Annotated in this window: 53 protein-coding genes and 1 other RNA gene (2 of these 54 cut by a window edge); 18 read left to right on the top strand and 36 right to left on the bottom strand. The window is 69.4% G+C overall.

Annotated features, from left to right (window positions below):
• Positions 1-2,387 carry the 5' portion of a M16 family metallopeptidase gene (locus tag BKK79_RS08145; protein WP_071037512.1) on the bottom strand. The gene continues 421 nt to the left of window position 1, outside the view, so only the first 2,387 of its 2,808 coding nucleotides appear in the window; the start codon lies at positions 2,385-2,387; its stop codon lies beyond the left edge, outside the window.
• Positions 2,388-2,619: 232 nt separating this feature from the next.
• On the opposite strand from BKK79_RS08145, the gene rnpB reads away from it, so the two are divergent.
• Positions 2,620-2,962, top strand: an RNA gene (gene rnpB / locus BKK79_RS08140) — RNase P RNA component class A.
• 49 nt (positions 2,963-3,011) lie between these two features.
• On the opposite strand, the gene BKK79_RS08135 is transcribed toward rnpB, so the two are convergent.
• The gene (locus tag BKK79_RS08135) at positions 3,012-3,434 is read right to left on the bottom strand and encodes an OsmC family protein (RefSeq protein WP_071011022.1); all 423 of its coding nucleotides are present in this window, start codon (positions 3,432-3,434) and stop codon (positions 3,012-3,014) included.
• Positions 3,435-4,162: 728 nt separating this feature from the next.
• Between BKK79_RS08135 and rplM the strand changes: the two genes are divergently transcribed.
• The 4 genes from rplM to erpA all read left to right on the top strand — a co-directional run bounded on the left by rplM (position 4,163) and on the right by erpA (position 6,296).
• Complete coding sequence (gene rplM, locus BKK79_RS08130) at positions 4,163-4,591, top strand: 50S ribosomal protein L13 (RefSeq protein ID WP_071011023.1); 429 nt, start codon at positions 4,163-4,165, stop codon at positions 4,589-4,591.
• An 11-nt stretch (positions 4,592-4,602) separates the two neighbouring features.
• Entirely contained in the window at positions 4,603-4,995 is a 393-nt protein-coding gene (rpsI, locus tag BKK79_RS08125) for a 30S ribosomal protein S9 (protein WP_071011024.1), read from the top strand.
• 223 nt (positions 4,996-5,218) lie between these two features.
• A complete protein-coding gene (locus tag BKK79_RS08120; RefSeq protein WP_071037511.1) occupies positions 5,219-5,821 on the top strand; it encodes a bactofilin family protein in 603 nt (200 codons plus the stop codon).
• 106 nt (positions 5,822-5,927) lie between these two features.
• A complete protein-coding gene (erpA, locus tag BKK79_RS08115) occupies positions 5,928-6,296 on the top strand; it encodes an iron-sulfur cluster insertion protein ErpA (protein WP_071011027.1) in 369 nt (122 codons plus the stop codon).
• Positions 6,297-6,410: 114 nt separating this feature from the next.
• On the opposite strand, the gene BKK79_RS08110 is transcribed toward erpA, so the two are convergent.
• Positions 6,411-7,217, bottom strand: coding sequence for a phytanoyl-CoA dioxygenase family protein (locus BKK79_RS08110; protein ID WP_071037510.1), 807 nt, complete (start codon positions 7,215-7,217; stop codon positions 6,411-6,413).
• Positions 7,218-7,360: 143 nt separating this feature from the next.
• Between BKK79_RS08110 and BKK79_RS08105 the strand changes: the two genes are divergently transcribed.
• Complete coding sequence (locus BKK79_RS08105) at positions 7,361-8,278, top strand: LysR family transcriptional regulator (RefSeq protein WP_071011030.1); 918 nt, start codon at positions 7,361-7,363, stop codon at positions 8,276-8,278.
• A 19-nt stretch (positions 8,279-8,297) separates the two neighbouring features.
• On the opposite strand, the gene BKK79_RS08100 is transcribed toward BKK79_RS08105, so the two are convergent.
• Positions 8,298-9,422: an anhydro-N-acetylmuramic acid kinase gene (locus BKK79_RS08100; RefSeq protein ID WP_071037509.1), complete on the bottom strand. Its 1,125-nt coding sequence runs from the start codon at positions 9,420-9,422 to the stop codon at positions 8,298-8,300.
• 40 nt (positions 9,423-9,462) lie between these two features.
• Positions 9,463-10,845, bottom strand: coding sequence for a M23 family metallopeptidase (locus BKK79_RS08095; RefSeq protein ID WP_071011034.1), 1,383 nt, complete (start codon positions 10,843-10,845; stop codon positions 9,463-9,465).
• A gap of 211 nt (positions 10,846-11,056) precedes the next feature.
• Between BKK79_RS08095 and tyrS the strand changes: the two genes are divergently transcribed.
• The 4 genes from tyrS to BKK79_RS08075 all read left to right on the top strand — a co-directional run bounded on the left by tyrS (position 11,057) and on the right by BKK79_RS08075 (position 14,202).
• Positions 11,057-12,298, top strand: a complete 1,242-nt coding sequence (gene tyrS, locus BKK79_RS08090) for a tyrosine--tRNA ligase (protein ID WP_071011035.1) — start codon at positions 11,057-11,059, stop codon at positions 12,296-12,298.
• A 17-nt stretch (positions 12,299-12,315) separates the two neighbouring features.
• Positions 12,316-12,780, top strand: a complete 465-nt coding sequence (gene dtd / locus BKK79_RS08085; RefSeq protein ID WP_071011037.1) for a D-aminoacyl-tRNA deacylase — start codon at positions 12,316-12,318, stop codon at positions 12,778-12,780.
• A 34-nt stretch (positions 12,781-12,814) separates the two neighbouring features.
• Positions 12,815-13,462 carry a YbhB/YbcL family Raf kinase inhibitor-like protein gene (locus tag BKK79_RS08080; RefSeq protein WP_071011039.1) on the top strand — a complete coding sequence of 216 codons (648 nt, stop codon included), beginning with the start codon at positions 12,815-12,817 and terminating at the stop codon, positions 13,460-13,462.
• A 65-nt stretch (positions 13,463-13,527) separates the two neighbouring features.
• Complete coding sequence (locus tag BKK79_RS08075) at positions 13,528-14,202, top strand: histidine phosphatase family protein (RefSeq protein ID WP_071011041.1); 675 nt, start codon at positions 13,528-13,530, stop codon at positions 14,200-14,202.
• A 40-nt stretch (positions 14,203-14,242) separates the two neighbouring features.
• Here BKK79_RS08075 and BKK79_RS08070 read toward each other — a convergent pair whose 3' ends face one another.
• The 15 genes from BKK79_RS08070 to BKK79_RS08000 all read right to left on the bottom strand — a co-directional run bounded on the left by BKK79_RS08070 (position 14,243) and on the right by BKK79_RS08000 (position 27,874).
• Positions 14,243-14,980, bottom strand: coding sequence for a queuosine precursor transporter (locus BKK79_RS08070; protein WP_071011042.1), 738 nt, complete (start codon positions 14,978-14,980; stop codon positions 14,243-14,245).
• 135 nt (positions 14,981-15,115) lie between these two features.
• Positions 15,116-15,703, bottom strand: coding sequence for a BPSL1445 family SYLF domain-containing lipoprotein (locus BKK79_RS08065; protein WP_071011044.1), 588 nt, complete (start codon positions 15,701-15,703; stop codon positions 15,116-15,118).
• Between the two features lie 290 nt (positions 15,704-15,993).
• Positions 15,994-17,058 (bottom strand): Holliday junction branch migration DNA helicase RuvB, encoded by a 1,065-nt coding sequence (gene ruvB, locus BKK79_RS08060; protein WP_071011046.1) that lies wholly within the window; start codon positions 17,056-17,058, stop codon positions 15,994-15,996.
• 81 nt (positions 17,059-17,139) lie between these two features.
• On the bottom strand, positions 17,140-17,721 hold the full coding sequence (ruvA, locus tag BKK79_RS08055; RefSeq protein WP_071011048.1) for a Holliday junction branch migration protein RuvA: 582 nt from the start codon (positions 17,719-17,721) through the stop codon (positions 17,140-17,142).
• A 166-nt stretch (positions 17,722-17,887) separates the two neighbouring features.
• The gene (gene ruvC, locus BKK79_RS08050) at positions 17,888-18,433 is read right to left on the bottom strand and encodes a crossover junction endodeoxyribonuclease RuvC (protein ID WP_071011050.1); all 546 of its coding nucleotides are present in this window, start codon (positions 18,431-18,433) and stop codon (positions 17,888-17,890) included.
• 165 nt (positions 18,434-18,598) lie between these two features.
• A complete protein-coding gene (gene purH / locus BKK79_RS08045; protein WP_071037508.1) occupies positions 18,599-20,173 on the bottom strand; it encodes a bifunctional phosphoribosylaminoimidazolecarboxamide formyltransferase/IMP cyclohydrolase in 1,575 nt (524 codons plus the stop codon).
• 16 nt (positions 20,174-20,189) lie between these two features.
• Positions 20,190-20,423, bottom strand: a complete 234-nt coding sequence (locus BKK79_RS08040) for a Fis family transcriptional regulator (protein ID WP_071011054.1) — start codon at positions 20,421-20,423, stop codon at positions 20,190-20,192.
• Positions 20,420-21,502 (bottom strand): tRNA dihydrouridine synthase DusB, encoded by a 1,083-nt coding sequence (gene dusB / locus BKK79_RS08035; RefSeq protein WP_071011056.1) that lies wholly within the window; start codon positions 21,500-21,502, stop codon positions 20,420-20,422. Before dusB ends, BKK79_RS08040 begins: the two co-directional genes overlap by 4 nt.
• A 233-nt stretch (positions 21,503-21,735) precedes the next feature.
• Positions 21,736-23,019 (bottom strand): UbiH/UbiF/VisC/COQ6 family ubiquinone biosynthesis hydroxylase, encoded by a 1,284-nt coding sequence (locus BKK79_RS08030; RefSeq protein ID WP_084084609.1) that lies wholly within the window; start codon positions 23,017-23,019, stop codon positions 21,736-21,738.
• The gene (locus BKK79_RS08025; protein ID WP_071011060.1) at positions 22,997-23,461 is read right to left on the bottom strand and encodes a hypothetical protein; all 465 of its coding nucleotides are present in this window, start codon (positions 23,459-23,461) and stop codon (positions 22,997-22,999) included. The genes BKK79_RS08030 and BKK79_RS08025 overlap by 23 nt, the downstream gene beginning before the upstream one ends.
• Complete coding sequence (locus tag BKK79_RS08020) at positions 23,458-24,840, bottom strand: aminopeptidase P N-terminal domain-containing protein (RefSeq protein WP_071011062.1); 1,383 nt, start codon at positions 24,838-24,840, stop codon at positions 23,458-23,460. The genes BKK79_RS08025 and BKK79_RS08020 overlap by 4 nt, the downstream gene beginning before the upstream one ends.
• Before the next feature lie 98 nt (positions 24,841-24,938).
• Positions 24,939-25,700: an N-acetylmuramate alpha-1-phosphate uridylyltransferase MurU gene (gene murU / locus BKK79_RS08015; protein ID WP_071037507.1), complete on the bottom strand. Its 762-nt coding sequence runs from the start codon at positions 25,698-25,700 to the stop codon at positions 24,939-24,941.
• On the bottom strand, positions 25,697-26,020 hold the full coding sequence (locus BKK79_RS08010; protein WP_071011066.1) for an AzlD domain-containing protein: 324 nt from the start codon (positions 26,018-26,020) through the stop codon (positions 25,697-25,699). The genes murU and BKK79_RS08010 overlap by 4 nt, the downstream gene beginning before the upstream one ends.
• Positions 26,017-26,745, bottom strand: a complete 729-nt coding sequence (locus tag BKK79_RS08005) for an AzlC family ABC transporter permease (RefSeq protein WP_232346304.1) — start codon at positions 26,743-26,745, stop codon at positions 26,017-26,019. The genes BKK79_RS08010 and BKK79_RS08005 overlap by 4 nt, the downstream gene beginning before the upstream one ends.
• 94 nt (positions 26,746-26,839) lie before the next feature.
• A complete protein-coding gene (locus BKK79_RS08000; RefSeq protein WP_071037505.1) occupies positions 26,840-27,874 on the bottom strand; it encodes an aminoglycoside phosphotransferase family protein in 1,035 nt (344 codons plus the stop codon).
• Between the two features lie 153 nt (positions 27,875-28,027).
• Between BKK79_RS08000 and BKK79_RS07995 the strand changes: the two genes are divergently transcribed.
• The 4 genes from BKK79_RS07995 to rsmA are packed head-to-tail and all read left to right on the top strand — an operon-like array spanning position 28,028 to position 33,834.
• The gene (locus BKK79_RS07995) at positions 28,028-30,445 is read left to right on the top strand and encodes an LPS-assembly protein LptD (protein ID WP_071037504.1); all 2,418 of its coding nucleotides are present in this window, start codon (positions 28,028-28,030) and stop codon (positions 30,443-30,445) included.
• Between the two features lie 9 nt (positions 30,446-30,454).
• Positions 30,455-31,927, top strand: coding sequence for a peptidylprolyl isomerase (locus BKK79_RS07990; RefSeq protein WP_071016064.1), 1,473 nt, complete (start codon positions 30,455-30,457; stop codon positions 31,925-31,927).
• A gap of 44 nt (positions 31,928-31,971) precedes the next feature.
• Entirely contained in the window at positions 31,972-33,006 is a 1,035-nt protein-coding gene (pdxA, locus tag BKK79_RS07985; RefSeq protein WP_071037503.1) for a 4-hydroxythreonine-4-phosphate dehydrogenase PdxA, read from the top strand.
• Positions 33,007-33,015: 9 nt separating this feature from the next.
• Positions 33,016-33,834: a 16S rRNA (adenine(1518)-N(6)/adenine(1519)-N(6))-dimethyltransferase RsmA gene (gene rsmA, locus BKK79_RS07980; RefSeq protein WP_071011074.1), complete on the top strand. Its 819-nt coding sequence runs from the start codon at positions 33,016-33,018 to the stop codon at positions 33,832-33,834.
• A 30-nt stretch (positions 33,835-33,864) separates the two neighbouring features.
• On the opposite strand, the gene BKK79_RS07975 is transcribed toward rsmA, so the two are convergent.
• From BKK79_RS07975 to BKK79_RS07905, 15 genes are all read right to left on the bottom strand, one after another.
• Positions 33,865-34,770, bottom strand: a complete 906-nt coding sequence (locus BKK79_RS07975; protein ID WP_071016066.1) for a DMT family transporter — start codon at positions 34,768-34,770, stop codon at positions 33,865-33,867.
• Positions 34,771-34,778: 8 nt separating this feature from the next.
• The gene (gene gloA, locus BKK79_RS07970) at positions 34,779-35,186 is read right to left on the bottom strand and encodes a lactoylglutathione lyase (RefSeq protein WP_071011076.1); all 408 of its coding nucleotides are present in this window, start codon (positions 35,184-35,186) and stop codon (positions 34,779-34,781) included.
• A gap of 123 nt (positions 35,187-35,309) precedes the next feature.
• Positions 35,310-36,143, bottom strand: a complete 834-nt coding sequence (locus tag BKK79_RS07965; RefSeq protein WP_071011078.1) for a M48 family metallopeptidase — start codon at positions 36,141-36,143, stop codon at positions 35,310-35,312.
• Complete coding sequence (locus BKK79_RS07960; protein ID WP_071037502.1) at positions 36,140-36,889, bottom strand: lysophospholipid acyltransferase family protein; 750 nt, start codon at positions 36,887-36,889, stop codon at positions 36,140-36,142. The genes BKK79_RS07965 and BKK79_RS07960 overlap by 4 nt, the downstream gene beginning before the upstream one ends.
• 16 nt (positions 36,890-36,905) lie before the next feature.
• Entirely contained in the window at positions 36,906-37,481 is a 576-nt protein-coding gene (gene gmhB, locus BKK79_RS07955) for a D-glycero-beta-D-manno-heptose 1,7-bisphosphate 7-phosphatase (protein ID WP_071011081.1), read from the bottom strand.
• A gap of 40 nt (positions 37,482-37,521) precedes the next feature.
• On the bottom strand, positions 37,522-39,645 hold the full coding sequence (glyS, locus tag BKK79_RS07950; RefSeq protein WP_071037501.1) for a glycine--tRNA ligase subunit beta: 2,124 nt from the start codon (positions 39,643-39,645) through the stop codon (positions 37,522-37,524).
• 35 nt (positions 39,646-39,680) lie between these two features.
• The gene (locus BKK79_RS07945; RefSeq protein WP_071037500.1) at positions 39,681-40,289 is read right to left on the bottom strand and encodes a hypothetical protein; all 609 of its coding nucleotides are present in this window, start codon (positions 40,287-40,289) and stop codon (positions 39,681-39,683) included.
• On the bottom strand, positions 40,286-41,212 hold the full coding sequence (gene glyQ, locus BKK79_RS07940) for a glycine--tRNA ligase subunit alpha (RefSeq protein WP_071011086.1): 927 nt from the start codon (positions 41,210-41,212) through the stop codon (positions 40,286-40,288). Before glyQ ends, BKK79_RS07945 begins: the two co-directional genes overlap by 4 nt.
• Before the next feature lie 460 nt (positions 41,213-41,672).
• Positions 41,673-43,280 (bottom strand): apolipoprotein N-acyltransferase, encoded by a 1,608-nt coding sequence (gene lnt, locus BKK79_RS07935; protein ID WP_071037499.1) that lies wholly within the window; start codon positions 43,278-43,280, stop codon positions 41,673-41,675.
• Positions 43,277-44,149: an HlyC/CorC family transporter gene (locus BKK79_RS07930; protein WP_071011090.1), complete on the bottom strand. Its 873-nt coding sequence runs from the start codon at positions 44,147-44,149 to the stop codon at positions 43,277-43,279. The genes lnt and BKK79_RS07930 overlap by 4 nt, the downstream gene beginning before the upstream one ends.
• Positions 44,150-44,301: 152 nt before the next feature.
• On the bottom strand, positions 44,302-45,048 hold the full coding sequence (ybeY, locus tag BKK79_RS07925; protein ID WP_071011091.1) for an rRNA maturation RNase YbeY: 747 nt from the start codon (positions 45,046-45,048) through the stop codon (positions 44,302-44,304).
• 1 nt (position 45,049) lies between these two features.
• Positions 45,050-46,051, bottom strand: coding sequence for a PhoH family protein (locus BKK79_RS07920; RefSeq protein WP_071011093.1), 1,002 nt, complete (start codon positions 46,049-46,051; stop codon positions 45,050-45,052).
• 69 nt (positions 46,052-46,120) lie between these two features.
• Positions 46,121-47,473: a tRNA (N6-isopentenyl adenosine(37)-C2)-methylthiotransferase MiaB gene (gene miaB / locus BKK79_RS07915; RefSeq protein WP_071011094.1), complete on the bottom strand. Its 1,353-nt coding sequence runs from the start codon at positions 47,471-47,473 to the stop codon at positions 46,121-46,123.
• A gap of 130 nt (positions 47,474-47,603) precedes the next feature.
• The gene (locus BKK79_RS07910; RefSeq protein ID WP_071011095.1) at positions 47,604-48,017 is read right to left on the bottom strand and encodes a hypothetical protein; all 414 of its coding nucleotides are present in this window, start codon (positions 48,015-48,017) and stop codon (positions 47,604-47,606) included.
• A 108-nt stretch (positions 48,018-48,125) separates the two neighbouring features.
• Complete coding sequence (locus BKK79_RS07905; RefSeq protein WP_071037498.1) at positions 48,126-49,793, bottom strand: ClcB-like voltage-gated chloride channel protein; 1,668 nt, start codon at positions 49,791-49,793, stop codon at positions 48,126-48,128.
• A gap of 304 nt (positions 49,794-50,097) precedes the next feature.
• Between BKK79_RS07905 and BKK79_RS07900 the strand changes: the two genes are divergently transcribed.
• On the top strand, positions 50,098-51,750 hold the full coding sequence (locus tag BKK79_RS07900; RefSeq protein WP_071037497.1) for a DEAD/DEAH box helicase: 1,653 nt from the start codon (positions 50,098-50,100) through the stop codon (positions 51,748-51,750).
• A 35-nt stretch (positions 51,751-51,785) separates the two neighbouring features.
• The gene (locus BKK79_RS07895; RefSeq protein WP_071011101.1) at positions 51,786-52,838 is read left to right on the top strand and encodes a serine/threonine protein kinase; all 1,053 of its coding nucleotides are present in this window, start codon (positions 51,786-51,788) and stop codon (positions 52,836-52,838) included.
• A 189-nt stretch (positions 52,839-53,027) separates the two neighbouring features.
• Here the strand turns inward: BKK79_RS07895 and BKK79_RS07890 are convergent, their stop codons facing one another.
• Complete coding sequence (locus BKK79_RS07890; RefSeq protein ID WP_071011102.1) at positions 53,028-53,465, bottom strand: universal stress protein; 438 nt, start codon at positions 53,463-53,465, stop codon at positions 53,028-53,030.
• A gap of 260 nt (positions 53,466-53,725) precedes the next feature.
• Here BKK79_RS07890 and BKK79_RS07885 point away from each other — a divergent pair, with 260 nt between their 5' ends.
• Both BKK79_RS07885 and BKK79_RS07880 read left to right on the top strand, forming a co-directional pair.
• The gene (locus BKK79_RS07885) at positions 53,726-54,793 is read left to right on the top strand and encodes a CaiB/BaiF CoA transferase family protein (protein WP_071011103.1); all 1,068 of its coding nucleotides are present in this window, start codon (positions 53,726-53,728) and stop codon (positions 54,791-54,793) included.
• Positions 54,794-54,916: 123 nt separating this feature from the next.
• Positions 54,917-55,229, top strand: the 5' portion of a protein-coding gene (locus BKK79_RS07880; protein ID WP_071037496.1) for a carboxymuconolactone decarboxylase family protein. Its footprint extends 140 nt past the window's final position; 313 of the gene's 453 nt are visible here — the first part of the coding sequence; its start codon is at positions 54,917-54,919; its stop codon lies beyond the right edge, outside the window.

Below are 55,229 nucleotides of genomic sequence, written 5' to 3'. Positions count from 1 at the left end.
CCGTCGCGCTGGCGCAGCCGGTCGGCCAGCCGGCTCTTCAGGCTGGCACCGCCGAACACGCGGTTGGCGATCAGCAGCAAAGGATAGTCGGCATCCTCGGTGGTCAGCTTGACCGGCAGGTTCGCCACATAAACGGCGCTGGCCTTGTCAGGCGTGCGCAGCACGATGGCGGCCGGGGCGATCTCGAGGTAGGGGCGCGGCACGCGGGTGAACGGTGCCGGCGCGCTCCAGTCGCCGAACAGGGTGGCGAGCTGCTCCTTGGTGGCGGCGGGATCGAAGTCGCCGACCAGCGCGAGCTGGGCGTGGCTGCTGCCGTAGAAGCGGGTGTGGAAGTCCTTGAGGTCTTCGACGCGCACGCGCCGCAGGGCGGCGATACGCTCTTCGAGGGTGTCGGTATGGCGCGGGTCGCCTGCCGGGTAGGGGTCGCCGTGGCGTGCCAGGGCGTTGCGCGCCAGCGCGCCGGGCTCGGTGAGCTGGCCTTCCAGTCCCGCGATCGCCCGGCTGCGCAGGGTTTCCAGCTCGCTGGCCGGGAACTGCGGCGCGCGTAACACGTCACGCAGCAATGCCAGCAGGTCGGGCAGGTAGGCCCGGCGCGTCTGGAAACGCACCGTGACCCGTTCCGCATCGCCGCTGATCGAGACGCCTGCCTTGAGAGCCTCCAGGCGGTCGGCGACCTGGCGGAAGTCCAGCGCCCCCGCGCCGCGCACCAGCATGGCGGCGGTCAGGCCGCCCGCGGCATCCAGTCCCTGCAGGCTGGCCGTGTCGCCCATGCGCAGGTACAGCACGCCGCTCACGCTGCCGCCGCGCGTCGGCTTCGGCAGCAGGCTGAGCTGCATGCCGTTGGCGAGCGTGGGCCGCAGCGTGCCGGCCTCGATATTGGCCGGCGAGGGATCGAACGCGACGATCAGAGCCGCCGCCGGCTTGCCCTGGTAGCCATCGACCATGGCCGCGATCTCGGCCTGGCCGAGCGGTGCCGGAATGGTCGTGCGCTGCGGCTGGGCGGTTGGCACGAACTGGCCCAGGGTGCGGTTGGCCGGCTGCAGATAGTGCAGTGCCACGCGCTGCACGTCTTCCAGGCTGGCTTGCGCGATGCGGTCGCGGCCGATCAGGAACAGGCGCCAGTCGCCCTTGGCGATGGCTTCCGACAAGGCCAGCCCGTAAGCGGCGGGGTCGTTCAGGGTCTCTTCGTAGGCGTTCAGCAGCCGCGTGCGGGCACGCTCCAGCTCGTCGGCCGTGACCGGCCGCGCGGCGAAGCCCTCCAGCTCGGCCAGCAGGGCCTCGCGCGCCGGCGCCAGCGGCTTGTCCTTGCCGGCCACGGCGACGAAGATCGCGGAGCCCGGATCCTTGAGCGCGCGCAGGATGCCGCCCTGCGCCGATGCCTTGCCGCTCTCGACCAGGGCGCGGTAGAGGCGGCCGCCCGGCGCGCTGGTGAGGATGTCGGCCAGCAGCGCCATCGCCGCCGTATCGGCATGGGCGCCCGGAGCGATATGGTAGTGCGCCATCACCGCCGGCACATCGCCGGTCCGGTTCAGGGTCACCTCGCGCGGGCCTTCCTGCGGCGGCTCCACGGTATGCTCGGCGGGCAGCGCCCGTGCCGGCCGCGGCACGGCGCCGAAGTAGCGCGCGACCCGCTCCAGCGTGGCATCCCGGTCGAACTTGCCGGTTATCACCAGCACGGCGTTGTCGGGCTGGTAGTAGCGCCGGTAGAAGGCCTGCAGGCGCTCGATGCCCACCTGTTCGACGTCGCTGCGCGCGCCGATCGGCGCATGGCCGTAGTTGTGCCACTGGTAGGCGGCGGCCACCACCTGCTGCAACAGCACACTGTTCGGATTGTTCTGTCCCATCTCCAGTTCATTGCGCACCACCGTCATCTCGCTGTCCAGCGACGACCTGGCGATGAAGCTGTGGACCATGCGGTCGGCCTCCATGCGCAGGATCCAGTCGAGGTTGTCCTCGCTGGCGGCGAAGGTGGCGAAATAGTTGGTGCGGTCCTGGGCGGTGGTGCCGTTGAACTGCATCCCACGGCGTGCGAACTCGCGCGGGATCGTATCGCCAGGATAGGCCGGCGTGCCCTTGAACAGCAGGTGCTCCAGCAGGTGCGCCATGCCAGTTTCGCCGTAGTTCTCGTGACGGCTGCCGACCAGGTAGGTGACGTTCACGGTGGTGACCGGCTGTGCCGCGTCCGGCGCCAGCAGGATGCGCAGGCCGTTGGGCAGGCGGTATTCTGTGATGCCCTCCACCGAGGTGACCCGGGCGGGCAGCGTGCTCGCCGCGGGCGGGACCGGCACGGAACTGAGCGCGCAGGCGGGGACGGCGTTCAGCAGCAGGCTGCAGGCCAGGGCAAGGGCGGCGAATGGGGTCGTGTTGGCTTGGGTGGGCAGGCGCATGCAGGGTTCGAGGCGATGGCGGGAGTGGCTTCGATGTGGCGTTTGATGTACACGAAGCGGAAGGACATTCTAGACGGAGTGGGGGCGGGCAGAGGGGAAGGACAGGTCCGATCGGATCGTTCGTTGGAAAAGTCAGATGGATCGGGCAGGTGCGGCGGATGCCGGGCCCGGCTGGGCATCCGCCGCGCGCGGGTCGCGCGCGCGGCGCCGCGGTGTTAGACTCCGTCCTCGCAAAGCAGGCCAGACAATCGCTGCTCGCCGCCGTCAGGCGGCGAGGGGAGGAAAGTCCGGACTCCACAGGGCAGGGTGTTGGCTAACAGCCATCCACGGCGACGTGCGGAATAGGGCCACAGAGACGAGTCTTGCCGCCGGGTACGCCTGGCGGCAAGGGTGAAACGCGGTAACCTCCACCTGGAGCAATCCCAAATAGGCAGGCATCGAGGCGGCCCGCTGAGCCTGCGGGTAGGGAGCTGGAGCCGGTCGGTAACGGTCGGCCTAGAGGAATGGTTGTCACGCGTGGCTCGCCGTCAGGCGGGCCGCGCGCACAGAATCCGGCTTATCGGCCTGCTTTGCTTCTCTTTCCAGCGCACGGCCGGGCACGCGCCGGCCGTGTCCGGAGGCGCCTCAGCCTTCGACGATTTCCACGCTGTGGGTGATCTCGGCGGTCTTGGCCAGCATGATCGAGGCCGAGCAGTATTTCTCATGCGATAGCGTCACCGCGCGCTCCACCGCGGCCGGGCTCAGGTTGTGCCCGGTAACGACGAAGTGGAAGTTGATGCGCGTGAACACCTTCGGATCCTCGCCGGCCCGCTCGGCTTCGAGCTTGACGCTGCAGCCGCGCACATCGTGCCGGCCGCGCTTGAGGATCAATACCACGTCATAAGCGGTGCAGCCGCCGGTGCCGAGCAGCACCATCTCCATCGGGCGCGGTGCCAGGTTGTGGCCGCCGCCATCCGGCGCGCCGTCCATGGTCACCAGATGACCACTGCCGGTCTGGGCGATGAAGCTCATCCCCTCCGGGCCCGTCCAAGTTACTTTGCATTCCATGTGAGTCCGTCCTGTGTCCTGGGTTCTGTTCGGTGCGTTCCTGTTCGCAAACGCGTGATGGTCAGGCCTTGCTTTTGCCAGTATATCGTCTACAGCGAGAGTGCCGCTTGAGCCGGTTTACGCCGCACAGTTCGAGGGTTTCTTCTAAGATGACGCTTTGGTGACAAGCATGATTGATATGTAAGTATTTGATAAATAACGGATTCATGTGGCAATGTTGCATCCGCACAATTTTTTACAATGCGGTAAGGCATTTCGCACTGCAAATTTTCTTGCGTCGCACAAGCGCTCATGTATAATGGCTTCCATTGAACGACGGCATCTGCAGCGCGCCAGAGTGCGAAAGCGAACAGCTCAGCCCGCACCGCCCGCCGCCTCCGTCGATCTCCAGGTGTCTCCTCCACCCTCCTCCTTTGGTGGATTCAAACCCAAGCCTAGCGCTTGGGTTTTTTTTCGCCTGTCGGTCGTGCCGAGTCCTGGATGGATGCTATCCGGCGCCGCTCAGTCCTCGGAACTTGACGATGGGGCTCGCTTTTGCTTGTGCGTCGAGCAGTTGCCCGAGTATAATCTACGGTTTTCCGTCATGCCCGCGGAAGAGAATTCAGGGAGAGCCTGCACACACAAGCAGGAAGGCCAGGTCCCAAGGACCGGCCGATCGCCGGCGCATGCGACTGGTCTCGCATGGCACGGCAAGTTTCGGGCAGGTTCTACAAGTCTCAGGAAAAATCATGAAGACCTTTTCCGCCAAGCCTCACGAGGTAAAGCGCGACTGGTACGTGATTGACGCGACGGACAAAGTCCTCGGCCGTGTCGCCAGCGAAGTGGCACGCCGTCTGCGCGGCAAGCACAAGCCGGAATTCACTCCGCACGTCGACACCGGTGATTACATCATCATCGTCAATGCAGCCAAGCTGCGTGTCACGGGTACCAAAGAAACGGACAAGAAGTACTATCGCCACACGGGCTACCCGGGCGGTATCTACGAAACCACGTTCGGCAAGATGCAGCAGCGTTTCCCGGGCCGCGCCCTGGAGAAGGCTGTCAAGGGCATGCTGCCGAAGGGTCCGCTGGGCTACGCGATGATCAAGAAGCTAAAGGTGTACGCCGAAGCCGAGCATCCGCACGAAGCGCAGCAGCCTAAGGCGCTGGAAATCTAAGGGGGCCATCCATGATCGGAAACTGGAATTACGGTACCGGCCGCCGCAAGAGCGCTGTGGCTCGTGTCTTCATCAAGTCGGGCAAGGGCGACATCATCGTCAACGGCAAGCCCATCAAAGAGTATTTCGCTCGCGAAACCTCGCTGATGATCGTGCGCCAGCCGCTGGAACTGACCTCGCACGGCGAGACCTTCGATATCAAGGTCAACGTGAACGGTGGTGGCGAAACCGGCCAGGCCGGTGCCGTGCGCCACGGTATCACCCGTGCCCTGATCGACTACGATGCCACGCTGAAGTCCGCGCTGTCGAAGGCCGGCTACGTCACCCGCGATGCGCGTGAAGTGGAACGTAAGAAGGTCGGTCTGCATAAGGCACGCCGCCGCAAGCAGTTCTCGAAGCGCTGATGCGCGCTTGCCGGGGTTGCTGCCCCGGCAGGTCGAGAGAAAAACCGCACGGTCACCGTGCGGTTTTTTTTTGCCCTGCGCGGGTGGCGGCGCAAGCGCAGGGGCGAAAGCTCGCCAACATGTACCTTGCCGTCATGGCGGTGCCCCGTGCGGCTACAATCGCAGCGCGTTGCCGCGCGGCCGGTGGGAATCCACAGGGCCGGCTCGGCAAGAGGAGGAAGCTATGTTGTTTTCGAAGAAGAAAGGCCTGACGATCGATACCCTGATCGGCCGCGAGGCGGTGATCGACGGAGATCTGTCCTTTGCCGGCGGCCTGCGCCTGGACGGGCGCGTGCGCGGCAACGTGGTGGCGCTGGCAGGCCAGCCCAGCATGCTGGTGCTCAGCGAGAGCGGTCGCGTCGAGGGCGAAGTGCGGGTCGCCCATCTCGTGCTCAACGGCACCGTGGCCGGGCCTGTGTATGCCAGTGAACTGCTGGAGCTGCAGTCGCAGGCCAGGGTGCATGGCGAAGTGCATTATGCAGCTCTCGAGATGCAGCAGGGGGCCCTTGTCGAGGGCCGTCTCGTGCCGCGGGTGCAGGGCGAAACGCGGGCGTTGCCGGCGCCGGCCGAGGCCGGTGCGAGCGATGCCGCCGCCGTGGGCGAGGACGCCGGCCTGGCCAACGTGGCCGATGCGGAGGCTGCGAGCGAAGGGGCCGATCCGGTACCGCCGCCAGCCGTAGCCGAGGCGCGGGCTGTGGCTGGCGCCTCGGACGCCGCACAGGCGGCGCCGCGCGAAGAGTCGGCGCTGACCGCGGTGGCGGGTCTGCGCCAACGGAGTGCCGCTTGAGGCATGCGGGAGGCGGGTGGCGGCCAGAGTCCCTTGAATTCACGGGGTTTCGGCACGATCTCGCCAGAGCGCTTAAAATACCGGCGTATCTAAACAGGAGAACCCCATGAACGCAGTCGCCGAGGCACCCGTTACCGAGGACGTGCCGGCCCCGTTCGTCTTTACCGACAGCGCTGCCGACAAGGTCAAGGAACTGATCGAGGAAGAAGGCAACGCCAACCTGAAGCTGCGCGTGTTCGTGCAGGGCGGCGGTTGCTCCGGCTTCCAGTACGGCTTCACCTTCGATGAAGACGTCAACGAAGACGACACCACGATGCAGAAGAACGGCGTCACCTTGCTGATCGACTCGATGAGCTACCAGTACCTGGTCGGCGCCGAGATCGATTACAAGGAAGACATCAACGGTGCGCAGTTCGTGATCAAGAACCCGAACGCGACCACCACCTGCGGCTGCGGCTCGTCCTTCTCGGTCTGAGTGTCGCCGGCCTGGCCGGCTCGCGGGATCGCCCCGGGGCCGCCAGGACGAGAGGCAGGAATCGAGCGCACTTCGGTGCGCTTTTTCTTTTCTGCTTCCTGTGCCTGCCGTCCGCTACGCCTGGACGGCGGGTGCGCGCCAGACCACGGGGAACCAGTCTTCGCGCAACCGCTCGCCATCGCGCTGGCCGATACCGGGGAAGGGCGGCGAGGTGCGCCCCGGGCGCTCGATGAAGCGTACGTCGTCGCCAAGGAAGCGCGCCGAGAAGGCGCGTCGGCGGCCTGTGCCCTGGTTGCCCGCCGCACCGTGCACGGTGCGGAAATCGAAGACCACGGCATCGCCGGGGGCCAGTTGCGGAGCGACGATCCGATGGCTGCCGTCCTCGACGTCGGGCATGTCCATGAAGCTGTCGCGGCCGGCATAGAAGTTCTCGTTGCTGGCCCAGCGCTTGGGCCGCACCAGCTTGGGCCAGCGGTGCGAACCCAGGACCACGCGCAGGGTGTTGGTGGCGTCGACCGGGTCCAGCGGGATCCAGTAGCTGGCGGTCTGCAGGCCATCCACGCAATAGTAAGGCAGGTCCTGGTGCCAGGGCGTCGGCTTGTCGGTGCCGGGTTCCTTGACCAGGATGTGCTCGTGGAAGACCTGCACCGCACTGGCGCCCATGATGCGGCCGGCGATGGCCGCGGCGGGCGAGCGGCGGATGAAGTCCTCGAACGGCGCGATGCGCTGCCAGTTGCAATAGTCCTCGAAGAAGCGGCCGCGCTCGCCCCCGCGTACATTCTCGATGGCGAAGGGACCGGGCTGCGCCAGGTTCTGCGCGAAGCCCTCGCGCAGGGGCTCGACCCAGTCGCTGAAGGCACCGCGCAGCACGAGCGCGCCATCGCGCTGGTAGGCCTCGATCTGTTGCGTGCTGATTTCCATCAAGCTTTCTCCCTGATCCGACTTTCTCCCTGATCCGACGGCAACGACGACATCGTCCGGTCTCCCGTGCCGGCTGCCGCAAGTATGGTCTGCACGCCTTCATAGGAAAAGCATATATTTCCTATCTTCCAATATAGGAAATCATGATCCCCTTTTCCTTTCGTCAGCTCGAGTACTTCATCGCCGCCGCGGAGCAGGGCAGCATCAGCGCCGCCGCCCGCGCGCGCCACGTTTCGCAGCCCTCGGTATCGCAAGCCATCGCACAACTCGAGCAGGCGCTCGGCGAGCCCTTGTTCCACCGCCGCATCAGCCGCGGGCTGGAGCTGACGCCTGCCGGCCAGCGCCTGCTGGGGCGTGCCCGCGACATCCTGGCGCTGGCGGCGGACCTGGGCGGCGCGGGCGCCGGCCAGGCCGCGCTGTCGGGCCAGCTGGCCATCGCCTGCTTCCAGGACCTCGGGCCGTACTACCTGCCGCGCTTGCTGGCCGGCTTCCGGCAGCGCCACCCGGCGGTGGAGGTGACCTTGCTCGAGTCGGACCTGGCCAGCGTCCACCGCGCACTGGGCAGCGGCAAGGCCGAACTGGCGCTGACCTACGATCTGGGCTTCGATGCCGGCGTGGAGCGCTGGACCCTGGCGCAACTGGCGCCCCATGCCCTGCTGCCGGGCGACCATGCGCTGGCGCGGCTGCCGGCCGTCAGCCTGCAGGAACTGGCCGGGCAGGTGCTGATCCTCGAGGACATCGCGCAGACGCGCGAGTATTTTCTTTCCTTGTTCTGGGCGCAGGGCTTGCGTCCGCGCGCGCTGCAGTACACGCAGACCTTCGAGATGCAGCGCGGGCTGGTCGCGCACGGCTATGGGGTGGCGCTGTCCTGTACGCGCCCGGCGGGGGATCAAAGCTATGACGGCAGGCCGCTTGCCTGCCGTCCATTGCGCGACGCGGTCGAGCCGCAGCGTGTCGTGCTGGCCTGCTCGCCGGCGATGCGGCCGGCACCGCTGGCGCGGGCCTTTCTGGCGTGGGTGCGGCAGACCGTTCCGGAAGCGGCCGAAGGCGGCGCAGCGTGAGGTGCGCCGGTGCGGCCGCTCAGCGGGGGTAGAGCGCGCCCAGCACGCGCGGCCCGGCGGCACCGGTCACGGTCGGCACGTTGCCGGCGGCCCGCTGCAGGCACTGGCGCGCCAGCCACGCGAAGGCGATGCCCTCTACCTGCGAGACCGGCACGCCGAAGTCCGCGCTGGTCTGCACCGAGACGCCGGGCAGTTCCTGCGCCAGGCAGGCCATGACATGCGCATTGCGGGCGCCGCCGCCGCACACGATCAGCCGGCGCGCATCGGGCGCGTAGGCGCGCACGTCGGCGGCGATGGCGCCGGCGGTCAGCGCACCCAGTGTGGCCTGCACGTCGGCTGGCGGCAATTCGCCGGCGGCACCCAGGCGGGCGTCCAGCCAGGCAGGATGGAACAGGTCGCGCCCGGTGCTCTTGGGCGGCGGCGCGCGGAAATAGTCCTCGTCGCGCAGCCGCTGAAGCAGCGCCACGTTGACGCTGCCGCTGGCGCCCCAGGCACCGCCGGCATCGTAGGGCAGGCCGCGCCGGCTGGCGATCCAGTGGTCGAGCAGGGCATTGCCGGGGCCGCAATCGAAGCCGGTCACCGGCCGGCCGCTGTCGGCCGCCGGCAGGATGCTGATGTTGGAGATGCCACCGATATTGCAGGCCACGCGGGTTTCGCCGGCCGCGCCGAACAGGGCGTGGTGCAAGGCCGGCACCAGCGGTGCGCCCTGGCCGCCGGCAGCCACGTCGCGGCTGCGGAAATCGGCCACCACGTCGATGCCGGCCAGCTCGGCCAGCAGGGCCGGATGCTGGCTCTGGCGCGTGTAGCCGATGCCATCATACTGTCCGGGGCGGTGGCGGATGGTCTGGCCATGCGCGCCGATGGCGCAGACATCCTCGCTGCCGAGGCCGGCTTCGCGCAACAGCGTGGCCGTGCAGTCGGCGTAGACGTGCGCCAGTGCATTGGCGGCGAGCGCCTCGCGGTGGACCTCGTCGGGCCCCGGCTGCTGCAGCGCGCCGAAGGCCTCGCGCAGCGCCGGGTCGAAGGGCTGGTGGGCGGCGGCCAGCACCAGCGGGCGCGGACCGGAGAAGTCGACCAGCACGCCGTCGGCCCCATCCATGCTGGTGCCGGACATGATGCCGATAAAGCGTGCATTGAGGGTCATGGTCCGGCTCCGTCCGGTCGGGTGCGGGGCGCCGCCTCGCTCAGTTGCTGGCGGTCAGCACGTTGTAGGTGCGCAGCGCGTTGATGCGGCTGAGCATGCTGCTGGTATAGCTCAGGAACTGCTGGCGAGCGGGTCCGCTCAGCGCGGGCGATTCCATCAGCGCCGTGGTCAGCGGATTCTGCGGTACGTCATTGTGGCGGAATTCGTAGTGCAGGTGCGGTCCGGTGGCCCAGCCGGTCTGGCCGACGAAGGCGATCACCTGGCCCTGGCGCACATGCTGGCCGCGCTGCACGCCGGCAAAGCCCGACAGGTGGGCGTAGTAGGTCGAGTAGCCGTTGGCGTGCTTCAGGATGACCAGGTTGCCGTAGCCGTTCTGCTGGCCGACGAAATCGACCTCGCCATCGCCCGAGGCGAACACCTTGGTGCCGACCGGCGCGGCGAAGTCCACGCCCTTGTGCTGCGCCCAGTAGTGATGCAGCGGGTGGTCGCGCCCGCCGAAGCCGGACGAGATGCGGGTGAACTCGACCGGTGTGCGCAGGAAGGGCCGCTGCATGCTGCGGCCGTCGAAGGTGTAGTAGGCGCCGCTCTTGCTGCCTTCCGGCGCATACCAGAGCGCCTGGTACAGCTCATTGTGGTTGATCAGTTCGACCGCCATCACGCGCCCGTTGCGCACCAGGCTGCCGTCGCGGAAGCCTGCCTCGTAGACGATGCGGAAGCGGTCGCCGCGCGCGATATCGTGCTGGAAGTCAATCACGCCCGAGAAGATCGAGATCATCTGCTCGACGATCTCATCGGGTACGTTGGCGGCGTCCATCGCGTTGAAGAAGCCGCCGCTGCCGATCGCGCCCGACGCCATCTCGTAGCGCGTCTCGTTGCCCACCGTCTGCACGCGTGCGCGGTATTGCGGGTTGAGGTCGTCGCCGCCGGCTCGCTCGATCACCAGCAGGCGGGAGTTGGCCACGTCGCCGCCGAGGTTGGCCTGCAGCGACACCAGCAGGTTGCGCTCGTCGACTTCCGCCTGCACGGCCTGGCCCGGCTCCAGGCCGAACAGGCCGCGCGCGGTCGGATTCCTGGCGATGAAGGCCTGGGCATCGGGATCGTCCACGCCCAGCCGCTTGAGCAGCGTGGCGATGGTGTCGCCACGCAGCATGCGCTCCTGGCGCACGTAGGTGGCGTCGCTGTCGGTCAGCTTGTCGAGCTGCTCGCGCAGGTCGGGCAGGCGCATCGGCTGCAGCACGCGCGGTGCCTGGGGATCGTCGTAGGCCGAGCGCGGGGCCACACCCATGGCGGCGGCCATGCCCAGCGCGAACACCGTGCCTACCGCCGCCGTCAGTTGCTTGCGGCGGCGCGCATGGTGCGCGTTGGTCGGGTCGACGAGTACCACCAGCTCACGCGCGAAAACTTCGCGGAGTCTGGACCACATCACGTAAAATTCACTCTTGGTTTGGCCCCGCTGCCGCGACGATTTGCTTCGTCTGCCTTCGCTCCCCGAGGTGCGGTGCGGGCGCTTTGCATTTGCCGCCTACAATGGCGGTTGGCCGCGGGATTGCTCCCGTCGCGCCGGAAGGGCGGATTGTACCAGATTCCCTGCCGGTGGCCGTGTCGAATTCTCATGTTTTTCAACGACTTACGTCATGACTGAAGTGTCCTCCGGCCCCGCGGCCAACTACCCCCTGACGCCGTCGGTGATGCACGCCCTGGAGGTGTCCAAGCGCGGCTGCGACGAACTGCTGATCGAATCCGAGTGGCTGCAGAAGCTGGCCCGCAGCGAAGCGACCGGCGTACCGCTGCGCATCAAGCTGGGCCTCGATCCGACCGCCCCGGACATCCATATCGGCCACACCGTGGTGCTCAACAAGCTGCGCCAGCTGCAGGACCTCGGCCACCAGGTCATCTTCCTGATCGGCGACTTCACGTCCACCATCGGCGACCCGTCCGGCCGCAACGCCACGCGTCCGCCACTGACGCGCGAGCAGATCGAAGGCAACGCCCAGACCTACTACCGCCAGGCCAGCCTGGTGCTGGACCCGGCCCGCACCGAGATCCGCTACAACAGCGAGTGGTGCGATCCGCTCGGCGCGCGCGGCATGATCCAGCTCGCCGCCAAGTACACCGTCGCCCGCATGATGGAGCGCGATGACTTCACCAAGCGCTTCCGCTCAGGGGTGCCGATCTCGGTTCACGAGTTCCTCTACCCGCTGATGCAGGGCTATGACTCCGTGGCGCTGAAGTCCGACCTGGAGCTGGGCGGCACCGACCAGAAGTTCAACCTGCTGGTGGGCCGCGAGCTGCAGAAGGAATACGGCCAGGAGCCGCAGTGCATCCTGACCATGCCGCTGCTGGTGGGCCTGGACGGCGTCGAGAAGATGTCCAAGTCGAAGGGCAACTACGTCGGCGTCACCGAGGCCCCGGGCGAGATGTTCGGCAAGCTGATGAGCATCTCGGACGACCTGATGTGGCAGTACTACACGCTGCTGTCGTTCCGTCCGCTGGCCGAGATCGAACTGATGAAGCAGGAGATCGCGCTGGGCCGCAATCCGCGCGATTGCAAGGTGATGCTGGCGCAGGAGATCGTGGCGCGCTTCCACAGCGCGGCCGATGCCGAGAAGGCGCTCGAGGACTTCAACCACCGCGCGCGCGGCGGCGTGCCCGACGAGATTCCCGCGGTCAGCCTGGGCGGTGCGCCGCTCGGCATCGCCCAGTTGCTGAAGCAGGCCAATCTCGTGCCCTCGACTTCCGAGGCCAACCGCAATATCGAGCAGGGCGGCGTCAAAATCGACGGCGCCACGGTCAGCGACAAGGGGCTGAAGGTGGCCGCAGGTACCTATGTGGTGCAGGTCGGCAAGCGCCGTTTCGCCCGCGTGACGCTGTCCTGAGCGCGGGGCGCAAGCACATGATCGCCCTGATCCAGCGTGTCTCGCAGGCGCGCGTCACCGTCGGCGAACGGACCACCGGTGCCATCGGCGCCGGTCTGCTGGCCCTGGTGTGCGCCGAGCGCGGCGATACCGAGGCCCAGGCCGAGCGCCTGCTGGCCAAGCTGCTGGCCTACCGGGTCTTTCCCGACGAGGCCGGCAAGATGAACCTGGCCGTGCAGAACATCGATGGCAAGGGCGGCGCCGGCGGGCTGCTGGTCGTGTCCCAGTTCACGCTGGCCGCCGACACCAACAGCGGCACGCGGCCGAGCTTCACCCCGGCGGCGTCGCCCGAGGACGGCCGCCGCCTGTACGAGCATTTCGTGGCGCGGGCCCGGGTCTTGCATCCGCAGGTGGAGACCGGCGAGTTCGGTGCGATGATGCAGGTCAGCCTGACCAACGATGGCCCGGTCACGTTCTGGCTGCGGGTGCCGCCCGCGGCATGAGGGGCGCGGGCTCGTTTCGAGCAAGGAGAGTCAAATGAAGATCTGGAGCAAGTCGTTCGCCGACAACGGTCCGATCCCTGGCGAATACGCCTTCTGCGTGCCCGACGCAGCCAGCCACGTGGCGCTGTCGAGCAACCGCAATCCGGACCTGGAGTGGGACGAGGTACCGGCCGCCACCCGCTCCTATGCGCTGATCTGCCATGACCGCGATGTCCCCAGCCGTGGCGACGACGTCAACCAGGAGGGGCGCGAGGTGCCCGCCGCGCTGCCGCGCGTGGACTTCTACCACTGGGTGCTGATCGACATCCCTTCCGGCCTGCGCTCGATCAGCGCGGGCTCGCACAGCGACGGCGTGATCGCGCGCGGCAAGCCCGGCCCCGAGGCGGCCGGCGGCACGCCCACCGCGGGCGGCCTGCGCCATGGCCTGAACGACTACACCGGCTGGTTCGCCAGCGACCCGGACATGAAGGGCGACTACTTCGGCTATGACGGCCCCTGTCCGCCGTGGAACGACGCCCTGGTGCACCACTATGTGTTCACCGTCTACGCGCTGGACGTCGAACGGTTGCCGCTGGAGGGCAGCTTCACCGGCGCGCAGGTGCTCGCGGCGATGGCCGGCCACGTGCTGGCGCAGGCCAGCCTGACCGGTACCTACACGCTCAATCCGAAATTCGCCAAGTAAAGACCAAGAAGACCGGAAAAGCCGGGCAGGGTGCACTGCACGGCGTCCCGCAACGAGGAAACGGCATGTCGCAGAGCTTCGGGCCGCACGCACTGGCCATGACCCACCTGATCCTGATCCGCCACGGCGAGACGGCCTGGAATCGCGAGCGGCGCCTGCAAGGCCAGCTCGATATCCCGCTCAACGGGACCGGCCAGGCACAGGCCCGCGCGCTTGCCGGCGCGCTCACCGGCGAGCCAATCGATGCCGTTTATTCGAGCGACCTGTCGCGCGCGCTGCAGACCGCCACGCCGCTGGCCGAGGCGCTCGGGCTGGCGGTGCGTCCGGAGCCAAGGCTGCGCGAACGCTGTTACGGCGTGCTCGAGGGCATGAGCTATGCCGAGGTGGCAGAGCGGCGCGCCGAGGACTTCGCGCGCTGGCAGGCGCGCGTGCCGGACTACGCGCCGGAGAACGGCGAAAGCCTGCGCGGTTTTCACCAGCGTGCGGTCGAGATCGCGCTGGCGCTGACGCGCCGCCATCCCGGCGAACGCATCGCGCTGGTGGCGCACGGCGGCGTGCTCGACTGCCTGTACCGCGAGGCCACCGACATGACGCTGGAAGCGCCGCGCCAGCACGAACTGCTCAACGCCAGCATCAACCGGCTGCGCTGCGATGGCGACCGCCTGTCGCTGATGCAGTGGGGGGACATCCAGCACCTGGAGGCGCTGACGCTGGACGAAGTGGACCGGCGCGTGCCCTGAGCGCGCCGCCGGTCGTCGGCCGTGCGCTGCTGCCGCCCGCTCAGACCCGTACGCGGAATGGGGTGAAGTCGGTGCCGCGGTCGAACCAGTCCTCATGCTCCGCCGCCTTGAGGAAGGCGACCACCTTGTAGGTCACCGGCGTCATCACTACTTCCCAGCCGGTCTTCAGCACGTACTGGGCGATGGCCACCTGCACCACCTTCTCCAGTGGCCAGATGCCGTAGAAGGCGATCACGTAGAACAAGGACGAATCGACCAGTTCGCCCGCCAGTGTCGAGCCGATGGTGCGTGTCCACAGCCAGCGGCCGCCGGTCCACAGTTTCATCTTGGCCAGCACATAGCTGTTGGCGAAGCTGCCGCAGCAGAAGGCGATCAGCGAGCCCATGGCGATGCGCCAGGTATTGCCGAACACGTCTTCCAGGCTCTTCTGGTAGTCCGCCATGAAGGGGGCCACCGGCATCCTCAGCACCACCAGGCTCATGAAGGTGGCGAAGGCCAGCGCGGCAAAGCCGGCCCATACCGCGCGCCGGTCGCGGCCGTAGCCATAGACCTCGGTCAGGACGTCGCCGAAGATGTAGGAAACCGGGAAGAACAGTACACCCGCGCCGAAGGTGACCGGGCCCAGCACGGGCAGCGTGACCTGGGCCGCCTTGGCCGCACCGATCAGGTTGGAGCACAGCAGCACCGTGACGAAGGCCGCCATCACGAAATCGTAGTAGCGGTAGACGCGGCCGCCGGTCAGGGTCTGGGCGGTGTTGGCGGTCGAGGAGGGCGGCATGTCGGTCGGCGTTTCCCGGCGATTATGCCAGCCACTGCCGCACCCCGCCTGCATGGGAAAGATCCCGGCCGCGGCCGGGATCTTCTGTGGCGCCGGAGCGACAGCCGACCGCCACAGGGCGACTCCGGCACGGGCTCAGATGTTGAGCTTGCTGATCTTGGAGCCGTTCAGTGACACGTCGACCATCAGCCCGGCATTGGTCTGCACGAAGCCGATCACCGGCTGCTGGCTGACCAGGGTGTCGATGGTACCGTTGGCGCCGACCTTGATCAGCGCCACGTTGGCGTCGACGCCCGCGGTCCAGCCGCTGCTGTTGAGGAACTTGCTATAGGCTTCCGGCGTCATGAACATGATGATGACGGCCTTGGACTGGCCACCGGCGGTCAGGCCGACGGAGGCCGAGGCCGTGCTGTAGTAGCCCACGGTCTGGCCGCGGCTGCGCAGCGCGCCTTCACCGTATTCGCCGCCGACCACCAGGCCGGCGGAGAGCACGCGCGGGAACACCAGGATGCCCTGGGCGCGCTGGGCCAGCTCGCGCGAGCCGCTGACCGAGCCGTACAAGCGGTTCAGGGCACCCTCCACGCCGGCGTTGATCTGCTGGCGCTTGGCTGCGACGTCCGTCGGCGCCTCGCTGCCGGTCGTGGTGCAGCCGGTGGCCACGGCGGTCGTGGCCACGGCCAGCCCGGTGGCCGAGATCCGAAACATAAAACCGCGTCGATCCATTTGAGTCTCCATGTGAAAGACAATGCGCCGGATCCGTAACGCTCAAGCAGCAAGCCGGCTCGACTATTGTGGTCAATCCGTCAATTCCGGGCAACGCACCACAAAAAGTTTTTCAACGGCACTCAAAAACGCTTAACTCGCGCGCGAGGCGGTTCCCGCCGCGCGAGGCGGGCCAAGCCCGGGTTTGCCGCGGCGCGGCAAACCGGTCGGGGATGTAGCGGGGAATGTGGCGGGGAACGTGGCTGGCAATGCGCAGGGGCATGGGCCGTGGGCGGCCCGCATGCCGGCACTCAGACGGTGCCGGCCGGGTCGTACGGCGCCTCGCCGCCAGCGTCGGGTGTGGCCAGGCCGAAGTGGCGGTAGGCGCTGGCCGTCGCCACGCGCCCGCGCGGCGTGCGTTGCAGGTAACCCTGCTGGATCAGGTAGGGCTCCAGCACGTCCTCGATGGTGTCGCGTTCCTCGCCGATGGCGGCGGCGAGGTTATCGACGCCGACCGGGCCGCCGCCGAACTTGTGCAGCACGGCTTCCAGCAGCTTGCGGTCCATCAGGTCGAAGCCGGCGCGGTCCACGTCGAGCATCGACAATGCGGCGTCGGCCATCTCGCGCGTAATGGATCCGTCACCCTTGACCTCGGCGTAGTCGCGCACGCGCCGCAGCAGGCGGTTGGCGATCCGTGGTGTGCCGCGCGCGCGGCGGGCGATCTCCAGCGCGCCGCCGGCCTCGATATGGGCGCCCATCAGCTCGGCCGAGCGCGTGACGATGCGCGCCAGCTCCTGCGCCGTGTAGAACTCCAGGCGCGCGACGATGCCGAAGCGGTCGCGCAGCGGATTGGTCAGCATGCCGGCGCGCGTGGTGGCGCCGACCAGCGTGAACGGCTGCAGGTCGAGCTTGACCGAACGCGCGGCCGGGCCCTCGCCGATCATGATGTCGATCTGGTAGTCCTCCAGCGCCGGATACAGGATCTCCTCGACGACCGGCGACAGCCGGTGGATCTCGTCGATGAAGAGCACATCGTTGGCTTCCAGGTTGGTCAGCAGCGCGGCCAGGTCGCCCGGGCGCTCGAGCACCGGGCCGGAAGTCTGGCGCAGGTTGACGCCCATCTCGCGCGCGATGATGTGGGCCAGCGTGGTCTTGCCCAGGCCAGGCGGCCCGAACAGCAGCACGTGGTCGAGCGCCTCGCGCCGCTTGCGCGCGGCGTGCATGAAGATGTCGAGCTGGCCGCGCACCTTCTCCTGGCCGACGTATTCGTCGAGCAGCTTGGGCCGCAGGGCCCGCTCGAAGGCCTCCTCGTGCTTGGAGGCAGGCGCGGCCGAGATCACGCGCTCGGGGCCGGAAAGCTTGTCGGTTTCAATCATGGTGTTGGCAGGCGGAATGGCGCCATTCTACGCCCCGCGCCCGCGGCGGCAGGCACCGACCGATTTCCGTGATGCAGTGGTCTAGGACTTCGAGAGCGCCTTGAGCGCGAGCTTAATGCCCTCCGAGACGCCGGTGCCGGCCGGCACCTGCTTGATGGCGGCGCCGGCTTCCTTCTCCGAATAGCCGAGCGCCAGCAGGGCGTTGAGGATGTCGACCGCGCTGTCGTGCACCGCGGCGGCTCCCGGTGCATGGCCGAGCTCCGCGCCCAGCTTGCCCTTCAGCTCCAGCAGCAGCCGCTCGGCCGTCTTCTTGCCGATGCCGGGCACGCGCGTGAGCCGGCCGGCTTCCTGCAGCGTGATGGCCTGGGCCAGCTCCGATACCGACATGCCTGACAGCACCGCCAGCGCCATGCGCGCGCCGATGCCGGTGATCTTGATCAGCTCGCGGAAGGTATTGCGTTCGGCAGCCGTGGCGAAGCCGTACAGCAGGTGCGCGTCCTCGCGCACGATCAGCTGCGTCAGCAGCGTCACCGGCTGGCCGGTCTGCGGCAGGTTGTAGAAGGTGCTCATCGGCACGTCGATTTCGTAGCCGACGCCGTGGCAGTCCACCAGCAGGTGGGGCGGGTTCTTCTCCAGCAGCGTGCCGGCAATGCGTCCGATCATGTCTCGTGGGTCTCGAATGGCGAAGCCGGGCGTGTGGGTGCGCCCGTGCGCTTCGGGAAGAAAATCGCCGCCAGTGTAGCCGAGGGCGCGCGCCAAGGCGTCAAGCCTTCAAGGCGTCAGGAGGGCAACGGCCTGCCGGCCGAGCGGGATGCGGGTCCGATGATGACTAGCCGACCAGGCGCCCGCGGCGCACGCGCACGCCGCGCCGCGCCAGCTCCGGCGCGAGCCCGGCCAACGTGCCGAGCGCGTCGCCGCCGTTGGCATGGCAGATGGCAACGCCCAGCGCATCGGAGGCGTCGGTACCCGGCCGGCCGGGCAGGCCGAGCAGGCGCACCACCATCTCCTGCACCTGCTCCTTGTTGGCGCGGCCGTAGCCGACCACCGCCACCTTGAGCTGCATCGGCGTGTACTCGTACACCGGCAGGCCATGGCCCACCAGCCCGCAGATGGCGGCGCCGCGGGCCTGGCCCAGCAGCAGCGTGGATTGCGGATTGACGTTGACGAAAACCTTCTCGATGGCCGCGCAGTCGGGCGCATAGGTGCGCGTGACCTCGGCCACGCCGTCGTACAGGGTCTTCAGCCGCTCGGGCAGGCTGCTGTTGCCATCGCTCTTGATGGTGCCGGAGGCGATGTAGTGGAGCTGGTTGCCGCGCTTTTCCAGCACGCCGAAGCCGGTGGTGCGAAGGCCGGGGTCGATGCCTAGGATGCGCATGGTGGGAGGGGGGATGCCATGGGCACTAGTTTAGCGCCTGGCGCGGGCGGCGGTGGGATTGCCGCGCCGCCCGGTGCCTGCCGGGGCAGGCATCGGTGTGGGGACGTCAGCGGCCGGCGCCGCAAGGGCGCGGCCGGAGACGCCGGCCGTCAGTGCATCAGTGCATCAGTGGCGGAAGTGGCGGGTGCCGGTCAGCACCATGGCGATGTTGCGCTCGTCGGCGGCGGCGATCACCTCGTCGTCGCGCATCGAGCCGCCCGGCTGGATCACGCAGGTCGCGCCGGCATCCACCACCACGTCCAGGCCGTCGCGGAACGGGAAGAAGGCGTCCGATGCCACGGCCGAGCCCGCCAGCGTCAGGCCGGCGTTCTGTGCCTTGATGCTGGCGATGCGTGCCGAGTCGACGCGGCTCATCTGGCCCGCGCCCACGCCCAGCGTCATGCCGCCGCCGCAGAAGACGATGGCATTGGACTTGACGAACTTGGCGACGCGCCAGGCGAACATCAGGTCATCCATTTCCTTGGGCGTCGGGTGGCGCTTGGTCACCACGCGCAGCTCGGCCGGCTGCACGTTCTTGGCGTCCGGGCCCTGCACCAGCAGGCCGCCGCCGACGCGCTTGAAGTCGAACGGGTTGAGGCCCTGGCCCAGCGGGATCTCGAGCAGGCGCACGTTCTGCTTGGCCTCGAACACGGCGCGCGCGCCGGCGGAGAACGACGGCGCGATCAGCACTTCGACGAACTGCTTGGCGACTGCCTGCGCGGCGGCTTCGTCCAGCTCGACGTTGAAGGCGATGATGCCGCCGAAGGCCGAGGTCGAATCGGTCTTGAAGGCCTTCTCATAGGCTTCCAGGGCGGAGACGCCGAGCGCCACGCCGCAGGGGTTGGCGTGCTTGATGATGACGCAGGCCGCGCCGGCGGACGGGGCGAAGGACTTGACGCATTCCCAGGCCGCGTCGGCATCGGCGATGTTGTTGTACGACAGTTCCTTGCCCTGCAGCTGCACGTAGTTGGCCAGCGCGCCGTCCACGGCCTTCAGGTCGCGATAGAAGGCGGCCGACTGGTGCGGGTTCTCGCCGTAGCGCATTTCCTGCACCTTCTCGAAGGCCAGGTTCAGCGTCTGCGGGTAGCGGCTGCGCGCCTGGTGCGACTTCTCCGGGCCGAGGCTGGTCAGGTAGTTGGTGATGGCGCCGTCGTACTGCGCGGTATGCGCGAACACCTTGGTGGCCAGGCGGAAATTGGTGTCGTAGCCGACCTGGTTGCCATGGGCGCGCATCTCGGCCAGCACCGGCGCGTAGTCGGCCGGATCGACGATCACGGTGACGTCGCGGTGGTTCTTGGCTGCCGAGCGCAGCATGGTCGGGCCGCCGATGTCGATGTTCTCGATCGCGTCCGGCAGCGTGCAGTCATCCTTGGCCACGGTCTGCTGGAACGGGTAGAGGTTGACCACCAGCAGGTCGATGGTCGGGATGCCGTGCTCGGCCAGCGCGGCCATGTGCTCGGGCAGGTCGCGGCGCGCCAGGATGCCGCCGTGCACCTTGGGGTGCAGCGTCTTGACGCGGCCGTCGAGCATTTCCGGGAAGCCGGTGTAGTCGGCGACCTCGGTCACGGGCAGGCCGCTGTCGGCCAGCAGCTTGGCGGTGCCGCCCGTGGAAAGCAGCGTCACGCCCAGCGCGTGGAGTTCGCGCGCGAAGTCGACGATGCCGGTCTTGTCGGAAACGGAGAGGAGGGCTTGCTTGATCATGGCTCGGGGGGACTCTTCAAAGTAAACCGTGCTGCTGCAGCTTCTTGCGCAGCGTGTTGCGATTGATGCCGAGGTAGGCGGCGGCCAGCGACTGGTTGCGCTCGGCGCGCGTCATCACTGCCTCCAGCAGGGGGCGCTCGACGGCCTCCAGCACCATGTTGTAGATGTTCGACGGCTCCTCGCCGTCCAGGTCCCGGAAGTAGGCGCTCAGGCTGTCCCGGATGCATTGGTCGATCGCATTGCGGCTCATGCGGCAAGCAACTCCCTGTTCTTGTTGTCGGTTTCGCTGTCCTGCCCGTCCTGGTCGCCCTGCTGCGCCTCGTCCACATAGACCAGCCGGTCCGACAGCTGCGCCTGCTCGTCGAAGAAGGCGTTGACCGCGGCGAGTTGCGCCGTGCTGCTGTCCAGCGTGTTCATGTGGTGGCGGAACAGGTTGGCCCCTTTCAGGCCGCGCGTGTACCAGGCGATATGCTTGCGTGCGGTGCGCACGCCGGTGAATTCCCCGTAGAAGGCGTAGTGGTCGGCCAGGTGCTCGTTCATGATGGCGCGGATCTCGGCCACCTCGGGCGGCGGCAGCAGTTCGCCGGTGGCGAGGAAATGCTCGATCTCGCGGAACAGCCAGGGCCGTCCCTGCGCCGCGCGGCCGATCATCAGCGCGTCGGCGCCGGTCGCTGCCAGCACCTGCCTGGCCTTCTGCGGTGTGGTGATGTCGCCGTTGGCGACGATCGGGATGCCGGCCTGCGCCTTGACTGCGGCGATCGTCTCGTACTCGGCCTCGCCGTGGTAGAGGTCGGCGCGGGTACGGCCGTGGATCGTCAGCATGCTGATGCCGGCGTCTTCGGCCAGGCGCGCCACGCGCAGCGCGTTGCGGTTCTCGCGGTTCCAGCCGGTGCGGATCTTCAGCGTGACCGGCACCTTCGCATCGACCTCGGCCACGGCCGCCACCACCGCCTCGACGATGCGTGCCACCAGCGGCTCGTTCTGCAGCAGCGCCGAACCGGCCGCCACATTGCAGACCTTCTTGGCCGGGCAGCCCATGTTGATGTCGATGATCTGCGCGCCGCGCTCGACGTTGTAGCGGGCCGCCTCGGCCATCATGCCGGGTTCTGCGCCGGCGATCTGCACCGCGATCGGCTCCACTTCCCCGGTATGGTTGGCGCGCCGCATGGTCTTCTCGCTCTTCCACAACTGGGCGTTCGACGCGACCATCTCGGAGACGGCATAGCCGGCCCCGAGCCGCTTGCACAGCTGGCGGAAGGGGCGGTCCGTCACGCCGGCCATGGGCGCGACGAAGAGGTTGTTGCGAAGGCGATGCGGTCCGATCTGCACGATGGCGTTCGAGGATTACCCGCTGGCGTCGGCCTGCCGGGCGGACGGGAAGCAAGATGCAAAAATGGAAAAGCATGCCCGGCCAAAACAGCGTTCGGCTGGCGGTCGGGACATGGGCGAGGGCAGGATTTTACCGCCAAACGGGAGGGGTTGCCCAAGATTTGAGCAAATAATCGCAAGCCCCGGCGCCGGCGCGCCGCCGGGGCCGGCGAGGCGTTGTCCGAGGCCGGGCCTCAGCGCCGCATGCCGTACATCATCTGGTGCGCCAGCGCGTGCTTCAAGGGCGGCAGGCATGCCAGCGCGGCCAGCGAGGCCCCGCGCGCGTGGGCCGCGAGCGGGGAGGGCAGGGCGAACACGCGCGGCAGGAAGTCGGTGACGCCGATGGTGACGGCGCGATCGAGCCGGTGCCGCGCGGCAAAGTCCTGCAGACTGCGCGGCGTGCATCCCGTGCGCAAGGCGTCGGCCAGCACGAAGGCATCGCGCAGGCCCAGGTTCAGGCCCTGGCCGGCGACCGGATGTAGCGTTTGCGCCGCATTGCCGATAGCCACGGTACGTCCGCGCACCGTCACCGGCGCCGCGTTCAGGCCGAGCGGGAAGGCGTGGCGCTTGCCCGCGAGCGTGAAGCGCCCCATGCGCGGGCCGAAGGCCGCGCCGAGTTCGGCAACGAACTCGGCCTCGGGCAAGGCCAGGCGCCGGGAGGCTTCGTCCGGCGCGCAGCACCACACCAGCGCGTAGCCCGCGACGCCGTGGTCGTCATGCGGCAGCAGCGCCAGCGGCCCCTCTTCGGTGAAGCGCTCCCAGGCCCAGCCGGGCCGCGGCGCGCTGCAGCGGACGTGGCCGATGATGGCGGTCTGCCCGTAGTCGCGATGCCAACCGCGCGGGCCCGGTCCTGCCGGCATCTGCCGCTGGAACAGGCCGCCCTCGGCCTGCACCGCGATGCGGGCCGCGAACACGGCGGGCTGGCCGTCGGCACCGGTACCCGACAGGCGCACGATGCCGGCGGCGGCTCCGGCGGCGGCTCCGGCGGCGTCTTCCACAGCATCGATCCGGGTCTGGAAGACCCGGGTCAGCCGCGGCGCGCCGGCCGCGGTCCGGGCCTGTTCCAATGCCCGCTCCAGGGCCTGGCACAAGTCGCCGTAGCGGACCACGTAGCCCAGTGCCGGTACGCCGTAGTCCCCGCGGTGCAGCGCCACGTGGCCGAAACGGCCCTGCTGCGACACGTGGATATGCTCGATCGGGGTGACCTGGGCCGGCCAGGCGCCGAGGGCATCGAGCAGCTCGCGGCTGCCGTGCGACAGGGCCAGCGCGCGCGGATCGTGCGCAGCGCGGGCAGGCGTGGCGGCGTCGATCAGCGTGACGCGCAGGTCGGTGCTGCGCAGCAGCTGGCAGGCCAGGGCCAGGCCGACAGGGCCGCCGCCGGCGATGGCGACGTCGGCGGCATCCAAGGCGACGTCCGAGGGAACATCCGCGGCCGCCCCGGGCGTGCCGAAGGAATCAGGGCTTGCCGGCTTCGTCATGAGGAGGCGGGGAGGCGTCGGAGGCGGGGTGCTCGGCGCCAGCGCCGCGCTTCCAGCAGATGGCGTCGGAGCGGGATTTGCCGGCATCGGCGTCGCGCCGGGCATTGTCCAGCTTGTGCTGGTCGAAGCCGGGCAGGGCTTGCAGCCTGGCCAGCAGCGCGCCGTAGTTGACGGCCGCGGCCGGGACCACGCAACCCTGGCCGCTGTCGGCGGCGCCGACCAGGATCAGCCAGAGAGCACCGTTCCAGGGGGCGCGATCAGAGACACGTATCACCACGCGTTCGAGTGCGTCCCATGTCACTTCTTCGCGTTGGCCGTCGGGGCGGTGGACCACGGCCCGGTCTTCGAACAGGTTGATGACGAAGGGCTCGTCGGGGGTGGCCTGCGGATGCGCGGCGGCCGGCCGGCCGCCGGAAAGCAGGTTGCGCAGCCAGGCAATCATCGCGGCCCGCCTTCGCGCATGAGTGCCTCGATCTCGTCCGCCTTGACCGGCACGCCGCGCGTGATCAGCTCGCAGGCGCCGCCGGTGACGACCGCGTCGTCCTCGATGCGGATGCCGATGTGCCAGTAGCGCTCCGGCACGTCCTCGGCCGGGCGCACGTAGATGCCCGGCTCGACGGTCAGCACCATGCCGGGCTCCAGCGCGCGCCACGGCCGCTCGGTGCCGGCCGCGGCCAGGCCCGGCACGCGGTATTCGCCCACGTCGTGCACGTCCATGCCGAGCCAGTGGCCGGTGCGGTGCATATAGAAGCGGCGGTAGCTGCCATTGGCCAGCACGTCGTCCAGCGTGCCTTCCTGGTTGCGGTCGAGCAGGCCCGTGTCGAGCATGCCTTGCGCCAGCACGCGCACGGCAGCGTCGTGCGGCACGTTGTACGGCACGCCGGCGCGCGTCTCGGCGATGGCCGCTTCCTGTGCCGCCAGCACCAGGTCGTACAGCTCGCGTTGCGCAGCGGAAAAACGGCCGGACACGGGGAAGGTGCGGGTGATGTCGGAGGCGTAGCCGTCGAGTTCGCAGCCGGCATCGATCAGGCACAGGTCGCCGTCGCGCAGTTCGGCCGGGCCGGCGCGATAGTGCAGCACACAGGCGTTGGCACCGGTCGCGACGATAGAGTTGTAGGCCACGCTTTGCGCGCCGTGGCGGCGGAACTCGTACAGCAGCTCGGCCTCCAGGTGGTACTCGCGCAGGCCGGCGCGGCTGGTGCGCATGGCCCGCACGTGAGCCTGCGCTGAGATCTCGCCGGCGCGGCGCATCACCGCCAGCTCGCCCGCGTCCTTGAACAGGCGCATTTCGTCGAGCACGTTGTGCAGGTCCAGCACGGTGGCCGGCACCGCGACACCCGAGCGCGACAGCGCGCGCACGGCATCGAGCCAGCGCCGCACCTGGCGGTCGATGCGCGAGCTGGCGGCCAGCGGATAGGCCAGCACGGCGCGGTCGGCCAGCAGCGCGGGCAGCCGCGCATCGAGTTCCTCGACCGAATGCGCCTCGTCGAAGCCGAACGCCGCGAGTGCGCCCTCGGGACCGTAGCGGAAACCGTCCCAGATCTCGCGCTCTTCATGCTTGGGCCGGCAGAACAGAATGCTGCGGTCGGCGCCGGCCTCGGCGCCGGCGACCAGCACCAGCACGGCCTCGGGCTCGGTGAAGGCGCTCAGGTAGTAGAAGTGGCTGTCGTGCCGGTACGGGTAGTCGCTGTCGCGGTTGCGCATGGCTTCCGGGGCGGTGGGCAGGATCGCCACGCCGCCGCCGGCCGCGCGCAACTGCTGCAGTACGCGTGCGCGGCGTTCGCGGCAGGCCGCGAGGAGGGCAGGTTCGGGTGCGGACATGTGAGGGCCGGGAAGTCTGTTCGATGGATTCGATTCTACCGCCGCCGCTGCGTTCCCTGCACCCGGAGGCGCGCCGGGGGGCCGCGGGCCGGGGGCCGTCAGAGCGGTGCGGCCAGTCCCGCCGCGCGCAGTTCGCGGTCCAGTTCGGCCAGCTGGGCCGGCGTGCCGACGTTCTCCCAGCGCCCCTCGAAGCGCTCGCCGCTGGCCGCGCCGGAGGCGATGGCGGCGCGATAGAGGGGCGTCATCGGCACCTTGTCGCCGGCAGCGATGTGCCGGAACCAGCGCGTGTCGTACAGGCCGATATTGCCGAAGGTGAGCCGCTCGGCGCCGGCGGGGGCGTCCTGCCACAACCGGCCGGCGGCGTCGAGGGCGAAGTCGCCACCCGGATGGAAGGGCGGGTTGGGCACCATCACCAGGTGCATGCGGGGCTGTGCCGCCCCGGCCATGGCGCGCGCGCGCGGCAGCAGGCTGGCGTAGTCGAAGTCGCAGAAAACGTCGCCCGAGACGGCCAGGAAGATCTCCCCCGTCTGCGCTGGCGCGGTGTCGGTGCCGGCACCGCTGCCCGCACCGGTCAGCAAAGGCAGCGCCTGCGCCACCCCGCCCGCCGTCTCCAGGGCGCTGGCTTCCGGCGAGTAGGACAGCTTCACGCCGAAGCGTGCGCCGTCGCCCAGTTCGGCCTCGATGCGGAGGCCGAGCCAGGCGTGGTTGATGACGATCTCGCGCAGGCCGGCGCGCGCCAGCGCCTCGATCTGCCAGACGATCAGGGGTTTGCCGCCCACGGCCAGCAGCGGCTTCGGACAGGTGTCGGTCAGGGGCCGCATGCGTTCGCCGCGTCCGGCGGCGAAGATCATCGCTTTCACAACAGGTACTCCAGGGCTGCCAGCGCGGCCATGCCGCCGGCGATGGTCCAGCCGATGCTGCGCGTGCGCGCGGCGATCAGGATGGCCACCGCGCCGGCAAGCAGGCGCGCGTTGCCGGGGCTGAGGTCGAGGTGACCATCGCGCATCAGCAGGTCGGGGGCGATCAGGGCCGACAGCATGGCCGGCGGCACGAACTGCAGCGAGGTGCGGAACCAGGACGGCAGGCGCACGCGACCCTCGAGCGCGATGAAGGACAGACGGATCAGGAAAGTGGCGAGGCCGGCTCCGACGAACACGGCCAGCAGGACCAGGTCGCTCATGCTGCGCTCCCGCTGCGCCGCCTCGGGCCGTGCCGGTCGCCTTCCGGGGTGCCACCGTGCTCGCGGGGGCGGCCGGAACGCTTGCCGCGGTCGCGCAGCAGCATGCCGGCGGCGATGCCGCCCAGGGCTGCCGCCATCAGCCCCGACTTGTGCGGCAGCCCGTGGCAGGCCACGGCCAGCGCGCTGGCCACCAGGGCCGCGGCGAGCTGGGCGCGGTGCTTGAGCGCCGGCACGATGATGCCGATGAAGGTCAGCGGCAGGAAGAAGTCGAGCGGCCAGTGGCGCGGCACCTGCGCGCCGACCAGTACGCCGGCCAGCGTCGAGACCTGCCATCCGGCCCACAGCGCGAAGCCCGCGCCGAAGAAATACCAGTGGCGATAGGGGCCGGCGCCGCGGTCGGCGCTGCCGCCATCCAGCCGGCGCGTCATGGCGGCGAAGGCTTCGTCGGTCAGCAGGTAGGCGATCAGCGCTTTCCAGCCGCGCGACAGCGGTGCCAGCGCTGGCGCCATGGTGGCCGAGTACAGCGCATGGCGCAGGTTGACCATGGCCACCGTCAGGGCCATCACCAGGGCCGGCGTGCCGGCCGCCCACAGCTGGGTCAGGATCATCTGCGAGGCGCCGCCGAAGACGATGGCGCTCATGGCGCAGGCCAGCCAGGCCGGCATGCCGGCATTGACCGCCAGCACCCCATAGATCAGGCCGAAGGGCGCCACACCCAGCAGCATCGGGGCCAGCGCGCGCACGCCGGCCCACCACTCGCCGGCGCGGGCCGCGCCGGCGGCCGGCCTGGCGGTACTCGGGTCGGGCACGGCGCGCCCTTCAGAAGGTATAGCCGGCGGCCCGCTCGACGCCTTCGAGTGCATCGAACAGGCGGACCAGCTTGCGCAGCTCGCTATAGCGGCCGGCCACCTGGCGCGCGTACTTCAGCACCAGCGGGAGGTTGGCCAGGTAGCCGTCCTTGCCGTCGCGGTGATAGAGGCGGGCGAAGATGCCCAGCACCTTCAGGTGGCGCTGCAGGCCCATCCACTCGAAATCGCGGTAGAAATCGCCGAAGTCGGCCGCCACCGGCAGGCCGGCGCGGCGCGCGCGTTCCCAGTAGCGGATCAGCCAGTCGAGCTGCTCCTCTTCTTCCCATTCGATATACGCGTCGCGCCACAGCGAGACGGCGTCATAGGTGATGGGGCCGATCACCGCGTCCTGGAAGTCCAGGATGCCGGGATTGGCTTCGCCGTCCAGCACCATCAGGTTGCGCGAATGGTAGTCGCGGTGCACGTAGACCTGCGGCTGCGCCAGGTTGTTGGCCAGCAGCGTGTCCATGACCTCGCGCAGGTCGGCCTGCTGGGCGGCGCTCGGCGTGACACCCAGATGCCGCGCCACATACCACTCGGGGAACAGGTCGAGTTCGCGCTGCAGCAGGGCGCGGTCGTAGGCCGGCAGCGCGCCGGGACGGGTCGCGGCCTGGATGCGAACCAGCGCGGTCGCGGCGTCGCCATAGAGCTGGCGCGCATTGGCAGAGTCCAGGCGCGACAGGTAGGTCTGGTGGCCGAGATCGGTCAGCAGCAGGAAGCCTTGCGCCAGGTCCTGTTCCAGCACGCGCGGTACCGTCACGCCCGCCGCGCCGAACAGTTCCGACACGTGGATGAAGGGGCGGCAGTCCTCCTGCGCGGGCGGCGCATCCATCACGATCAGTGTGGCGTGGCCGGGACGCGCGCTGTTGACGCGGAAGTAGCGCCGGAAGCTGGCGTCGGCGGAGGCCGGGGTACAGGAATCGGGGTCGATCGACCAGGCCGGACCCAGTGATGCGACCCAGGATTTGAGCGCGTCCAGGCGTGTGTCGGGGGGAAGTGCTGCCATGCCGGAAGTAGAGGATAGGATGCCCCGTATAATACCCGACCAGACCCGGGCGCCGGGCGCCCGGACCGCGGGCGTCGGGCGGCCCGATAGCCTGTACCGGAAGGGCGCGGCGGTTCGCGCAGGCTGCCCCGACCCGACTGACTACCCGCTCGCATGACCGTCAAACCACGACCACCGAACAAGAAGGCAAACCCAGCGACGTTGCGCATGGCCGGCAGGCTGCCGGCCAGCGCGCTGCGGCCGCTCGTGCTGGCGATGGCCGGATGGTGGTCGGCCGGCCTGCACGCGCAGGCCGTCGGCTCGGGCATTCCCGACCTCCCGGTCGCCGAACCGGCCGTGGAGCAGGCGCCGGAGGTGCCGCCGGTGGCGGGCCAACTGGTGCCGAAGCTGCCCGAGCCGGAAACCGTGCGCAAGGAGCCGGACGCCAGGCCCCCGGTCTTCGTTTCCGGCGACCGCATGGACGGCTACAACGAGCGCGGCGTGGCGGTGCAGGGCGACGCCGAGCTGCGCAACGACGGCAAGGTGATCAAGGGCGACCGCCTGACCTACGACCAGGACACCGACGAGGCCTTCGTCCAGGGCAACGCCCGCCTGTCGCAGAACGGCACGCTGGCCGTGGGCCCGGAGGGGCGCATGCGCGTCGAGGCCAACGAAGGCTACATGCTGTCGCCGGACTACTATTTCCAGCAGACCGGCGGCAACGGCAAGGCCGAACGCATCGACTTCCTCGACAAGGACCACACCAGCATCCAGCGCACCAGCTACACAACCTGCTCGCCGGACAACGCGGACTGGTACTTCAGCGCGCGCCAGGTGGACATCGACAACGACCGGCAGGTCGGGGTCGCCTACGGCGCAGTGATGCGCTTCTTCGACGTGCCGGTGTTCGCCACGCCGATGATGAGTTTCCCGCTGACCGGCGAGCGCCGCAGCGGCGTGCTGGCGCCGCTGTTCTCCTACGGTTCGCGCTCCGGGTTCGACGTCACGGTTCCGTACTACTTCAATATCGCGCCCAACCGCGACCTGACGCTGTACCCGCGTGTGCTGACTTCGCGCGGTTTCCAGCTCGGTGAGGATTTCCGCTACCTGGGTGATGGCTATTCCGGGCGCATCCGCGGCGAATTCCTCCCGGACGATCAGAAGACGGGGACGAACCGTTGGGCCTATTCGGTACAGCACAACCAGACGCTGGCGCCGGGCCTGGGCGCCTATGTCAACGTCAACAAGGTCTCGGACAACACCTACCCGACCGACCTGACGCGCAGCCTGTCGCAGGCCACCACCTTGCAGTACACGCAGGAAGGTGGCGTGACTTACAACTGGAACGGCCTGAGCGTGCTGGCGCGCGTGCAGAGGTTCCAGACCCTGGCGCCCAACCAGCCGTCGTACAACCGCGAGCCGCAGCTCAACGTCAAGTACTCGCGCTATGACCTGGGCGGCTTCGACTTCCAGGTCGAGAGCGACTATTCGCGCTTCCGCATCCCGCTGACGACCACCGGCTTCCAGCAACCCGAAGGGGATCGCCTCTTCATCCAGCCGTCGATCAGCTACCCGATCGTGCGCGCGGGCTGGTACGTCAAGCCCAAGCTCATCTTCAACGCGACGCAGTACCAGATGGAGGCGGCGTCGAACACGCCCGGCAACTCCAATTCGCTGACGCGCACGGTGCCGACCTTCAGCGTCGACTCCGGCATGACCTTCGAGCGTGATGCGCCCGGCATCAGCCGCCTGTTCGGCGTCAACTATGTCCAGACGCTGGAACCGCGCCTGTTCTACGTCTACACGCCATTCCGCGACCAGAGCCAGTTCCCGTTGTTCGATACGGTGCAGTCGGACTTCGGCTACGGCCAGATCTTCACCGAGAATCCGTTCACCGGCTACGACCGCATCGCCGACAACAACAAGGTGACGGTCGGCGTGACCACGCGCCTGATCGAGGCGGAAACCGGGGTGGAGCGCTTCCGCGGCACCCTGGCCCAGCGCGTCAACTTCAAGGGCCAGCAGGTGCAGATCGGGGGCTCGCCGACCATCGACGCCAGCTCCGGCCCGTCCGACCTGCTCGGCGCGGCCACGGTGCAGCTGTTCCGCGGCTACTACCTGGATACCGCGCTCCAGTACAATCCGGACACCGACCGCGTCGACTACACCAATGTCAGCTTCGCGTGGCGGCCCGAGACGCGCAAGCTGTTCAATATCGGCTACCGCTACCGCCGCGCGACCTCGGTGACCGACAACAGCGCGATCGACCAGCTCGAGACGTCCAGCCAGTGGCCGCTGACGCGCCGCCTGTACGGCATCGGCCGGGTCGCCTTCGACCTGAGCGCCAGCCAGCTGGTCGATGCGCTGGTCGGCTTCGAATATGCGGCGGATTGCTGGGTGGGCCGCTTCGTCTACCAGCGTTTCCGCAATACGACGAACGGCTATACCGGCCGCTTCTTCTTCCAGGTCGAGCTGCGCGGCTTGTCCAAGATCGGCACCAATCCGCTGGATCTGCTGCGCCTGAACGTGCCGGGCTACCAGCCCGTGCCGGTGCAGGCCGTGCAGCCCTCCCAGCTCGACCACTACGAATGACGGACCATGATGACACGTCGAGATTTCGCTGCTCTTTCTTCTTCGATCCTGCTTCGTCGCATGCTGGCCTGCCTGTTGCTGGCCACCGTGGCGGCGCCGGCCGGAGCCCAGCTCAAGGCCCCCGCGCCCGGCCGTGCCAGCGGCATCTTCATGCCGCAGGCCGGAGGCGCCAGCGCGCCGGCGGCCCAGCCGGCCCTGGGGGTGACCACGCCTGGCGCCAGCGCCAAGCGCTCGCAGCTGGTCGATGAAGTGGTGGCCATCGTCAACAACAGCGTCATCACCCGGCGTGAACTGCTCGACCGCGTCGACGAGATCGAGAACCAGCTGCGTGCTGCCAACCGCCCGGTGCCGCCGCGCGCCGACCTCTTGTCCGAAGTGCTGGAGCGCCTGGTCACCGAGCGCGTGCAGACGCAGGCGGCACAGGAAGCCGGCATCCGCGTGACCGACCAGGAAGTGGACCGTGCTGTCGAGTCGGTGGCCCAGCAGAACCGCATCGGCGTGAACGACCTGCGCGCCCAGGTCGAGCGTACCGGCATGACCTGGAGCAAGTACCGCGAGGAGCTGCGCAAGCAGGTGGCGGTGATCCGCCTGCGCGAGCGCGAGGTGGACTCCAAGGTGCAGGTCTACGACGGTGAGATCGACAACTACCTGGCCGCGCGCGGGCAGGGTGCCGCCGACAGCGGTCCGACCGAATACAACGTGGCCCAGATCCTGGTGCGCGTGCCCGAAGATGCCAGCGAAGCCCAGAAGGCAGCGTTGAGGACCAAGGCCGAAGGCCTGCTCAAGCAGGCCCAGGCGGGCGCCGATTTCGCCCAGCTGGCCCAGACCAGCTCGGACGGCACGGAGGCCGCCGGCGGCGGCAACCTCGGTTTCCGCGAGATCGGACGGCTGCCGGCGCTGTTTGCCAATGCCATCCTCGACCTGCCGGTGGGCAACGTCGCCCCGCAGGTGATCGAGAGCGGCAACGGCTTCCATATCCTCAAGCTGGTCGCCAAGCGCTCCGCACCGGGCACCGATCCGGCCGCGCCGCAGCATATCCAGCAGACCCAGGTGCGGCACATCCTGATCCGCACCGGCCCCAACATGCCGGAGGCGGAAGCCAAGCGCCAGCTCACCACGCTGCGCGACCGCCTGACCCATGGCGGTGACTTTGCCGATGCGGCCCGACGCTACTCGCAGGACGGTTCGGCACAGGCCGGCGGCGACCTCGGCTGGGTCTCGCCGGGCGAGCTGGTGCCCGAGTTCGAGCAGGCCATGAGCCGCCTGCGTCCGGGCGAGATCTCGGAGCCCATCGTCACGCAGTTCGGCGTGCACCTGATCCAGGTGCTGAACCGCCGCGAGACCGAGGTGTCGCCGGAGAAGCAGCGCGACTTCGCCCGTGCCGAGATCCGCGAGCGCAAGCTGCGCGCCGCCTATGATGACTGGGTGCGCCAGCTGCGCCAGGCCGCCTATGTGGAGTACCGCCTGAACCGCGACCGCTGAGCGGCCGCCGGCCGCTTGCTCAGCGCTCCCCGATCGTCACCGCCATGTCAGAGCCTCTCTCCCTCGCCATCACCACCGGCGAACCCGCCGGCATCGGCCCCGATATCACCATCGGCGCCCTGCTGCAGCTGGCGGCTACGGAAGGTGGCCTGCGCTTCCACGTGCTGGGCGACGCGCGCCTGATGCGCGCGCGCGCCGAGGCGCTCGGGGTCGCGCACGCCTGGGAACGGCTGCAGGCCGAAGGCAAGGTGGTGGCGCAGGACATCGCACTGGCCGTGGCCAGCGAACCCGGACGGCTCGACGCGCGCAATGGCTGCTATGTGCTGGCGCTGCTCGATGCGGCGATGGATGGCTGCCTTGCCGATGGCGGTCCGGCACGCTACGCGGGCATGGTCACGGCACCGGTGCAGAAGAGCACCATCAATGATGCCGGCATTCCCTTCACCGGCCATACCGAATACCTGGCCGAGCGTTCCGGCACCGCGCGCGTGGTGATGATGCTGGCCGGTCCCCAGCCCGCGCACGGCAATGCCATGCTGCGCGTGGCGCTGGCCACCACCCACCTGCCGCTGCGCGCCGTGCCCGATGCGCTCGACGTGCCGATGCTGCTGGAGACGTTGCGCATCATCGACGCTGACCTGCGCCACCGCTTCGGCCTGGCGCGGCCGCGCATCCTGGTCACGGGGCTCAACCCGCATGCCGGCGAGAGCGGCCACCTAGGCCGCGAAGAGATCGACGTCATCGTGCCGGCGCTGCAGCGCGCGGTCGATGCCGGCATCGATGCCCGCGGCCCCTATCCGGCCGATACGCTGTTCCAGCCGCGCCACCTGGGCGAGGCCGACTGCGTGCTGGCCATGTATCACGATCAGGGCCTGGCCCCGCTGAAATACGGCACCTTCGGTCACGGTGTCAACATCACGCTGGGCCTGCCCTTCATCCGGACGTCGGTCGACCACGGCACCGCCCTCGACCTGGCCGCCAGCGGTCGCGCCGAGCACGGCAGCATGATCGAGGCCATCCGCTGCGCCGCCGAGATGGCGGGCCATGCCAGCGGACGCCACCGACGCGCCGGAGCCTGACGAGAATCCATGCGTTCCAACGTGCACCAGGGCCATGTGGCCCGCAAGCGCTTCGGCCAGAACTTCCTGGTCGATGACGGCATCATTCACGGCATCGTCAATGCCATCGATCCCCAGCCGGACGACGTACTGGTCGAGATCGGCCCAGGCCTGGGCGCCCTGACCGGGCCGCTGCTGGAGCGCCTGCCGCGCATGCAGGTGGTCGAGCTCGACCGCGACCTGGTCGAACGCCTGCGGCGCCGCTTCGGCGAGCGCCTGGCCATCCATGCCGGCGACGCGCTGGCCTTCGATTTCGGCAGCCTGTTCCAGGCCGGCCACCCGCTGCGCATCGTCGGCAACCTGCCTTACAACATCTCCAGTCCGCTGCTGTTCCACCTCGCGCAGTTCGCCGATCTCGTGCGCGACCAGCATTTCATGCTGCAGAAGGAGGTGGTGGAGCGCATGGTGGCGCAGCCCGGCAGCAAGGCCTTCGGGCGGCTGTCGATCATGCTGCAGGTGCGCTACTACATGGAGTACGTGCTCGACGTGCCGCCGTCGTCGTTCAACCCGCCGCCCAAGGTCGATTCGGCCGTGGTGCGCATGATTCCCTGGCCGCGCCAGGCCGACGGCAGCCTGCGCTCGCCTTACCCCGCCTGCGACATCACGGTGCTGGGCGACGTGGTGGCGGCCGCCTTCTCGCAGCGGCGCAAGGTGCTGCGCAATACGCTGTCGATGCTGCGCGACCAGGTCGACTTCGAGGGCATGGGATTCGATCTCGGCCGCCGCGCCGAGGAGGTGCCGGTCGAGGAGTACGTCGAACTGGCGCGGCGCATCAGCGCGGCCGCCTGAGCGGCGCGGCCCACGCGCCGCGCAGGCACGTCACTGCCGCCGGTTGACCAGCACGATGCCGGCCAGCACCAGCACAGCCGCCGCAGCGAAGCGCGGGCCCACGGCATCGTGCATCAGCAGCACGCCGAAGGCCACGCCGAACAGCGGGGTCAGGAAGGAGAACACCGACAGCCGCGAGGCCAGGTAGCGGCCGAGCAGCCAGAACCAGGTCAGGTAGCTGAGGAAGGCGATCAGCACCGACTGGTAGAACAGGCTCGCCAGCACCAGGCCGTTGACGCGTGCGTCGGCGGCCTGCCCGCTCGCCAGCGCCATGACCAGCAGCAGCACGGCCGAGACCGCCAGCTGGTAGAGCAGGGTCTTGCTGGCCGGGGCGCTGGACAGGCGCGAGGCGCGCACGACCACCGTGGTCGCCGCCCAGAGCGCGCCGGCCAGGATGCCGAGCGCGTCGCCCAGCAGGGTGCTGCCGCGCTGGCCGTGACCGGCGAGGCCGTCGGCGAAGGCCAGCGCCATGCCGGCGAAGGCCAGCACCACGCCCAGCCACTGTCCGCTGCGCAGTTTCTCGCCGTCCACCGTCAGGTGCAGGCCCAGCGCGGTGAAGATCGGCGCTGTATAGAGGAAGACCGCCATGCGCGAGGCAGTGGTGTGGCCCAGGCCGACGAAGATGCAGTAGAACTCCGCGCCGAACAGCAGCCCGGCCGCCAGGCCGGCGCCCAGCGTGCCGTCGCGCCGCCACAGCGGCGTGCCGCGCCACAGCGCGAAGCCGAGCACCAGCAGCGCCGCGATGGCGGAGCGCAGCCCGGCCTGCAGCACGGCGCCCATCAGCGGCACGGTGGCCTTGATGACCACCTGCTGCAGCCCCCAGACCGCGCACAGCGCCACCATCAGCCCGGTCGCCATGCCGTCGAGCGGGCGCCGCGCCGATGGCGCTGCCGTCATCGTCATGTTCAGGGGCGGCTGCTGTCGCGGGTGGAGTGGCGTTCGATCAGTTCGATCTTGTAGCCATCCGGGTCCTCGACGAAGGCGATCACCGTGGTGCCGCCCTTGACCGGACCGGCCTCGCGCGTGACCTTGCCGCCGACCGCGCGGATGCGCTCGCAGGCGGCCGCGGCGTTATCGGTTTCCAGCGCGATGTGGCCGTAGGCGGTGCCCAGCTCGTACTGGTCGACCCCGTAGTTGTAGGTCAGCTCGAGGACCGCGGTCTCGCTTTCGGGGCCGTAGCCGACGAAGGCCAGGCGGTACTTGTATTCGGGATTGTCGCTTTCGCGCAGCAGGGTCATGCCCAGCACGCGGGTATAGAAGTCGATCGAGCGCTGCAGGTCGCCGACGCGCAGCATGGTGTGGAGGAGTCGCATGAATAGTCCTTCTGCCGTGGGACGGGAGTCGAGGGAGAGGCGCTATTCTAGTCCGGATGCGGGTTTGGCGCCGGCCGTGGCATGGCGGGCGGACCGCTGCGTCACCGCGCGGCTCGGCCGTGTTCAGAAGGTGGGCAGCAGCTCGGGCGGGTGCGCGCGCAGCTGGGCACGCGCGTCGCGGAATTCCGGGAAGATCGACTCCACGGTTTCCCAGAAGCGCGGGCTGTGGTTCATTTCCTTCAGGTGCGACAGCTCGTGCGCGGCCACATAGTCGATCATCGACAGCGGAAAATGCAGCAGCCGCCAGTTCAGGCGGATCTTGCCGTCGGCCGTGCAGCTGCCCCAGCGCGTGGCGGCCGAGGTCAGTGCGAAGGCGTTGTGGCGCACGCCGAGCTTGTCGGCATAGTGGTCGAGCCGCTCGGCCAGCAGGCGGCGCGCCTGCTGCTGCATCCAGCCCTGCACACGGTCCTTGATCTGCTGCTCGTCGGCGTGCGAGGGCAGGGCCAGGTGCAGGGTGGCCTGATCGGCATCGAACAGCAGGATGCCGGCCGGCGATTCCAGCTGCAGCGTGATCGGGCGGCCGAGGAAGGGCAGGCTCGCGCCTTCGCGCCACTGCATGGCGGGCAGCACGCGGCGCGCTTCGCGGTGCCGCCACTCCCCCAGTTTGGTGAAGATCCAGCGTTGCTTCTCGAAGATGGCGGCTTCGACGTCGGCCAGCGTGACCCAGCGCGGCGCCGTGATGGACAGGCCGCGGTCGTCGACGGTGAAGCCGATGGTGCGCCGGCTCGAGCGCTTGAGGGTGTAGTGCAGCAGCCGTTCGCCGACCTGCAGGGCGCGCGCGTTGGGCTGCGGCGCCGGCCACGGTAGCGCGGCCGGCGTCTCCGGCGGCTGGCCTTCGGCCAGCGGCAGCTCGAGCTGCGCGCCTGGCGTTTCGGTGGCCGGCCGCAGCAGCCTCATGCCGCCTCCCGGCGGTAGCTGTCGGCGTCGATGCGGCGCATCTCGGCCTCGACCCATTGCTGGACCGCCTGGTTGACCTGCTCGGCGGTCTGGTTGGCGGTGGCAATGGCGGGGCCGATCGAGATGGTGATCAGGCCGGGATACTTCCGGAAGGAGTTGCGCGGCCAGACCCGGCCGGAGTTCACGGCCATCGGCAGTACCCAGGCGCCGGTCTCGACCGCGAGCCGCGCACCGCCGCTCTTGTAGCGCGGCGCCGCCATGCCGGAAGGCGTGCGCGTGCCTTCGGGGAACATGATGATCCAGGCCCCTTCCTGCAGGCGCTTGCGCCCCTGCTTCACCGCCGACGAAAAGGCGCGCGGGCCTTCCTTGCGGTTGATGTGCACCATCTTGAGCATGCCCAGCGCCCAGCCGAAGAAGGGCACCAGCAGCAATTCGCGCTTGAAGACGAAGCACAGCGGCTTGGGCAGGGTGGCCACGTAGGCGATGGTTTCCCAGGCCGATTGATGCTTGGACAGCAGCACCACCGGCTTGTCGCGCATCGCCTCCAGGTGTTCCCAGCCTTCGAAGCGGTAGCGGATGCCGCAGATCCCGCGCGCCGCCCAGATCACCAGCCTGGGCCAGCCGCGCACGAAGGCGAAGCGGCGCTCGGCACTCATGAAGGGAAAGACGAGGAAGCAGGCGCAGGCGTAGGGCGGCGTCAGCACCAGCAGGTACAGCGTGAACAGCAGGGAGCGGAGAAAGAGCATGGAAGGAGGCTCGGGTTCAGGAGGCGGCCGCCGGCTTGCCGGCACCGGCCAGCAGCCAGCGCGAGAAGGCCTGCAGGTCGTCGTGGACGCGGGTGCCGTCGGGCAGGCCGCCTTTATCGAGGGTGCCGCGCCCCTTGCCGGTCAGCACCAGGTGCGGGCTGCAGCCTACCGCCACGCCGGCCTGCAGGTCGCGCAGCGCGTCGCCGACCACCGGCACGCCCTTGAGCTCGACGCCGTAGCGCGCGGAGATCTGTTCGAGCATGCCGGGGCGCGGCTTGCGGCAGTCGCAGTCGTCGGCAGCCGTGTGAGGGCAGAAGAAGACGGCGTCGATGCGCCCGCCCAGGCCGGCCAGCAGCTTGTGCATCTTCTCGTGCATGGCATTGAGCGTGCTCATCTCGAACAGGCCGCGGCCGATGCCCGACTGGTTGCTCGCCACCAGCACGCGGTAGCCGGCCTGGTTCAGCGCGGCGATCGCCTCCAGGCTGCCCGGAATGGGGATCCACTCGTCGGGCGACTTGATGAACTGGTCGCTGTCGAGATTGATGACCCCGTCGCGGTCCAGGATGATGAACTTGGGAGGCGTCTGCGGCATGGTCGGTGCGGCGTTGTGGGCGGTTCCGGGACGGTGGCGTTCAGGCCGCCAGCTTGGAGATGTCGGCGACGCGGTTGGCCAGCGCGTGCAGCGAGGCCAGCAGGGCCAGGCGGTTGGCGCGCAGCGCCGCGTCCTCGGCCATCACCATCACATCGTTGAAGAAGCGGTCGACCGCCTCGCGCAGTTGCGCCAGGTCGCGCAGCGCCGCGGTGAAGTCGCCGCGCGCGAAGGCTGCCTCGACGCCCGGGCGGGCACGCTCGATGGCGGCATGCAGCGCGCCCTCGGCGTCTTCGCGGAACAGGTCGGCGCGCAGCGCCGGCACTGCTTCGGTGTTCTTGCGCAGGATGTTGGTGATGCGCTTGTTGGCCGCGGCCAGTGCCTCCGCTTCCGGCAGCGCGGCGAAGGTGCGTACGGCCTCGACGCGGCCCAGCACGTCGTCGAGGGTGTCCGGGCGCAGGCTCACCACGGCCTCGACCTCGTTGGTGGTGTAGCCTTTTTCCTTCAGGTAGCCGCGCAGGCGGTCATAGAGGAAGTCGCTGATGGCTTCCCGCGCGGGCTTGACCGCCGGCGCACCGGCGAAGGCCTGTTCGGTCAGTTCCAGCAGGCGGCTCAGCGGCAGCGCCAGCGGCTTCTCGACCAGCATGCGCAGGATGCCCAGGGCGTGGCGGCGCAGCGCGAACGGGTCCTTCTCGCCGGTCGGCTGCAGGCCGATGCCCCAGATGCCGACCAGCGTCTCGAGCTTGTCGGCCAGTGCCACCGCGGTGCTGACCGCGCCGGCCGGCAGCGCATCGCCGGCGAAGCGTGGGCGGTAGTGCTCGGAGCAGGCCAGGGCCACTTCCTCGGCTTCGTCGTCGTGGCGGGCGTAGTAGGTGCCCATGGTGCCCTGCAGTTCGGGGAACTCGCCCACCATGTCGGTCAGCAGGTCGGCCTTGGCCAGTTCGGCGCCGCGCATTGCCGCCGCCTTGTCCACCGCCACGCCGGCCGCGTCCATCGCGTCGGCGATATGGCCGGCGATCTGCTGCAGGCGCTGCACGCGATCGAGCTGGCTGCCGATCTTGTTGTGGTAGACCACGCTGGCGAGCTGCGGCACGCGCGAGGCCAGGGTCCGCTTGCGGTCCTGGTCGAAGAAGAACTTGGCGTCGGCCAGGCGCGGCCGCACCACGCGCTCGTTGCCGCTGATGATCGATTGCGGCGTTTCGGTGGCCAGGTTGGAGACGATCAGGAAGCGGTTGCGCAGGTGGCCGTCGGCATCGGTCAGCGCGAAGTACTTCTGGTTGGTCTGCATGGTCAGGATCAGGCATTCCTGCGGCACGGCGAGGAAGGCCTCCTCGAAGTGGCAGGGATAGACCACCGGCCATTCCACCAGCGAATTCACTTCGTCCAGCAGCGCGTCGGGCATGACCACGCGGTCGGCGCCGGCCTGGGCCAGCAGCTCGCCGCGGATGCGCTCGCGGCGCTCGGCATAGCTGGCCACCACGCGGCCGGTCGATTCGAGCAGGGCCGCGTACCGGGTCGCGTGCGGGATCTCGATGGTGCCTTGCGACAGGAAGCGGTGGCCCTGGGTCAGGTTGCCGGCCTGCAGGCCCAGCACCGACACCGGCACCACTTCGGCGCCGTGCAGCGCGACCAGGCGGTGGGCCGGCCGCACGAAGTGCACGGTGCTGCCGTCCGGGCGCTGGTAGCTCATCAGCTTGGGGATGGGCAGCTTGGCCAGCATGTCGTCCAGCGCGGCCTGCAGGCCCTCGGCCAGCGCTGCGCCGCGTGCCGTGTAGCGATAGAAGAAGGCCTCGGCCTTGCCATCCGAGGCCCGTTCCAGCGTCTGCCAGTCGATGGATTCGACGCCGGTCGACTTGGCCAGCGCGGCCAGCTTCTTGGTCAGCGGTGCGCTGGGAGCACCGGCGGCATCGAGGGCCACCGACAGCGGCAGGACCTTTTCGCGCTGTTCACGGTCCGGCGCGGTGCGGCGCACGCCCGAGACCAGGGCGGCCAGCCGGCGCGGCGTGGCGAAGGGGGTGACCGCAGCGTCGGCCTCCAGCAGCCCGCGCGCGCCGAGACCGGCGAACAGGCCCTCGGCGAAGGCGTCGCCCAGGCGCGCCAGCGCCTTCGGCGGCAGCTCTTCGGTGAACAGTTCGATCAGCAGCGAGTCGGTCATGGGTTGCGACATGAATCGTTTCCAACAGGTTGTGTCCCGCGCTGCGATCAGCAGTGCGGGCCGGTATTAGGTTCTACGCCCGACAGCAGCCACAGGCCGTTCTGCTGACGGAACTGCAGCGTCGTGGCGCACTGGCCGGGCGGGCCGCCGGTGCCGCGCCCCGGCGTGGCCGGGAAGCGCGCGTCCAGGCGCTGCGCGCGCCGGTCGTAGCGGATCTCGTCGATCTGCCCGCCGACCCAGAAGTCGATGCGCGGCGGCAACTGCGCCGCCGAATAGTAGGTCCTCAGCCGCTTGCGCACGTGGCCGTTGCGCACCTCGCTGTCGAGCCAGGTCAGCGGGTAGCGGATCGCGCTTTCGTAGGCGCGCAGCTGCACCCGGTGCCAGCCCAGGTCCTTCGAGCCCGACAGGTCGCAGGAGAAGGAGCGCACCAGCTGGGTCCACTGGTCGATCGCCTTCAGCGAGGGCTGCCAGTGGCGCAGGATGGCCTGCTGCAGCGCCTGCTGGTCGGCCTCGCAGATATTGGACAGCGCGGCGGGCAGGTACAGCGCTTGCGGCGAGGGCATGCCCGTGCTGGCGCGCGCGCCGGCCGCCGGCGCTGCGGCCAGCGCCAGGGCGGCGGCTGCGCAGCACAGCTTGCTGCGCACGGGAGCCATCATGCGCGGGCCTCTTCGCCGTGGCACATCGGGAAACCGAGCGCCTCGCGCGAATCGTGGTAGGCCTGCGCCACCTGGCGCGACAGATTGCGGATGCGGCCGATATAGGCGGCACGCTCGGTCACGGAGATGGCGCCGCGCGCATCGAGCAGGTTGAAGGTATGGGCGGCCTTGAGCACCTGCTCGTAGGCGGGCAGCGCCAGCCGCGGCGCGCCATCGGCGGCTTCCATCAGCCGCTTGGCTTCGCCCTCGTGCTCGGCGAAATGGCGGAACAGGATGTCGGCGTTGCTCTGCTCGAAGTTGTAGGTCGACTGCTCCACTTCGTTCTGGTGGTAGACGTCGCCATAGGTGAGACGGCGGGTCTTGCCGTTCTCCTGCCACTCGGTCCAGACCAGGTCGTAGATGTTCTCGACCTTCTGCAGGTACATGGCCAGGCGTTCGATGCCGTAGGTGATCTCGCCGGTGATGGGCTTGCAGTCCAGGCCGCCGACCTGCTGGAAGTAGGTGAACTGCGTCACTTCCATGCCGTTGAGCCAGACTTCCCAGCCCAGGCCCCAGGCGCCCAGGGTGGGGTTCTCCCAGTCGTCCTCGACGAAGCGGATGTCGTTCTGCTTCAGGTCCAGGCCCAGGGCCTCCAGCGAGCCGAGGTAGAGCTCCAGGATGTTCTCCGGCGCCGGCTTGAGCACCACCTGGTACTGGTAGTAGTGCTGCAGGCGGTTCGGGTTGTCGCCGTAACGGCCGTCCTTGGGGCGGCGCGACGGCTGCACATAGGCGGCGCGCCAGGGCTCGGGCCCGATGGCGCGCAGGAAGGTATGCACGTGCGAGGTGCCGGCGCCGACCTCCAGATCGATGGGTTGCAAGAGAGCGCAGCCCTGCCGGTCCCAGTAGGCCTGCAGGGTGAGGATCATTTGTTGGAAGGTCAGCATAGGCGAAGACTCGGGGTGGGGGCCGCGGGGCGGCCATCACGGCCACGTGCGCCATCAGGCGCGGCAGGCGCGTGCCAAACCCTGAATTCTATCGGTTTTTTCCCCCGCTCCGGCCAAGCCGGGCCAAGGCTCTCGCGGCATGCGCCCGGGCGGCGGCGAAGGGGGCCGCGCGGCTGTCGGGGAATCGCAACGCATGGGGTAAATCCCAGGGGGGGTCAAGACTCTGCCGATACGCGCCGATACCGTTTTTGTATACAGTATTGATGCGCAGCCGGAGATACTGGATACGTCACGCAAACGGTCGGGCCCGGCTGCCCGATAACACCGATAAATGGGGGACAAGCATCATGGCCTTTCTCGCACGCAAGCCTTATCTCGTCGCGATTGCCGTCATGGCAGCGGCTGCGCTGCTGTCGATCGCCGGCGGTATCGCCGCCTGAGCGGCGTCCCGGCGCCGCGCTCAGGTGCGGCGCCGGGCCCGCCAGAACGCCAGCAGCGCCAAGGCCAGGCAGGCCGTCAGAAGCGGCGCATTGCCCCAGCGCACATAGGGCGTCAGCCCCTGCATGCCCTGCACCGTGGCCACCAGCGTGCCGACCGTGAAGGTCGGCAGGCGCTGCGCCACCGTGCCGTCGGGCAGTACCACCGCCGTCATTCCGGTATTGGTGGCGCGCAGCATCGGCCGGCGCGTCTCCAGCGCGCGCATGCGCGAAATCTGCAGGTGCTGGTCGAGCGCGATGGTGTCGCCGAACCAGGCCAGGTTGGTCACGTTGGCGAGCACGTTGGCCGGCACCGCCTGATCGCGCAGCGTCTGCGCGATCTCCTCGCCGAACAAATCCTCGTAGCAGATGTTGGGCGCGACGTGGATGCCGTGCACCGGCAGCGCCGGCTGGTCCAGCCCGCCGCGGCGGAAATCGCCCAGCGGCATCTTCATCATATTGACGAACCAGTGGAAGCCGAAGGGGATGAACTCGCCGAAAGGCACCAGGTGGTGCTTGTTGTAGCGGTATAGCTGCGCGGTCTCCGGCCCCAGGCCGAACACGCTGTTGGTGAAGTCGGTCGGCGAGTCGGCGCCGGCCGCGCCGAACAGCACGGTGCTGCCGCTGTGCTGCACGTAGTCGCGGATGGCGATGGCGATGTCCACCGGCAGGTCCTGCAGGATCAGCGGGAAGGCCGTCTCGGGCGTTACCACCAGGTCCGTCGGGGCTGCCGTGATGAGGTCACGGTAGAGCTCCAGCGAACGTTGCACGCCGACCGGCTCGAATTTCATGTCCTGCGGCACGTTGCCCTGCAGCAGGCGCACGCGGATCGGCTGGCCGGCCGGCTGCGTCCAGGCCAGCGGCACCAGCGCGGCACCGGCCAGCGGCAGGGCCAGCGCGGACGCCAGCGCCACCAGGCCGGTACGGCGGCCGTCCCGGCCGGCGCCCAGCGTCCCGGCCGCCGCAGTCAGCAGCGCTGCGCAGGCGGCCGAGAGGGCGCCGATGCCGTAGACACCGACCAGCGGTGCGTAGCCGGCCAGCGGCCCGTCGGTGTGGGCGTAGCCGCCCGACAGCCAGGGGAAGCCGGTGAAGACCACGCCGCGCAGCCATTCCGACAGGCCCCACAGCGCGCCGAAGGCGAGCGGCAGCAGCAGCGCGGCCGCTGCGGTGGGGACGGCGGGGGCGGCGCGAGCCGGCGGGCGCAGGCGCGTTCCCAGCCAGTGCCAGGCGGCGGCGGCCAGCGCCGGGTAGAGCGAGAGGTAGAGCACGAACAGCAGCACCGCCAGCGAGGCCATCCAGGCCGGCATTTCGCCGTAGACGTGCATGCTGATGTAGAGCCACCAGATGCCGGACAGGAACCAGCCCAGGCCGAAGGCATAGCCGGTCGCGGCCGCGTCGCGCGGGCGCGGGGCGCGTGCCAGCAGCGCACACAGTCCGGCCAGGGACAGCAGTTGCAGCCACCACCACGTATGCGGGGCGAATGCCTGCGTGTGCGCCACGCCCAGTATCGCGGCGAGTGCCAGGCGGCCGGCGGTCTCGCGCGAGCGTACCGCGCCGGAAGCGGCGCCCAGCACCTGGGTGGGCTCCGTCATGCGCCCGCCACGGAGACTGCTGCGGGCTCGGGTTCGCGCTGCACCAGCAGCAGGTGCACCTGGCGCGCGTCGGCGCGCAGCACCTCGAAGTGCATCGGCGGCAGCGTCACCACTTCGCCGCGGTGCGGCACATGGCCCAGGTGGGTGGTCAGCAAGCCGCCCACGGTGTCGACGTCATCGTCCGAGAACTGCGTGCCGAAGGTCTCGTTGAACTGCTCGATCTCGGTCAGGCCATGCACGCGCCAGCCACCGCCGGGCAGCGGCACGATATTGTCCTCGTCCTCGTCGAGGTCGTACTCGTCCTCGATGTCGCCCACGATCTGCTCGAGCACATCCTCGATGGTCACCAGGCCGGCGACGCCGCCGTACTCGTCGACCACCATGGCGATGTGGTTGCGGTTGATGCGGAAATCGCGCAGCAGGATGTTCAGCCGCTTGGACTCGGGGATGAACACCGCCGGGCGCAGCGCCTCGCGCAGGTCGAAGTGTTCGTCGGTGAAGTAGCGCAGCAGGTCTTTCGCCAGCAGGATGCCGATGACATTGTCGCGGCTGCCCTCGTAGACCGGGAAGCGCGAGTGCGCGGTCTGCTGCATGAAGGGGATGAAGGCCTCCGGCGCGTCGGCGATGTTGACCATGTCGATCTGGGCGCGCGGCACCATGATGTCGCGCGCGGTCAACTCGGAAACCTGGAACACGCCCTCGATCATGGAGAGCGAGTCGGCGTCGATCAGGTTGCGCGCGTGCGCATCCTGAAGCACCTCCAGCAATTCGGAACGGGATTCAGGCTCGGGGGAGATGAAGTCCGAGAGGCGTTCGAGCAGGGATCTGGGACGATCTGCAGGCTTCGAACTGGGATAAGGGTCGTTCATGTCGCGACGAGCGCGTAGTGGATATCGCTTGAAGGATACACTAAAAGCCCGTGGCGCCAGATGTCAGCATGTGTGCTTCAAGCGGCATGCCACGGTTGCCGTGCGGGAGGGGCCGCGCGCGAGGCGAGCGCCCCCCGCGCCGGCCGCCGGCCTCAGTCGCGGATGCTGCGGTAGGGGTCGGCGTAGCCGAGCGCCTGCAGCGTCTCGGTCTCGATGGCTTCCATTTCCTCCGCCTCGGCATCGTCCTCGTGTTCGTAGCCCTGGGCGTGCAGCACGCCGTGCACGATCAGGTGCGCATAGTGGGCTTCCAGAGGCTTGCCCTGCTCACGCGCCTCCGCTTCGACCACCGGGCAGCACAGCACGATGTCGGCCGTCACCGGGTCGTCCACGCTTTCGGCGTAGGCGAAGGTCAGCACATTGGTGGCGTAGTCCTTGCCGCGGTAGCTGCGGTTCAGCGCGCGGCCTTCTTCCTCACCGACGAAGCGCAGGGTCAGCGTGGCATCGGCATACAGGGCCGACTTGACCCAGGTCTCGATCCTGCGGCGCGGCGGCAGGCCGGCGCGCTTGCCGATGCCTTCGCCGGTCTGCACCTCGAGTTCCAGCGCCGGCGGCGAGGCAGGCGTGCCGGTGGTGGTGGTCTGGGGCGTGGCGGTGATGGCCACCGCCAGCGCGTCGTGGTTGTCCGGCCGTACCAGCAGGCCGGCCTGCTGGCGGGTGTCGGTGTGCTCGGCGACCAGCGCGACCACGCCGTCGGCGGCCTGCGACAGGTCGATGGTCAGGCTGCGGCCGTCGGGCAACTGCACGCGCAGTGCGTGGGCGGCACTCTTGCGGGCGCGGCCGTCGGCGTCGAACAGCGTCAGGGCCGGGGCGGCGGCAGGGGAAGGCGTGCGGGATTTCAAGTCAGGCGTCCTTGTGCTGGGCGTGGAATTCGTCGTAGGCGTCGACGATGCGCGCCACCAGCGGGTGGCGCACCACATCGGCGCTGGAAAAGCGCGTCGAGGCGATGCCGCGCACGTCGCGCAGCACGTGCTGGGCTTCCACCAACCCGCTCTTCTGCCCGCGCGGCAGGTCGATCTGGGTGGTGTCGCCGGTGATCACCGCCTTGGAGCCGAAGCCGATGCGGGTGAGGAACATCTTCATCTGCTCGGGCGTGGTGTTCTGCGCCTCGTCGAGGATGATGAAGGAATGGTTCAGCGTGCGCCCGCGCATATAGGCCAGCGGTGCGATCTCGATCATCTGGCGCTCGAACATCTTCTGCGTGCGGTCGAAGCCGAGCAGGTCGTAGAGCGCGTCATAGAGCGGGCGCAGGTAGGGATCGACCTTCTGCGCCAGGTCGCCCGGCAGGAAACCGAGGCGCTCGCCGGCCTCCACGGCCGGGCGCGTCAGCACGATGCGCTTGACCGAATCGCGTTCGAGCGCATCCACCGCGCACGCCACCGCCAGGTAGGTCTTGCCGGTGCCGGCCGGCCCGATGCCCATGGTCAGGTCGTGCGACAGGATATTGCGCAGGTAGTCGCGCTGCGCCGGCGTGCGCCCGTGCAGGCCCGCGCGGCGCGTGTGCAGCACCGGCGACTCGTCGGCCGGCGTGCCATCGGCGCTGTCGTCGCCTGCCTCGACCGGCAGGTAGGCGCCGTGCGCCCCCACCTGGCGCGTCTCGACCAGGCCGAGCTGGACGTCGTCGATCGACAGTGAGGTGCGTGCCTGGTTGTAGAAGCGTTCCAGCGCGGCGGCGGCCGCGCTGGCGTTGGCGCCGCGCACTGTCATGCGGTGGGCGCGGCGCTGGATGGTCACGTCGAGCGCCTGCTCGATCTGGCGCAGGTTCTCGTCCAGCGGCCCGCACAGGTTCTGCAGGCGGGTGTTGTCGTCCTTGGGGGCGACGAATTCGGCGGTGGGAATCTTCATCGTGGGCGGATCGCTCCGGCTGTCTTCTTCTGCGGTGTCTTGGTCTGGCGGTCCGGCTGGGCGCGCCGCTTACTGGCGCACCACCAGCTCGCCGCGCAGCGAGTGCGGGAAGGCCTCGGTGATGCTGACCTCCACCATCTGGCCGATCAGGCGCTCGCGGCTGGCCTGCGGCACGCCCGGCAGCGCGAAATTCACCACGCGGTTGTTCTCGGTGCGTCCGTGCAGCTCGGTCGGGTCCTTGCGCGCCGGGCCTTCCACCAGGATGCGCTGGACCGTGCCGACCATGCCCTGGCTGATGCGTTGCACGTTCTCCTCGATGGTGGCCTGCAGGTGTTGCAGGCGGCGCAGCTTGACCTCGTGCGGGGTGTCGTCGTGCAGGCTGGCCGCGGGCGTGCCGGGGCGCGGGCTGAAGATGAAGGAGAAAGAGGTGTCGTAGCCGATCTCCTCGATCATCGCCATCAGCTTGTCGAAGTCGGCCTCGGTCTCGCCGGGGAAGCCGACGATGAAGTCCGAGGACAGCGACAGGTTCGGCCGCAACGTGCGCAGCCGGCGGATGATGCTCTTGTACTCCAGCACGCTGTAGCCGCGCTTCATCGCCATCAGCACGCGGTCGGAGGCGTGCTGCACCGGCAGGTGCAGGTGGTCGACCAGCTTGTCGCAGCGGCCGTACAGCTCGATCAGCCGCGAGGTGAATTCCTTCGGGTGGCTGGTGGTGTAGCGGATGCGCTCGATGCCCGGGATCTCGGCCACGTACTCGATCAGCAGCGCGAAGTCGGCGATCTCGCTGGTGCCGCCCATGGCGCCGCGGTAGGCGTTGACGTTCTGCCCCAGCAGCGTCACTTCGCGCACACCCTGCTCGGCCAGCCCGGCCACCTCGGCCAGCACGTCCTCGAAGGGGCGCGAGACCTCGTCGCCGCGCGTATAAGGCACCACGCAGTAGCTGCAGTACTTGGAGCAGCCTTCCATGATCGAGACGAAGGCGCTGGGGCCTTCCACCCGCGCCGGCGGCAGGTGGTCGAACTTCTCGATCTCGGGGAAGGAGATGTCCACCTGCGAGCGGCCGGTCTCCTTGCGGCGCTCGATCAGCTCGGGCAGGCGGTGCAGCGTCTGCGGGCCGAACACGACATCGACATAGGGCGCGCGCGAGACGATGGCGGCGCCTTCCTGGCTGGCCACGCAGCCGCCCACGCCGATCACGAGGTCCGGCTTGGCCGCCTTCAGGGCCTTCATGCGGCCGAGTTCGGAGAACACCTTCTCCTGCGCCTTCTCACGCACCGAGCAGGTGTTGAACAGGATCACGTCGGCTTCCTCGACGCGGTCGGTGGCTTCCAGCCCTTCGCTGGCGCGGAGTACGTCGACCATCTTGTCGGAGTCGTACTCGTTCATCTGGCAGCCGTAGGTTTTGACGAAGACTTTCTTCATGGTGCCGATCTCAGTGGTTGACCTGGGGGCATCAGGGGTTGCAATGCACCGGCGGCCCGCATGGCGCGGGGCGTAGGCCGGCAATTCGTGGGCCTGCCCGGCGGCGCGTCGGCCGCGGCGGGGCCGGGGTTCAGTTCGCCTGCAGCAGGGCCTTGCGCTCCGGCTCGGTCAGCACCCAGGCGGTCAGCAGCTGGCCGTACAGATCGAGCTTGTAGCGCACCCGCAGCGTCTGGCCGGCCACCGCCGTCACGGTGAGCAGCTGGTTGTCGGGGCCGAACAGGCGCAGGCCCGGGGCGACGCCGACCGTCCTGCCGTCCAGCGCCGCGGTCTGCGGCCCGGTCGACGTGGGCGCGGCCAGCACCAGCTTGGCGGCGGCCGCATCGGCCGGGATCACCCGTGCCGGCTGGGCCCGGGCGGTCGACAGCGGCAGCAGGGCGCCGGCCATCGGCAGCGCCAGCGCCAGCGGCGTCAGCAGGGTGGCCAGGCGAGGCAGGAGGCCGACATGGCGGCGGACGGGACGGTGCGCGGCACGGCCAGCGGGCATGGGGTCTCCGGCGGGGCGACGGGTTGGCTCGGTTGCGGCCCGGCATCAGCGGGCAACCCGATATTGTACCCGCAGCGCCCTGTCGCCGCCGAGCGCCCGGCCGCCGGCTCAGAACATCGTGGAGGCTTCCTGCAGCACTCGGCGCTTGTAGACGATGCCCAGCAGCTCCCGGCTCTGCGCGTCCCGCACCAGGGGGATGCGGTTGAGCGCGTTGGCCGAGAACATGGCGAGTGCGTCGTGCAGCCGGGAGTCCGGTGTCAGGGTCGGGAAATCGCGCTCCATCAGGTCGGCGACGCTGGACTGCGGCCCGTGCGCCAGCGCGCGGTGCAGGGCGTGGATCGAGACCGCGCCCAGCATCTCGCCGCCCGGGGTCACCACATAGAGGTAGCGGGTGCCGGCCTCGGCGAACTTCGCATTGGCCTCGGCCAGGGTCGCCTCCGGCGCGATGGTGGTGTTGGTCGGATCGCACAGGCCGGCCAGCGTCATGTTGCGGGCGCGCTCGGCGGCGGCCGAGGCCTGGGCGCGCTCGGCGACCACGCTGTACAGCGACAGGGTCTGGCAGCGCGATGCCGTGTAGTAGGCGGCCACCGCGCCGATCATCGACGGCAGCAGCAGGGCCGGCGCCAGCGTCATCTCGAACACCATCAGCACCGACATCAAGGGCGCCTGGCTGGTGGCGGCCAGAAAGGCGCTCATGCCGACCAGCGGCAGCGCCGGCGAGCCGCCGCCGACCAGTGGCGCCAGCATCTGCCCCAGCGCGGCGCCGATGAACAGGGAGGGCGTGAACACGCCGCCCACCGCGCCGGAACCGATGCTCAGCACGGTGGCCGCCAGCTTGGCGGCCAGCACCACCGCCACCGGCATGCTGAGGGGGTGCTCCTGCAGGATGGTCTGGATGGTGTAGTAACCGTTGCCGACCACCTCGGGCACCGCCAGCGCCAGCACGCCGACGCAGGCGCCGCCCAGCGCCAGGCGCGCCACCGGTCCACCCGGCAGGCGGCCGAAGATGCGCTTGGCGATGCCGGCCGCGCGCAGGAACAGCGCGCCGCTCACGCCGGCCAGCACGCCCATCAGCGCGGCGGCCAGCAGCAGCGGCGCGTGCAGGTCGGCCGTTACGTTCAGCCCGGGGTAGAGCGGCTCCAGCCCGCTGTGCCACTGGCTGACCATGGCGCCTGCCACGGAGGCGAGGAAGAGCGGCATCAGGCGTTGGACTGCAAGTGCCCCGAATACCACTTCCGCGACGAAGACGGCCGCCGACAGCGGCGTGTGGTAGACCGAGGCCAGGCCGGCTGCGGCACCGCACGCGGTCAGCATGCGCCGCATATTGGTGTCGGCGCCGCCGCGCCCCGAAGGGAACAGCGAGCCACACAGCGCCGCCAGCTGGATCATCGCGCCCTCCTTGCCGACCGAGCTGCCGCTGACGATCGAGCAGAACGAGGACAGGGAGCGCAGCAGGGTGATGCGCACCGGCAGCCGGCCGGTGCCGCTCGCCACCGCGTCCATATAGTCGGTCACGCCGGCGCGGCCGCGGTCGATGCGGGCCGACAGTACCAGCAGCAGGCCGGCCAGCGCGCCGCCGAGCGCCGGAATCACCACGCGCCAGCCCAGTGCAAGGCTGGCGAAGACCAGCACCACGTCGGCGCGGCTGCCGAACAGCAGCAGGCCGGAGCCTTCCAGGGCTTCGCGGAACAAGGTGGTGGCGATGGCGGCGGCGACCCCGACGGGGATCGCCGCGAACAGAATGACTTCCTGGTCTTCTATGAACCTGAACCGCATGGAGCTGGCATCCGGGGAAAGCACTCCGGCGCCCGGCGGTCCCGGGCGGGGACGGACGGCGCCAGTGCCGTGCCGCGGCGCCGATCGGGCCGGCACGGACGGGAAAGGGGCGGGTGGCGTGGCCGCCATGATAGCGCAGCCGCCACCTGATCAGGTCGCGCAGGGCTGGTACACTACCGGCCTTTCCCCCCAAAGAGGCGGGGGGCAGTCGCCCCGTCTCGCCGGCCCCCCGGCCGGAACTCCATTGCAGCCGCCCCGCGATTGGCGCATCTTGATGCGGAACGGGTGGCCGAAGCGTCATTTCATGTCTTTCTCCGAACTAGGCTTGTCCGACAAGCTGGTGCGCGCCGTGGCCGAACAGGGCTACACCACACCGACCCCGATTCAAGCGCAGGCGATTCCCGCCATCCTCAAGGGCGGCGACCTGCTGGCCGGTGCCCAGACAGGCACCGGCAAGACCGCCGGTTTCACCTTGCCGATGCTGCAACTGCTGGCCGGCTCCAACGCCGCGGCGCCCGCGCGCGGCGCCCGCACTCCGGTGCGCGCCCTGGTGCTGACCCCCACGCGCGAACTCGCCGCCCAGGTCGAGGAGAGCGTGCGCAACTACGGCAAATACCTGCGCCTGCGCTCCATGGTGATGTTCGGCGGCGTCGGCATCAATCCGCAGATCGAGCAGCTCAAGCGCGGCGTGGACATCGTCGTGGCCACGCCCGGCCGTCTGCTCGATCACGTGCAGCAGCGCACCATCGACCTGTCGACCATCGAGATCCTGGTGCTGGACGAAGCCGACCGCATGCTCGACATGGGCTTCATCCACGACATCCGCAAGATCCTCAACGTCCTGCCGCCCAAGCGGCAGAACCTGCTGTTCTCGGCCACGTTCTCGGACGAGATCCGCGCGCTGGCCGACCGTCTGCTGGACAACCCGGCCTCGATCGAGGTGGCGCGCCGCAACACCACCGCCGAGACCGTGGAGCAGCGCATCTACCCGGTCGACCGCGAACGCAAGCGTGAACTGCTGGCCCACCTGGTACGCCAGCACGACTGGCACCAGGTGCTGGTGTTCACCCGCACCAAGCACGGCGCCAACCGCCTGGCCGAGCAGCTCAGCAAGGAAGGCCTGTCGGCGCTGGCGATCCACGGCAACAAGAGCCAGTCGGCGCGCACCCGCGCGCTCTCCGAGTTCAAGGCCGGCACGCTGCGCCTGCTGGTGGCCACCGACATCGCCGCGCGCGGCATCGACATCGACCAGTTGCCGCATGTGGTCAACTTCGACCTGCCCAACGTGCCCGAGGACTACGTGCACCGCATCGGCCGCACCGGCCGTGCCGGCGCCGAGGGCGAGGCAGTGTCGCTGGTCTGCGTGGACGAGCATGGCCTGCTGCGCGACATCGAGCGTCTGATCAAGCGCAAGCTCGAGCAGATCGTGCTGCCGGGCTTCGAGGTGGATCCGAGCATCCTGCCCGAACCGATCCAGAAGGCCCGCCAGTCGCGCGGCCAGGGCCAGGGCCAGGGCGGCCGTGGCCGGAGCGGCCAGGAAGCGCGCGCACCGCGTGCGCCGCAAGGCGGCGCGCCGGCCCAGCCAGCGCGCGCACGTGGCGAAGGCCAGGCCGCGCCGCGGCCGGCGGCCGGCGCCAACGGCGCACGTCCGGCCGGCGGCCAGGGCGGCCGCGGTGGCAACGGTGGCGGCCAGGCCGATCGTGCCGGCAATGCCGCGCGTGGCGGCCAGGGCGGTAATGGCCACGGCGGCGCCAACGGTAACGGCGGCAACCGCGGCAATCGCGAAGGAGGCCGCGAGGGTGGTCGTGAAGGCGGCCGTGAAGGTGGCCGCCCCGGCGGCGCGCGCGGCAACGCGACGCCGCGTCCGCCGCAGGATGGCGCGCAGGCGCCTGCCCGCGGCCGCCGCCCCTCGCAGCAGGCCGCGCTGCTCGGCGGCCGTGCCAAGACCACGTCCTGATATCCTGACTGCCTGAACCGCGGAGGCCGGCTGCGATGCGCGATACCGATGGCGACCCGGGCGGCAACGGTACCCCGCAAGGGGCCGGGGCTGACCTGCCCTATGCCGGCCTGACGCCGGAACTGATCCTCGACGCGCTGGAGGGGGCAGGCTTCGCCGCCGATGGCCGCCTGCTCGCCCTCAACAGCTACGAGAACCGTGTCTGGCAGGTCGGCATCGAGGACGGCCCGCCGCTGGTGGCCAAGTTCTACCGCCCGGGGCGGTGGAGCGACGCGGCCATCCTGGAGGAGCACGCCTTCGTCGCCGAACTGGCGGAAGCTGAGGTGCCAGCCGTGCCGGCGCTGGCCGTGGGCGGCAGCACCCTGCTGCACCATGGCGGCTTCCGCTTTGCGGTCTTCCCGCGCTGCGGCGGCCGGGCGCCGGCGCTGGAGCGGTCCGACACGCTGACCTGGCTGGGCCGTTTCATCGGCCGCATCCATGCCATCGGCGCGCGCCTGCCTTACCAGGCACGTCCCGTGCTCGACGTGGATACCTTCGGCGTGGCGCCGCGCGACTGGCTGCTGGCCCACGACTGCCTGCCGCCCGACCTGCTGCCGGCCTGGAAGGCTGCCGCCGATCTCGCCCTCGATGGCGTGCGGCGCTGCTACGAACGCGCCGGCGATGTTTCCCTGCTGCGCCTGCATGGCGATTGCCATCGCGGCAACGTGCTGTGGATCGATCCCGAGGATGCCCGCGGTGCCGAGCCCGGCCCGCACTTCGTGGATTTCGACGACAGCCGCATGGGGCCTGCCGTGCAGGACCTGTGGATGCTGCTGGAGGGCGACCGTGCCGCCATGCAGGGACAACTGGCCGACGTGCTGGCCGGCTACGAGGATTTCGCCGAGTTCTCCCCGCGCGAACTGCACCTGGTGGAAGCCCTGCGCACGCTGCGCCTGCTGCACTACAGCGCCTGGCTGGCCAGCCGCTGGCGCGATCCGGCGTTTCCGGCGGCGTTCCCCTGGTTCGGCACGCAGCGCTACTGGCAGGACCGAATCCTGGAATTGCGCGAGCAGATCGCGCTGATGGACGAGCCGCCACTTTGGAGCTAGTCTCCGGGGCTGGTGAAGGGTGGGCAGTCTCTCCCGGGTCTTCCTGGACGGGCGCGAACCGCACCCATCGTCCGCCACGAGCGAGCTGCCCGCACCGGCGCCGCAATGGACAAGGCGCCGCGAGCCGCGGCGCCTTGTTGATTCCTTCCTTGTATCCCGCCGGCGGCCGCCGGCCGGGACAGCGCCGCGCTACTTCGCGCGCTCTCCCTTGATCAGCAGTACCGGGCACGGTGCCATCGCCAGCACCCGGCCGGCCACCGAGCCGATCACGGCGTCGAAGAAGGTGCCGCGCCCGTGCGTGCCCATGACGATGGCCTCGGCCTTGGTTTCGCCGGCGTGCGCGACGATGCGCTCGGGCGCGAAGCCGCGCAGCGAATGGGCCTCGAAGGGGATGTTGCCGGCCTTGAGGATGTCGCACACCGACTGCATGGCCTTTTCGCTCTCTTCCTTGTGCCACTCGTCGATGGTTTCCTTGCTGACGAAGGCGCGTACCTGGCCGGTGACGTCGGGGGTGACATGGACCACGTGGACGGTGAATCCGGCCTTCAGCAGGCGGCCTTCGACGATGGAACGGGCAGCGGCATCACTGAAGGGCGAACCGTCGGTCGCCAGCACGATATTGCTCATGGCATCTCCTGTCTTGGGGGCTGAGAGGAAGCCGCGGGCGCTTGCGCCCCCGACCTATGGCCATCATCGCAGCTTGCCGGCACGCCTGCCACGATCTGGATCAAATCCCGCCGCGATCACGGCAGCCGCGCGGCGCTGAGCGCTTCGGCTAATCGCCTGACAGATTCGGCCATTGCCGGCGGCGCAGGTCCGCGGCTAGCATCGTGGCAGCCGGCTCGGCCGGAACACAAGCGGAACACAAGGAATCGACGGAGACAACGATGAGCGGACAAGGCGGCATCCGGCCCCTGGGCGGTGTCAAGGTGGTGGAATTCGAGGGGATCGGCCCCGGGCCGCTGTGCGGCAGCATGCTGGCGGGGCTCGGCGCCGAGGTCACGCTGGTGGCGCGGCCGGTGCCGCCGGATGCGCGGCGCGTCCTGAAGGGCGCGGCGGTGCCGCCCCAGATGGAGCAGGAGTACGGCAAGCGCGTGGTCCGCCTGGATCTCAAGCAGGCCGAGGGGGTGGCCGCGGCGCTGGAACTCGTGGCCGGTGCCGACGTGCTGATCGAAGGGCTGCGCCCGGGCACCATGGAGCGCCTGGGCCTCGGGCCGGCCGCGTGCCATGCCCGCAACCCGCGCCTGGTCTACGGCCGCATGACGGGATGGGGGCAGAGCGGCCCGCTGGCCCACAGCGCCGGCCATGACCTCAACTACGTGGCGCTGACCGGCATGCTGTCGCTGGCCGCGCGCGACGGCGCGCTGCCCATGGTGCCGCCGACCATGACCGGCGACGGTGCCGGCGCGCTCGGGCTGGCCTTCGGCATCGTCAGTGCCGTGCTGCATGCGCGCGCCAGCGGGCAAGGCTGCGTGGTCGATGCCGCCATCACCGATATCGCTGCCATGATCGGCTCGCTGGCGCAGGTGGCCCACGCCGCCGGCACCATCGGCGGGCCGCGCCCGAGCCCCTTCCACGATTCACCCTTCTACGATGTCTACCGCTGCGCCGACGGCCGCGCCATCACGCTGGGCGCCCTCGAGCCGCAGTTCTACCGGCTGCTGCTGGAGAAGCTGGAGTTCGACGACGTCGATCCTGCCGCGCAGTACGACAGCAGCCACTGGCCCGCGCTGAAGGCGCGCATCGCCGCGCGCATCGCGCAGCGGCCCAGCGCGTACTGGTGCGAGCGGTTCGAGGGCAGCGATGTCTGCTTCGCCCCCGTGCTGACGCTGGAGGAGGCGGCGCGCCATCCCCACAATGCGGCGCGCGGGACCTTCCTGCGCTATACGCTGGACGGGCGCGAGTTCGCCCGCGCCGCACCGGCGCCGCGCTTCCTGGCTCCGGGCGCGGACTGAGCATCGGTGCACCGGCGGGCGCCGGCCGGGCACGGAACGGTGCCCGGCAGCCAGCGGCGTGCGCCGGCCTTCGGCTATGCTTGCGGCATCCCGGTCCCTTTCCCCTACGCGAGGCATGCCAGCATGAGCACCCTGTCCCCATCGACCACCACCGCGCCGGACGGCTACGCCCCCACGCCTGCATTCCAGGACGGCTTGCGCGTGCGCACCGAAGTGCTCGGCCCGGGCCACGTCCAGCGCGCGCTGGATGCCGCCCAGGCGCAAGGCGACACCAGCCTGCAGCAATTGGTGACCGAATTCGCCTGGGGCACGGTCTGGACCCGGCCCGCGCTGGACCGCAAGCAGCGCAGCCTCGCCACCGTCTCGATGCTGGTCGCGTTGAATCGTCCGCAGGAACTGGCCGGGCATCTGCGCGGTGCGCTCGCCAATGGCGTGA

Source organism: Cupriavidus sp. USMAA2-4, from assembly GCF_001854305.1.
GTDB classification, from domain to species: Bacteria; Pseudomonadota; Gammaproteobacteria; order Burkholderiales; family Burkholderiaceae; genus Cupriavidus; species Cupriavidus malaysiensis.
Note: the sequence above shows the minus strand (reverse complement) of the source record. Positions and strands in the feature narration are given on the sequence as shown.

Excerpts from the sequence above, each read along its gene's own strand:
- BKK79_RS07910 (WP_071011095.1), bottom strand. The coding sequence starts at position 48,017 with ATGCCCGCTGGCCGTGCCGCGCACCGTCCCGTCCGCCGCCATGTCGGC.
- BKK79_RS08065 (WP_071011044.1), bottom strand. The coding sequence starts at position 15,703 with ATGGATCGACGCGGTTTTATGTTTCGGATCTCGGCCACCGGGCTGGCC.
- BKK79_RS07890 (WP_071011102.1), bottom strand. The coding sequence starts at position 53,465 with ATGAGCAATATCGTGCTGGCGACCGACGGTTCGCCCTTCAGTGATGCC.
- BKK79_RS08120 (WP_071037511.1), top strand. The coding sequence starts at position 5,219 with ATGTTGTTTTCGAAGAAGAAAGGCCTGACGATCGATACCCTGATCGGC.
- ruvA (WP_071011048.1), bottom strand. The coding sequence starts at position 17,721 with ATGATCGGACGCATTGCCGGCACGCTGCTGGAGAAGAACCCGCCCCAC.
- gloA (WP_071011076.1), bottom strand. The coding sequence starts at position 35,186 with ATGCGACTCCTCCACACCATGCTGCGCGTCGGCGACCTGCAGCGCTCG.
- BKK79_RS08095 (WP_071011034.1), bottom strand. The coding sequence starts at position 10,845 with ATGTGGTCCAGACTCCGCGAAGTTTTCGCGCGTGAGCTGGTGGTACTC.
- lnt (WP_071037499.1), bottom strand. The coding sequence starts at position 43,280 with ATGACGGAGCCCACCCAGGTGCTGGGCGCCGCTTCCGGCGCGGTACGC.
- miaB (WP_071011094.1), bottom strand. The coding sequence starts at position 47,473 with ATGAAGAAAGTCTTCGTCAAAACCTACGGCTGCCAGATGAACGAGTAC.
- ruvB (WP_071011046.1), bottom strand. The coding sequence starts at position 17,058 with ATGATTGAAACCGACAAGCTTTCCGGCCCCGAGCGCGTGATCTCGGCC.
- BKK79_RS08075 (WP_071011041.1), top strand. The coding sequence starts at position 13,528 with ATGTCGCAGAGCTTCGGGCCGCACGCACTGGCCATGACCCACCTGATC.
- erpA (WP_071011027.1), top strand. The coding sequence starts at position 5,928 with ATGAACGCAGTCGCCGAGGCACCCGTTACCGAGGACGTGCCGGCCCCG.
- BKK79_RS07900 (WP_071037497.1), top strand. The coding sequence starts at position 50,098 with ATGTCTTTCTCCGAACTAGGCTTGTCCGACAAGCTGGTGCGCGCCGTG.
- BKK79_RS08105 (WP_071011030.1), top strand. The coding sequence starts at position 7,361 with ATGATCCCCTTTTCCTTTCGTCAGCTCGAGTACTTCATCGCCGCCGCG.
- BKK79_RS08100 (WP_071037509.1), bottom strand. The coding sequence starts at position 9,422 with ATGACCCTCAATGCACGCTTTATCGGCATCATGTCCGGCACCAGCATG.
- BKK79_RS07945 (WP_071037500.1), bottom strand. The coding sequence starts at position 40,289 with ATGATGGCTCCCGTGCGCAGCAAGCTGTGCTGCGCAGCCGCCGCCCTG.
- BKK79_RS08030 (WP_084084609.1), bottom strand. The coding sequence starts at position 23,019 with ATGACGAAGCCGGCAAGCCCTGATTCCTTCGGCACGCCCGGGGCGGCC.
- BKK79_RS07965 (WP_071011078.1), bottom strand. The coding sequence starts at position 36,143 with ATGAGGCTGCTGCGGCCGGCCACCGAAACGCCAGGCGCGCAGCTCGAG.
- BKK79_RS07960 (WP_071037502.1), bottom strand. The coding sequence starts at position 36,889 with ATGCTCTTTCTCCGCTCCCTGCTGTTCACGCTGTACCTGCTGGTGCTG.
- rpsI (WP_071011024.1), top strand. The coding sequence starts at position 4,603 with ATGATCGGAAACTGGAATTACGGTACCGGCCGCCGCAAGAGCGCTGTG.
- BKK79_RS08000 (WP_071037505.1), bottom strand. The coding sequence starts at position 27,874 with ATGGCAGCACTTCCCCCCGACACACGCCTGGACGCGCTCAAATCCTGG.
- tyrS (WP_071011035.1), top strand. The coding sequence starts at position 11,057 with ATGACTGAAGTGTCCTCCGGCCCCGCGGCCAACTACCCCCTGACGCCG.
- BKK79_RS08135 (WP_071011022.1), bottom strand. The coding sequence starts at position 3,434 with ATGGAATGCAAAGTAACTTGGACGGGCCCGGAGGGGATGAGCTTCATC.
- BKK79_RS08010 (WP_071011066.1), bottom strand. The coding sequence starts at position 26,020 with ATGAGCGACCTGGTCCTGCTGGCCGTGTTCGTCGGAGCCGGCCTCGCC.
- BKK79_RS07920 (WP_071011093.1), bottom strand. The coding sequence starts at position 46,051 with ATGAAGATTCCCACCGCCGAATTCGTCGCCCCCAAGGACGACAACACC.
- BKK79_RS07885 (WP_071011103.1), top strand. The coding sequence starts at position 53,726 with ATGAGCGGACAAGGCGGCATCCGGCCCCTGGGCGGTGTCAAGGTGGTG.
- BKK79_RS07995 (WP_071037504.1), top strand. The coding sequence starts at position 28,028 with ATGACCGTCAAACCACGACCACCGAACAAGAAGGCAAACCCAGCGACG.
- pdxA (WP_071037503.1), top strand. The coding sequence starts at position 31,972 with ATGTCAGAGCCTCTCTCCCTCGCCATCACCACCGGCGAACCCGCCGGC.
- BKK79_RS07990 (WP_071016064.1), top strand. The coding sequence starts at position 30,455 with ATGACACGTCGAGATTTCGCTGCTCTTTCTTCTTCGATCCTGCTTCGT.
- purH (WP_071037508.1), bottom strand. The coding sequence starts at position 20,173 with ATGATCAAGCAAGCCCTCCTCTCCGTTTCCGACAAGACCGGCATCGTC.
- BKK79_RS07895 (WP_071011101.1), top strand. The coding sequence starts at position 51,786 with ATGCGCGATACCGATGGCGACCCGGGCGGCAACGGTACCCCGCAAGGG.
- BKK79_RS07905 (WP_071037498.1), bottom strand. The coding sequence starts at position 49,793 with ATGCGGTTCAGGTTCATAGAAGACCAGGAAGTCATTCTGTTCGCGGCG.
- rplM (WP_071011023.1), top strand. The coding sequence starts at position 4,163 with ATGAAGACCTTTTCCGCCAAGCCTCACGAGGTAAAGCGCGACTGGTAC.
- BKK79_RS08025 (WP_071011060.1), bottom strand. The coding sequence starts at position 23,461 with ATGATTGCCTGGCTGCGCAACCTGCTTTCCGGCGGCCGGCCGGCCGCC.
- ruvC (WP_071011050.1), bottom strand. The coding sequence starts at position 18,433 with ATGCGCATCCTAGGCATCGACCCCGGCCTTCGCACCACCGGCTTCGGC.
- BKK79_RS07975 (WP_071016066.1), bottom strand. The coding sequence starts at position 34,770 with ATGACGGCAGCGCCATCGGCGCGGCGCCCGCTCGACGGCATGGCGACC.
- BKK79_RS08020 (WP_071011062.1), bottom strand. The coding sequence starts at position 24,840 with ATGTCCGCACCCGAACCTGCCCTCCTCGCGGCCTGCCGCGAACGCCGC.
- BKK79_RS07930 (WP_071011090.1), bottom strand. The coding sequence starts at position 44,149 with ATGAACGACCCTTATCCCAGTTCGAAGCCTGCAGATCGTCCCAGATCC.
- glyQ (WP_071011086.1), bottom strand. The coding sequence starts at position 41,212 with ATGCTGACCTTCCAACAAATGATCCTCACCCTGCAGGCCTACTGGGAC.
- BKK79_RS08080 (WP_071011039.1), top strand. The coding sequence starts at position 12,815 with ATGAAGATCTGGAGCAAGTCGTTCGCCGACAACGGTCCGATCCCTGGC.
- BKK79_RS08040 (WP_071011054.1), bottom strand. The coding sequence starts at position 20,423 with ATGAGCCGCAATGCGATCGACCAATGCATCCGGGACAGCCTGAGCGCC.
- BKK79_RS08005 (WP_232346304.1), bottom strand. The coding sequence starts at position 26,745 with ATGCTGCTGGGTGTGGCGCCCTTCGGCCTGATCTATGGGGTGCTGGCG.
- BKK79_RS08110 (WP_071037510.1), bottom strand. The coding sequence starts at position 7,217 with ATGGAAATCAGCACGCAACAGATCGAGGCCTACCAGCGCGATGGCGCG.
- rsmA (WP_071011074.1), top strand. The coding sequence starts at position 33,016 with ATGCGTTCCAACGTGCACCAGGGCCATGTGGCCCGCAAGCGCTTCGGC.
- gmhB (WP_071011081.1), bottom strand. The coding sequence starts at position 37,481 with ATGCCGCAGACGCCTCCCAAGTTCATCATCCTGGACCGCGACGGGGTC.
- glyS (WP_071037501.1), bottom strand. The coding sequence starts at position 39,645 with ATGTCGCAACCCATGACCGACTCGCTGCTGATCGAACTGTTCACCGAA.
- BKK79_RS08070 (WP_071011042.1), bottom strand. The coding sequence starts at position 14,980 with ATGCCGCCCTCCTCGACCGCCAACACCGCCCAGACCCTGACCGGCGGC.
- dtd (WP_071011037.1), top strand. The coding sequence starts at position 12,316 with ATGATCGCCCTGATCCAGCGTGTCTCGCAGGCGCGCGTCACCGTCGGC.